Origin of the sequence: Polaribacter sp. Hel_I_88 (genome assembly GCF_000687935.1) — a bacterium.
Lineage (GTDB): Bacteria > Bacteroidota > Bacteroidia > Flavobacteriales > Flavobacteriaceae > Polaribacter.
The window spans coordinates 346,029-403,699 of sequence record NZ_JHZZ01000001.1; the positions used below are offsets into that span (position 1 = coordinate 346,029).

A 57,671-nucleotide genomic window follows, 5' to 3' on the forward strand; every position below is an offset into this window, starting at 1 on the left:
AACGTCCATCTTCCTTCATCCGTTTTTTCAAACATTGGGAAATCTACCACCCAAGCAGGTCTTAATTCCTTTGGATTGATCAACTTTAAAATGCGTCCCATTTCTTGACGAACAGCATCTAAAGCTTTGTTAGCTGTTGCATAATCTGCAGCAGAGAAAAATACGATATCCCCAATTTGAGCATTAGTAGCTTTGATGATATTTGCTGCAATTTCTTCGCCTAAAAACTTAATAATTGGCGATTGTAAATCGTTTTCATTTACAATAATGTACGCCAAACCACCTAAACCATTTTGTTGTGCAATAGCTGTCAAGTTTTCAATCTGTCCTTTAGACATTCTGTTTTTACCTTGCTCTTTTGCAGAAACCTTGATACATTTTACAATTCCACCTTCTTCAATAGGTTTGCTAAAAACTTGGAAAGTAGTTTCTTTTACAATGGCTGTAATGTCTTGCATTTGCAAACCAAAACGTAAATCTGGTCGATCACAACCATATTTATCCATCGCATTTTTGTAAGTAATTACTTCAAAAGGATGTAAAATCCATTTTTTACCGTAAATCTTTTTCACAACTTCATTAAACATTTTGGTGTTTAAATCGATGATTTGTTGCATGCTTGCATATGCCATTTCCAAATCTAATTGCGTAAATTCTGGCTGACGATCTCCTCTTGAATCTTCATCTCTAAAACAACGCGCAATTTGGAAATATTTTTCAAAACCACCCACCATCAACATTTGCTTGAATTGTTGAGGCGCTTGTGGTAACGTATAAAATGAACCTGCTTGTTTTCTGGTTGGGACAATAAATTCTCTTGCACCTTCATCTGTTCCTGCAGTTAAAATCGGCGTTTCTATTTCTAAAAATTCTTCCCCGTCTAAAATATCACGCAATAATTTTATAACTCTATGACGATTCACAATTGCCTTGCGAACTTCATCATTTCTATGATCTAAAAACTTGTATTGAAAACGAGTAGTTTCATTCGTTTTCATAGCTCTTTTTATTTCAAAAGGAAGCGTTTTTGATAAATTTAAAATTTCTAATGCTGATGTTTCTAACTCTAATTTTCCAGTTCTTAACCCAGCATTATAATCATCTTCATTTCTTTGCACTACAACTCCAGTAACCATAATGACAGTTTCTGGTTTTAATTTTACCAATTCATCTAAATTCGGAAACGATTCTCTACTTAAACGAACCTGAAAAATCTCTGTACTCGAATCACGTAAATCAATAAAAATTAATTCTCCATGATCTCTAACACTAGAAACCCAACCAGCTAAAGTAACTTTTTCTTTAATTGATTTCTCTGATAAATCTGTTATTTTATGAGTTCTATACTCTTCTTTTATAACGATTGGAACTGTTTGTAATTCTTCTTCAATTTTTACTTTTGATTTCTCACTTCCAACTTCACGCTTCAAACTTCCTGCTTTTTCAGAACTTTGAACGCCTAACTCTGAACTCTGAACTTGAGAAATAATTTCATTTCTCACCACTTTCCCTGAAGCTCCTTTACCAATAATTTTAATGACTTTTCCAACAAGAATTCCTGCTTTTCCTTGATTTCCGGCTTTAATGTCATTGGCTATAGCTTCATTTTCTGCAATTACTTTTATAACAGCCAATTTAATTTTTTCTTCAGAAATCGTATTTTCTTCAAAATACTTATTATAATCAAACTTTCTATCTTTTAAATAATTGATAATGGCATTCTGAACTAAAACAGCTGTAATTTTTTCGGCTTTAAACAGTTGAAAAATTTCAATTAAATGATTTACATCGTGAATATCTTTATACTCATCTGCACCAATATTATTGACCAATGTTTTTGCAACAAAAGACGGATCTTTAATCACATTATTCATCGCAACAAAAGTTTCAGAACGAAGAGAATCCGCAGTAAAAAACTTTGCATCTTGAGGCAAAACTCCACCTTTTATCAAAATAGATTCTACTGCAAAAGGCAAAGAACTAAGTTCAACATCAATACTTTCAACTACGTTTTTAATGTTTACAAAAGGTAAATCTGGCTCAGAAATAAATCTGTAATCCGCTTCAAATTCCTTTTTACGCATTGTTTTGGTTTGCTTTAAATCAGCATCCCATAAAACCGTTGTTTGATCTGGTCTAAACTCTTTATGGTCTATATAATAGGTAAGTTGTTTTTCAATTTCTTCCTTTAAAGCTTCCACCATAAACTTAAACGAGTTCAAGTTTTTAATTTCTGTTCTTGGATTTAAATTGTAGGTATGTTTTTTTCTGAGTGATACAGAAACATCAGATTTAAATTCTCCTTTCTCTAGATTTGCTTCAGATATTTTTAAATTCTGAACAATTCTCTGAATATATTGTGCATAGGTTGATGCGTCTTCAATATTTCTAATACAAGGTTCTGTAACAATTTCAATTAAAGGAACTCCTGCTTTGTTAAAATCGACTAAAGAAACTTTCTTTTCGTGCATCAATTTTGCAGCATCTTCCTCAATGTGAACTTGCGTTAAATTCACCGTAAATTGACTTCCATCATTTCTAAAACAAGAAACTTGTCCATCAGGAATTACAGGATTGTGAAACTGTGTAATTTGAATATTTTTAGGATTATCCGGATATTCATAATGTTTACGATCCCAAGAAATCACTTCGTTTTTGAAAGTAGATTTCACAGCTTTTCCAAAGTAAATTGCTTTGGTAATTGCCTCTTTATTTATAGAAGGTAAAACCCCCATTTGTCCAGTACAAACTGAACATATATTGGTGTTTGGTTGCTCAATTTCTTGGTTTGCACAAGAACAAAACAACTTCGATTTTGTGTTTAAACGAACATGCGTTTCTAAACCGATTACGAGTTCTAAATCGTGTTTTTTTAGGATATCATTTAATTTCTCTAGCTCCATTATATAAAATCATTTAGGAAATTAGCGAATTGTAAAACCAATTCATCATTGTTTTTTGCAGCTGAAATTTGTAATCCAGTTGTTGTTCCTTTTGGAATTGTAAGTGTTGGTAATTGCCCTAAACTAAAACCAACTGTATACGCATCAGATAAATACATTGCTAAAGGATCTTTTAAAGAATCGCCAATTTTTGGTGGCAAATTTGGTGTTACAGGTGATAAAATAACATCAACTTCCTTGAAATCTTTTTCGAAATTAGAAGCAATTTGATCTCTTACATTCAATCCTTTTAAGTAGATTTCATCAGAAAAACCTTGAGATAAAACCTGATTTCCACCCACAATTCTTCGTTTAGACTCTTCCGAAAAATTTTCAGAACGCGTTATAGAATATGTATCTTTTAAATTTTCGCCTTCAATTCTATTTCCATAATTGGTTCCATCTAATCTAGATAAATTGGAAGCAGTTTCAGCCATTGCCAATGTATAATAGGTAGAAACTAACGTATCAGATTCAAAGAAATCTAATTCCTTAACTTCTATTCCTTTTGCTTTTATTTTTTCTAAGGATGCTAAAAAATCGGCTTTTATTTCAGCATCAATTGCATCATTATTGATAAAATTCTTAAAATAACCAACCGTTTTTATGACATCAGCATTTAAAATATTTTCTTTGGATATTTCTTTTGATTGATAAGTAGTTTGATCTTTTACATCTTTACCACTCATTGCATTTAAAACAATTCTAATATCTTCTGTCCATTTTGCAATCGGGCCCACACAATCTGTGGATGATGCATAAGCCATCAATCCAAAACGTGAAATTCTACCATAAGTTGGTTTAAATCCGAAGACATTATTATAACCTGCAGGCTGACGAATGGAACCTCCTGTATCTCCGCCAATTGAAAAAACAGTATACTCTTTGGCAACATTTACTGCAGAACCACCACTTGAACCTCCACCAACTAAAGCTGGATTTATAGCATTTTTAACAGCACCAAAAATGGTGTTTTCTGATGATGAACCATGTCCAAAAGCATCACAGTTTTCTTTTACTATTGGAATTGCGCCAGCATCTAATAATTTCTGAATGGCAGTTGCAGTATAAGGAGATTTGTAGTTTTTTAGTAAATCAGAACTTGCTGTTGTGTAGGTTCCTTGAACCATATAAACGTCCTTAATTCCAAAAGGAATTCCTTCTAACAATCCAATTTCTTCTCCGTTTTTAATTTTAGCATCCACTTTTTTAGCTAAAGCTATTGCAGTTTTATCTAATAAAGAATTTACAGTATTATGAGAATTCTGCTTTAATAAATCCAATCTGTCTTGCACTAATTTTGTACAAGTAATTTCTTTATTCATCAATTGTTGATGAATCTTATGTATTTCGCTCATTATGTAAGCTTTATTTTTTATTTCAGTCGATTTTTCACTAATGACTAACAACTAAAAACTAATTACTAAAAATTATTCTTCAATCACTTTTGCAACTACTAAATAGCCGTTCTTCTCCTTAGGAAAATTTTCTATGATAATTTGTTTTTCAACTTCAGAACTATCAACCACAACATCTTCTCTTAAGTCATCTAAAAAAACAGCATTCTTATTTTCTATAATAGTAGTACTGTTGATATTGGCATTTTTGATAACATCAAATAATTTATTTACAGATTCTGAAGGCTTTGCTCCTTTAATACTAGACAAAATGTCTACTGTCATCATTTTACTCATTTCTCTACTTTTTTAAAATCCTGAAATAAATTCAAGATGTAAAAAAGCCTTCCAATTTTGGAAGGCTTTATTTTATATTTTATACAATAACCTTCTTACCCTAACAATTAGGATTATTAAAATTAAGATTGTTATTATTTATGATCATAGTAAGCTGAACTAAATTCAGATTTTTTTTGTGATTATTGGCAAATATATGTTAAATAAATTTTAAACTGAACCTGTTTAAGCATCTCTTTTTACAAAGTAAAGAATACTTATTGAATTTGTAATATATTGATGTTTAATTATTAAATCGATAAAAATTAAATAAAACACACCAACAATTTAGCATATAAATCATTGGTGCATTTATTAATTCAGTAAATTCAAATCAAACACAAGTTTGAGATACAAAATAACACATTTTAATTGTTTATATAAATATTATTTGATAAATTAATAGTAATATGAAACATTATTTAGCAATTCTATTTAAAAATGTAAGCTAAAAGTATTTGACCTAAGTTTTAAATTCTAAAATAAAAGTTGATATAAAAAAGGTTGCTTAAAATTTGGTCAGATAAAAAACCCTTTTTACATTTGTGGTATAATGAAAAATAACACAAAAAATACTTGGTGGTGGAACTCTCTTCATAAATAAGTGAGCACTAAACCTATATATTATATTCATACAAAAAAAGGCTTATCTCACGATAAGTCTTTTTTTGTTGCCAAAATTAAAGCGCAGTTTTGCTTTGAACATAGCAGAATTTAAAACAACATATAAATTACTGAAATAAACTCAGCATTAATGAGAAAAATAAAATTTAAATCAATCCACAAACAAAAAATTGCAGATACAGTAACACCTGTTGGCCTATATTTACGATTTAGAGATAAATTTGCAAACACACTTTTGTTAGAAAGTTCAGATTATCATAGCAAAGAAGAAAGTTTCTCTTTTATCGCGATTGAACCTATTTTAACGATGAAAGTTGACGATTATCAATTTTCGGTTTCGCATAAAGGAACAGAAATAGAGAGCCAGCCAATTGATAAAAACTTCTATGAATTATTTGATAAATTTACCAATTCAATAGACTTAGACTGTCCTGCAGAATTAAAATCTTTTAATGGTTTATATGGCTATACTACTTTTGATTCGGTTCAGTATTTTGAAAATATTAAGTTTACGAACAAAAAAGCACCTTCTGCAATTCCAGAGATGCAATACAGTTTTTACAGATTTATCATTGCTATCAACCATTTTAATGATGAAATGACGTTGATAGAAAACATTGAAGAAGGCACAGCATCCAGAATCAATGAAGTAAAAACCATTATTGATGCACAAGCATTTAATACACAAAAGTTCGAAATTGTTGGCGAAGAAACTTCCAATGTTACAGGCGAAGAATTTATCGACTATGTAAAACAAGCAAAATCGCATTGTAAAAGAGGTGATGTTTTTCAATTGGTTTTATCACGTCAATTTCAGCAAAAATTTAAAGGCGATGAATTTAATGTTTATAGAGCTTTACGATCTATAAATCCTTCTCCTTATTTGTTTTATTTCGATTATGGAAGTTTCAAATTAATGGGTTCTTCACCAGAAGCACAAATTAAAATATCCGAAGGAAAAGCAACCATAAACCCAATTGCAGGTACTTTTAGAAGAACTGGCGATATTGCAGAAGACAGAAAGTTAGGTAAAAAATTGTCCGAAGATAAAAAGGAAACTGCAGAACACGTAATGTTGGTAGATTTGGCCAGAAACGACTTAAGCAAACATGCTGATAATGTTACAGTGGAAGTGTTTAAGGAAGTCCAATATTTTAGCCATGTAATTCATTTGGTTTCTACAGTTCGTGGAAAAATCAAAGGAAACCCCATAGAAATTGTAGGCGATACTTTCCCAGCAGGAACGTTAAGTGGCGCTCCAAAATACAAAGCGATGGAATTAATAAACAAATATGAAAACCAAACGCGCGGATTTTATGGTGGTGCAGTTGGTATTATTGGTTTGGATGGTTCCGTGAATTTGGCGATTGCCATTCGTTCTTTTGTCAGTAAAAATAACGTTTTATATTCACAAGCAGGAGCAGGAATCGTAATTCACTCTGATGAAAAAAACGAATTACAAGAAGTAAATAATAAATTAGCAGCGTTAAAAAAAGCGCTGATTTTGGCAGAGAATATATAATCCCATCCCAACCTTCCCAAAGGGAAGGAGTAAAAATGGATAAATAAAATTTAGGTTAATTATTTGGGCGTTTTAACGGGCTTTCATTACTCGCTTTTTTTGAGAAAAACAAAAAAGAGCTCAAACAAACCATTCAATCCCTAACGCAGATTGAATATTTTAATAAAGATTTGAAAACAATTAAACAAATCCACAATTAAACGATTACACAACAAAAAAATATGAAAATATTAATTTTAGACAATTACGATTCGTTTACCTACAATTTGGTGCACATGGTAGAAAAAATTACAGGAATTTTCCCTGCAGTTTTTAGAAACGATGAAATCAGTTTGGAAGATGTAAATAAGTATGACATGATTATGCTATCTCCAGGACCTGGAATTCCTGATGAAGCAGGAATCTTAAAAGATGTCATTAAAAAATACACAGGCATCAAACCTATATTTGGTGTTTGTTTGGGTTTGCAAGCAATCACAGAAGTTTTTGGTGGAAAAATCATCAATTTAGAGGATGTTTTTCACGGAGTTGCTACAGAAATGGAAGTAACTTTAGAAGAAGCAACTATTTTTAAAGATGTTCCTAAAAAGTTTTTAGCTGCAAGATATCACTCTTGGGCTGCAACAGATGAAGGTTTTCCAGAAGAATTGCAAGTTACAGCAAGAGATGAAGATGGTTTAATTCAAGCAATTGAACATAAAATTTATCCAATTTCTGCTGTTCAGTTTCATCCAGAATCTATTTTAACTGATGTTGGTGAGCAATTGGTTACGAATTTTATAGAAAAATACAAAAGCCCATCCTAACCTTCCCAAAGGGAAAAAGCCCATCTGCCTAAAGGCATCTTCCCAAAGGGAAGAGTTGAGCAAGTTTGGTTTTATAAAGAAAAGAATATAAGAGTGTTTTCCCTAGAGTTTGTATTGAGCGAAGACGAAATAGGGAAATTAAAAGAGGCTTTATGAAGAACATTTTAAACAAATTATATAATCACGAAAGATTGTCAAAATCTGAAGCTACACAAGTCTTAAAAGATATTGCTGCAGAGAAATATAATGATGCACATTTAGCATCTTTTATGACCGTTTTTATGATGCGTCCAATTACAGCAGATGAACTTTCTGGTTTTAGAAATGCGTTAAACGAATTGGCCATCAAAGTAGATTTATCAGACTATAATACCATCGATATTGTTGGAACTGGAGGTGATGGAAAAGATACGTTTAACATATCAACCTTAACCTCTTTTATTGTGGCAGGAACAGGACAAAAAGTTGCAAAACATGGTAACTATTCTGTTTCTTCGCAATCTGGTTCCTCTGATATGTTGGAAAGTTTTGGGTATAATTTTACCAATGATGAAAGTATTTTGCGTGAGCATTTAGAAAAAGCAAATATTTGTTTTTTACACGCGCCAAAATTTCATCCAGCAATGAAAGCTGTGAGTGCAACAAGAAAAGCATTGGCTTTAAAAACGTTCTTTAATATGTTAGGACCTTTGGTAAACCCAAGTTCGCCAAAAAACCATATGTTAGGAACTTTTAATTTAGAAACTGCACGTTTGTACAATTACATTTTACAGGAAGAAAACATTAATTACGGAATTATTCACGCTTTAGATGGTTATGATGAAATTTCGTTAACAAGTAGCTTTAAGTTCTTTACTAAAAGTGGAGAGCAAATTATAAATCCAGAGGATTTAGGGCAGAAACGAATTCAGCAATCAGCAATATTTGGTGGAAATTCTGTTGCAGATGCAGCAAAAATTTTCAAATCTATTTTAGAAGGTAATGGAACTGAAGCTCAAAATAATGTAGTGTTAACAAATGCTGCTTTTGCCTTAACAATAGTTGATGATAAAAAGTCTTTTGAAACTGCTTTTGAGGAAGCAAAAGATTCGCTTTTTGGCTTGAAAGCAAAACAAACCTTAGGGAAATTAGTAAGTTTATAAAATGACAAAAAAGAAAAACAATTTAATTCTAATTATTCCAGCATTTCTATTAATTGGAATTGTAATCGGAATTCAAACTCAAGAGCTTTTTAAACAAGCATCCATAGGTTTGATTGTTGGAATAATAACTTATTTTTTCTTAAAATACAGAAACAAAAAATTAAACAAATAATAATGTCATTTTGAGCAAAATGGAATGAAGCCTAAAAATCTCTTGTTAATAATTTGAGATTTCTCCATAAAGTCGAAATGACAAGTTAGTATAAAATACAATGACTATATTAGATAAAATAATCGCATTTAAAAAGAAGGAAATTGCTAAAATAAAAGCAGAAGTTCCTGTTCAGAAATTAGTACAAAGTCCTAAGTTTAAAAGATCTACAATTTCTTTAAAAAAGTCATTGTTAGAAGTTGGTTCAACAGGAATTATTGCTGAATTTAAACGTCAATCTCCATCAAAAGGAATAATTAACGACAAAGCTACCATTGCTGATGTTACCAATGGATATTTAGACGCAAATGTGGCAGCTCAATCAATTTTAACAGATACTTCTTTTTTTGGAGGAACTATGGCAGATTTGATGGAAGCAAGAGTTATCAACCAAATAAAACCAATTTTAAGAAAAGATTTTGTGGTTGATGGGTTTCAGATCGTGGAAGCAAAAGCCATTGGTGCAGATGTAATTTTATTGATAGCTTCGTGTTTAACATCCACAGAATTGAAAAACTATGGAAATTTGGCAACAGATTTAGGTTTGGAAGTTTTATATGAAGTGCATACGCAAGAAGATTTAGATAAAATTAATGATTTGGACAATAAAATTATCGGCATCAATAATAGAAATTTAAAAACTTTTGAAGTTGATTTAGAACATTCTATTAAGCTATCAAATCAAATTCCTGATTCTTGTTTAAAGATTTCTGAAAGTGGAATTTCGGATCCTAAAATTATTGTTGGTCTAAAAGAATTTGGTTTTCATGGTTTTTTAATTGGTGAAAATTTTATGATAGCAGAAAATCCAGGAGAAGCTTGCAAAGAGTTTATTAGTCAAATAAGATAGGGCCTCCCCTAACCCCTCCAAAAGAGGGGAACTCTCACTTTTGAGAAAATAAAATGTTAGAAAAAAGATTGAATAATAAAAGTAAACATATAAAAAACGATTCCAGCTTGCTCCCCTTTGGGGAAACAGGGGCTATTTCTCTTGATCCTATCTTACCTCAAAATCCGACAATATTTATTTTAGGAACGAAACCAGGGAATCTTGAATTAAGGAAACAAGAATATTATGCAAATAATGGAAATGCATTCTGGAGAATTATTTATGAATTAACAGAGGAAGTTTTTAGTAAAAATTATGCAGAAAGAATAGATGTTTTATTACGAAATAATATTGCAATTTGGGATATTATTCAGTTTGGGGAACGAGTAAGACCTGGAGCGCAGAATGTGAAAAATGAAGTCCCAAATCCTATCAATGAAATCATTGAAATGTATCCATCAGTGAAACAGATTATTTTTAATGGTCAAAAAGCGCATGATTTATATCACAAGCATTTTACCAAAATTAAAGGTATAACTTATGAAACAGTTTTATCTACAAGTCCTGCAAATACAAGGTTTTCGTTTAGGGAAAAGTTAAATAATTGGAGAGAAAGCATACTATAAAAAGCCCATCCTAACCTTCCCAAAGGGAAGGAATTATCACTGTTAAGAAAAGGGAAGAATTAGAAAAGAGTTTAAATAAAATAAAATTTGAATAAAAATAAAGAAAATAAACCAACGATTCCAGTGTGTTCCCCTTTGGGGAAACAGGGGCTTTTATTGAAAGTTTGTGGAATGAAATATGTAGAAAACATCCAAGATGTTGCTGCTTTACAACCTGATTATTTAGGGTTTATTTTCTATGAAAAATCGAAAAGAAACTTTGAAGGTATTATTCCTGATTTACCAGCATCCATAAAAAAAACAGGCGTTTTTGTAAATGAACATATCGAAATTGTTATCTCATTAATTGAAGAATACAGGTTAGATGCCATTCAATTACATGGAGATGAATCAGAAAAATATGTGGCTGATTTAAAAAATCACTTGGAAGAGAGAAGAGCTTTGTTCATTGAAGAAAATAAAGAAATCAAAAAGAAGAAAAATCAACATTATATTTCTAAATTACCCATAGAAATTATTAAAGTTTTTGGAATTAAGGATGAATTTAATTTTGATGTTTTAAAACCTTATTTAGAAGTTGTAGATTATTTTTTATTCGATACAAAAGGAAAAGAAAGAGGAGGAAATGGTACTAAATTCGATTGGACTGTTTTAGAAAAATATCCTTTTCAAAAACCTTTCTTTTTAAGCGGAGGAATTGGTTTGGATGATTTAGAACAAGTAAAAATAATAGCAAAATCTAATTTACCTATTTACGCTCTAGATGTAAATAGTAAATTTGAAAACGAACCAGGAAGAAAGAAAATAAGCGAGTTAGAAAAATTTAAAAAAGAAATTTTTGTTTAATTGTGTAACTGCTAAATTGTGTAAAAGCAATACTGGCAACAATTACACGATTACACAAATAAACGATTACACTAGATAAAAAGATATGAAATCAAAATTTCAACCAGATAAAAACGGATATTTTGGCCAATTTGGAGGCGCATTCATTCCAGAATTGTTGTACCCGAATGTAAAAGAATTAGAAGATAATTATGTTCAAATCATAGAATCTGAGGAGTTTCAAACTGAATACAAAGCATTATTAAAAGATTTTGTTGGAAGACCAACACCTTTGTATTTGGCTAAAAGTTTATCAGAAAAACATGGTGCTTATATTTATTTAAAACGTGAAGATCTTTGTCATACAGGAGCTCATAAAGTGAACAATACAGTTGGGCAAATTTTGATCGCTAAAAAGCTAGGCAAAACAAAAATTATTGCAGAAACAGGTGCTGGTCAACATGGAGTTGCAACTGCTACAGTTTGCGCTTTAATGGGTTTAGATTGTACTGTTTTTATGGGTGAAAAAGATATTGTTCGTCAAGCACCAAACGTTGCCAGAATGAAAATGCTAGGTGCAAAAGTTGTGCCTGCAACTTCTGGTTCTAAAACGCTAAAAGATGCTACGAATGAAGCCATCAGATATTGGATTCAGAATCCTGAAACGTTTTATTTAATTGGTTCTGTAGTTGGACCACATCCACATCCAGATATGGTTGCACGTCTGCAAGCTATTATTTCTGAAGAGATGAAATGGCAGTTAAAAGAAAAAACAGGGAAAGAAAATCCTGATACAATTATTGCGTGTGTTGGTGGAGGAAGTAATGCTGCTGGTGCTTTTTATCATTATATGGAGGATGAATCTGTAGAATTAATTGCGGTTGAAGCTGCTGGTTTAGGTGTAAATTCTGGCGAAAGTGCTGCAACTTCTCAATTAGGAGAAGTTGGGATTATTCACGGTTCTAAAACTATTTTAATGCAAGATGAATATGGACAAATTGTAGAACCTTATTCTATCTCAGCTGGGTTAGATTATCCTGGAGTTGGTCCTTTACATGCGTATTTATACGAAAGTAAAAGAGCAAAATTTATGAGTGCAACAGATCAAGAAGCTTTGGATGCAGGTTTTGAGTTATCAAAATTAGAGGGAATTATTCCTGCATTAGAAACTGCCCATGCTTTAGCTATTTTATCTAAAATTGAGTTTAAGAAAGATCAAGTTGTTGTGATTAATTTATCTGGAAGAGGAGATAAAGATTTAGATACTTTTATTAAATATTTAAAGGAATAATAAAAAACACAGACCTGACAGGTTTTAAAAACCTGTCAGGTCTTTTTTACATAAAAATTATGAATTCGATTCAACAATTATTTCAAGAAAAAGATAAAAATCTTTTATCAATATATTTTACATGTGGGTATCCAAAGTTAGACGATACCACTAAAGTTATTCATCAATTAGAAAAAAGTAACGTAGATTTTATTGAAGTGGGTTTGCCTTATTCTGATCCTTTAGCAGATGGCCCAACAATTCAAGCTAGCAGTCAAAAAGCCTTAGAAAATGGTATCAATTTAGATATTGTTTTTGAACAGTTGATGACGATTAAATCAACGAATAAAACACCTTTAGTTTTAATGGGATATTTGAACCAAATGCTAAAATATGGTGAAGCTAAATTTTGTGAAAAAGTAGTAGAATGTGGTATTGACACTTTGATAATTCCTGATTTGCCAATGGTAGAGTTTGAAAATCATTATCAACAATTGTTTGATACATATGGTTTAACAAACGTGTTTTTAATTACACCTCATACATCAGAAGAAAGAATTAAAAAAATAGATATGTATACAAAAGCTTTTATTTATGTGGTTGCATCCTCTTCCATTACAGGTGCAAAAGGAGAAATTTCTAGTCAGCAAATTGCCTATTTTGAAAGAATAAAAGCAATGAACTTACAAAGTAAATTAATTATTGGTTTTGGAATTTCTGATAAAGCTACTTTTAACACGGCTTGTAAATTCGCAAATGGAGCTATTATTGGTTCTGCTTTTATAAAAGATATAGGAAAAAATGGTGTTGATAAAATAGATGAATTTATCAAACCAATTTTAGCATAAAAAAAAAGCGAAACCTAATAGTTTCGCTTTTTTTTTTATGCTAAAATTCTATCAATTAATACTTTTCAAGTTGACATCAAAAATTAAAACAGATACTCTTGGTATGGTATTATTTCCATAAACGCCATAACCTAAATTATACGGAATTAACAAAATACCATCTCCACCCTCCTTAAAATAGGTTATTCCTTCTGTCCAACCTGGAATTACTTGGTTTAAATTGAAAGATATTCCATCAGCATCGCTTTCATCAAATACAGTTCCATCTAAAAAGTATCCTTTGTAAGCAACTGTTACATTAGAATTACTTGTTGGGTTAGCTCCTGTTCCTTCATTATTAACAACATAATATAAGCCAGAATCTGTTTTTGTAGCAATTAAATTATTGGTATCAAGATAATTTAAAATAGCAGCTTCGTTCTCTAAAAGGTAATCTGCTACGTTTACTTTTATTTCAAAAACTAAAACTTTTCCTCCAGGTATTGTGCCAGTATTATTACCAGACAAACCGTAAGCGAGTTCATATGGTATTAATATAATCCCTTCTCCTCCTTGTTTAAAAAGCTTGATTCCTTCTCTTAAACCTGGAATTATTTGTCTCAATTCAATTATTTCTGACTCGCTTTGCCCCAAAGAACTTCCGTCTAAAAAAGATATTTTGTAATCGATATTAACCACAGAATCATCTTTTGGAGTATTACCTGTTCCTTCCTCATTAATTACATAATATAAACCAGAATCAGTTTTTATACCATTTAAGTTATTATCATTTATATATTTTATAATATCAGCCTCAGTTTGGAGTTCGATAGTATCATCATCATTTAAACACGATGTAAAAAGAATTAATGATAAAAAAAGATATGCGTATGATTTCATTGTAAGTTTTTTATGTTTTTTAGTATTTGGTATATAGATGTTTAGTGATTTTTTTATCTTATAAATATTAATAAACCTTTTCTCCATTTAAATACGTTGCAACTACTTTCGTTTTAGGAATTTCATTTCCGTAGATTTTCATAATATCTTGATCTAAGATTATAAAATCTGCAAATTTACCAACTTCAATAGAGCCTTTTTCATCTTCTTCAAAATTAGAAAAAGCGGCCCAAATAGTCATTCCTCTTAAAGTTTCTTCTCTCGATAATTTGTTTTCCATCTGAAAACCATACTCAGGATAACCCTCTAAATCTCTTCTAAAAGTAGCTGAGAAAAAAGTTAAAAATGGGTTTACTTCTTCCACAGGAAAATCTGTTCCTAAGGCAATTTTTCCATATCTATTTAATAAATTTCTGTAAGCATAAGCACCTCTCATTCTATCTCTACCAATTCTTTCTTGTGCCCAATACATATCTGAAGTTGCATGTGTGGGTTGTACAGAAGGCATTATGTTATTAAAATCTTGAAAATCTTTAGAAGACACAATTTGAGCGTGTTCAATTCTCCAACGTCTATCTTCCTCATCTTTCAAAACATCTTTATAAGTTTTTAGTAACCAAGTATTTGTTGAGTCTCCAATAGCATGTGTATTCATTTGAAACTCTGAAGCCACAATCTGTTTTGCAATTTCTTGGTATCTTTCTGGAGGATAAATTAAAGCTCCAAAATGGTTTTCTCTATCTGAATAAGGTTTACGCATTGCAGCACCTCTAGATCCCAAAGCTCCATCTCCATAAACTTTAAAAGAGCGCACATTTAAGCGATCTGTTTTTGTAATTCCTTTGTTAATGTAATAATCAATTTGTTCTTGCTTATCTCCAGACACCATTGCATAAATTCGCATTTTTAAAGAATTTTGCTGTTGCAATTCGTCAATTAACTCTATGGTATTTCTATCTAAACCAGCGTCATCAACCGTTGTTAAACCATAAGAAAAACAAATTTCTTGAGCATCTAATAATCCTTGAATTGCTTCTTGTTTAGTAGGTTCAGGAATTTTTATAAAATTCATAGCTGCATCAATTAAGACACCAGTTATTTGTCCATTTTTTAAAATAATTTCTCCACCAGAAACTTTAGTGTCTTTTGTAATTCCGGCTAAATCTATAGCAGCTTGATTTACTAGTAAAGCATGGCCATCTACTCTGCGAATAGCAACAGGAATCTTAGGAAAAAGAACATCTAATTTTTCTTTTGTTGGAAACTCTTTAATTTCCCAGTCATTTTGGTCCCAACCACGACCTGTAATAAATTGAACGTTTTTCTCTTTTTGAAAAGCAACCAACTTATCTAAAACTTCTTGGTAACTTTTTGTACCTTCTAAAGATACTTTTTGCTGTTGCAAGCCCATTCTATAAAAATGACAATGTGCATCAATAAAACCAGGCATTATTGTCTGTTCTTTTGCATTAATTGTGTCTTTGGCTTTAAACTGATTTTGAATTTCTTCATTAGTACCAATGGCAACAAATTTCCCGTCTTTTACTGCAAAAGCTTCTACAACTTCAAACAGTTCATTAACTGTATATGTATTAGCGTTAAAAACAATTAGATCTACTTCTTCCTTAGCACAGGATACTAAAAAGATTGAAAAAATAAATATAAATATCTTACTTTTCATAATAATTTAGGAGTTTATATAAATAATGTACATACCATAAATGAGTAAAAACTGAAAAGGAATTCTAACAACAGCGATTTTTTTGGAGCCTATTGCTGGCCTTTCTTTTGTTACATCCCAAATATGAATTGGTAACAACAATATAAGTAAGATTATTATACTAACAGCGGAAATTTCAATGTATTTATCAAAAAACAAGCCTAAACCTAAGAAAAACTCTATAAACCCAATAAAATAATTTACAAGCAATTTTGGAAAAATATTAGGAATAAAATGTTTAAAAAAATCAGGTTTTATTAAATGCATAATTCCTGCAAAACAGAAAAAGGCTCCATAAACAATTTTTAAAATTAGCACTAAATTTTCCATTTGTGATTTTTATTTATAAAATATGATAAAAGGCAAATAGCTAAAAAAAATTCAAATTTCTTTAGGTTTAAAAAAATTCTACTTAAAAATAGATTTGTATCATTTGATACTTATACAACAAACGCTCTTTTGAAATATTATCTAAAATTTAAACTGCAACTGCTCCTTTTATATGCGGATGAGGATTGTAATCCAACAACTCAAAGTCTTCAAAAGTAAAATCTTCAATATCTTTGATTGCTGGATTTATTTTCATTTTTGGCAATGGTCTAATATCTCTAGATAATTGCAATTCTAACTGATCAACATGGTTGTTATAAATATGCGCATCTCCAAAAGTATGGATAAATTCGCCTGCTTCGTAACCACAAACCTGAGCAATCATCATCGTAAATAACGCATAAGAAGCAATATTAAAAGGAACTCCTAAAAATATATCTGCGCTTCTTTGATACAATTGACAAGATAATTTTCCATCAGCAACATAAAATTGAAAAAATGCATGACAAGGAGGTAAAGCTGCTTTTCCATTGGCAACATTTTCTGAAAAAGAAATATTGGTATCTGGCAAGACAGAAGGATTCCAAGCAGAAATTAACATTCTTCTAGAATTTGGATTTTTCTTTAAAGTATCAATTACTTCTTTTAATTGATCTACTTCATCACTATTCCAATTTCTCCATTGATGCCCATACACAGGACCTAAATCTCCTTTTTCATCTGCCCAAGAATTCCATATTTTTACACCATTCTCTTTTAAATAATTGATGTTTGTATCGCCTTTTATAAACCAAAGCAATTCGTAAATTATCGATTTTAAATGCAACTTTTTTGTGGTTACCATAGGGAAACCTTCTCTTAAATCAAATCGCATTTGATACCCAAAAACACTTTTTGTGCCTGTACCTGTTCTGTCTCCTTTTTCGTTTCCGTTTTCTAAAACGTGTTTTACTAGATCGTGATATTGTTTCATTCCTGTTGTGTAAACGTTTAATTGTTTATTTGTGTAATTGTTAAAACGTTTAAACAATTAAACGATTAAACAAATACACCTTTTTTTAACCTATAATCATCCCAGCAATTGTTGCAGACATTAAAGAAGCTATTGTACCCCCAATTAAGGCTTTCATTCCAAACTCTGATAATGTTTTACGTTGGCCAGGAGCTAAAGAACCAATGCCACCAATTTGAATTCCAATAGAAGCAAAATTTGCAAAACCACATAACATATAGGTTGCCATTATTACGGATTTATTAAATGTTAAGTGTGTTACACTTGCCATATTTTTTAGTTCTGCTAATTGTATATAACCCACAAATTCACTAGCTGCAAGTTTAATTCCTAACAATTGTCCCATTAAAGCCATATCTTCAACAGCTACACCTATTAACCACATTAATGGAGCAAAAATATAACCCAAAATTGCTTCTAATGAAAATGATTCGTAAGGTGTATTTGCAGCCATCCAACCATTGAGAGTTGTAATATCTCCTACCCAACCTAAAATTCCATTAATCATGGCAATTACAGCCACAAAAACCAACAACATAGCACCAACATTTACAGCCAAACGTAAACCTTCAGTGGTTCCGTTTGCAATGGCATCTAATACATTTGAACCTATTTTTTCTTGAGAAACTGTTACATCTGTATTTACTTCCTCTGTTTGTGGATACAACATTTTAGAAATTACAATGGCTCCAGGAGCTGCCATAACAGATGCTGCTAACAAATGTTTTGCAAAAACCAATTCTAATTCTTTATCTCCACCACCTAAAAAGCCGATATAAGCAGCTAAAACAGCACCTGCAACAGTTGCCATTCCACCAATCATTACTAAAAGCATTTCAGATTTATTCATTTTTTCTAAATACGCTTTAATTAATAACGGTGCTTCAGTTTGACCAAGAAAAATATTTCCTGCAACAGATAAACTTTCCATTCCTGAAATTCCTAGAAACTTAGACAAACCAATCGCTAATAATTTTACTATTTTTTGAATGATTCCTAGGTAAAAAAGCAAAGATGTTAATGCTGAAAAGAAAATGATAGTTGGTAAAACCTGGAAAGCAAAAATATATCCGAACTTATTCATATCACCAACCATTCCTGCAAATAAAAACTCACTTCCTGCTTTGGTGTATTCTAAAATTTCAATGAAAATTCCTCCAATAAATTCAAATATTTTTTGAATAAAAGTTATTTTTAAAACACCTATTGCAATAATTAATTGCAATGCTAAACCAATGCCTACTTTTTTCCAATCGATCGCTTTTTTATTGTTACTAAAAAGAAAAGCAATCACTAACAAAGCAAACATTCCTAAAACTCCTCTCCATAAGCTATTAAAAGAAAATCCTTGACTTGGTATAATTTCTGCTACAACTGCATCTGTACTTTGAGAAAAAATTGAAAGTGATAAAAGACAAAAAATGACTAAAAGTATTTTTTTCATAATATAAAAAGTATAATTTTAAGAACGTTTACTTATTTCGTCTCTTATTTTTGCAGCCAATTCATAATTTTCATTACCCACTGCTTCATCTAATTGTTTGTGTAATTCTTTTAATGGAAGACTTGCAAAATTACTAGTGTCTTCTTGAGGTTTTTTTTCTATTTCTGATGAAACTTCTTTGGTATCAAATTTATTCTCCAAGGCCATTTCTTCTTCAATCTTTAAATAAATGCCAGCTTTATCTAAAATATTTTCATACGTATAAATGGGTGCAGTAAAACGAACTGCAATTGCTATGGCATCAGATGTTCTAGTATCTAAAACCTCTTCCACTCCTTCTCTTTCGCAAACCAAACTAGAAAAGAAAACTCCATCTACTAATTTATGGATAATTACTTCTTTAATTTTGATATCAAAAGTATCGGAAAATGTTTTGAATAAATCGTGTGTTAACGGTCTTGGAGGTCTAATTTCAGCCTCTAAAGCAATAGCAATAGATTGTGCTTCGAAAGCTCCAATAATAATAGGTAAAGTTCTTGTTCCTTCCATTTCACTCAAAACTAGTGCATATGCCCCACTTTGTGTTTGACTGTAAGAAATTCCCTTAATAGTTAGTTTTATTAAACTCATATATCATTCTACAAAATATAAAAAAAGCATCTTTTACTATACTTTTTTAGAAGGCACAATTTAATAAAAATAATAGATTGAAAACCTTTATTTTATGAGTTTTTATCAAAAAGAAAAAACCTATTAGTGATGACACCAATAGGTTTTCGTTTAAAAACTATATTTGAATTTGAATTAAGCTTGTTTAAAAGCTTTTAGCTTGTCTATTAATTTTGGTACAACTTCAAAAGCATCACCTACAATACCATAATCTGCAGCCTTAAAGAAAGGTGCTTCTGGGTCTGTGTTAATAACTACTTTTACTTTACTTGCGTTAATACCTGCTAAATGCTGAATTGCTCCAGAAATTCCGATAGCAATATATAAATTAGAGGCAACTGGTTTTCCTGTTTGCCCAACATGCTCTCCATGAGGTCTCCAACCTAAATCTGAAACTGGTTTAGAACATGCAGTTGCAGCTCCTAAAACATCTGCTAACTCTTCTATCATTCCCCAGTTTTCTGGTCCTTTTAAACCTCTACCAGCAGAAACAACAACTTCTGCATCTGCAATTGTTACTTGTCCTGTAATTTTGTCTATTTTTTCTGATTTTACGCCAGAATCTGCAATAGAAGCTTCAAAAGTTTCTGTAGTTCCAGAAACTGGATTTTCATGAACTCCGTAAGAATTTTTAGCGACTCCTATTATTTTTTTATCCGTAGAAATTACAGTATTGCTAAATCCTTTGTTAGAAAATGCTTTTCTTTTTACTGTAAAAGGACTTGTTGAACTTGGTAAAGCCACAACATTACTTGCATAACCAGCATCTAAAGAAACTGCTAATAAAGGTGCAACATGCAAAACATCGATACTAGAACCTAAAATTACTACTGATGAACCTTCTGCATCTGCAACTTGCTTTAAAACTGAAGCATATTCCTTTGCATTAAAGATTGATAAAGAATCATTAGTTACAGAAACAACTTTTTCTGCTCCATAGGTGTATAATTCTTCTGTACTATTTGCGTTTATGGTTAAAACAACTACGTTACTCCCTAGTTGTTCTGCTACTTTTTTTCCGTAAGAAACTACTTCAAAAGCACTTTTCTTAAATTTCCCTTCTGTGGAATCTGCAAAAACTAAAACTGACATATTTTATATTGTTTAATTGTTGAACTGTTTAATTGTTGAACTGTTTACACAATTTTACTTTTAAACAATTTTACATTATTTTTATTTTATTGAATTCTTTAAACGTTTAATTCTTGGTTTGTAACTTAAACAATTACACAACAAAACGCTTAAACAGTTACACACTTTTAAATTACTTTTGCTTCATTATGTAGCAAGTCAATTAACTCATCTACATTGTCTGCATCTATTAACTTAACGGTTCCTTTTGGCGCTGGTTTTTCAAAAGATGTTATTGATGTTGCGTTTTCTGAAGCAACAGGTTCAACAACATTTAATGGTTTTTTACGAGCCATCATAATTCCACGCATGTTAGGAATACGTAAATCCTTTTCTTCTACAATTCCTTTTTGACCTCCAATTACTAATGGCAAAGAAGTACTTAAAGTTTCGTTTCCACCATCAATTTCTCTAATAGCACTTACAGCAGTTCCATCAACCTCTATACCTACACAACCATTTACAAAGTTAAAATCTACTAAAGAAGCTAGCATTCCAGGAACCATTGCACCATTATAGTCTATAGATTCTCTACCTGCTAAAACCAAATCATAACCGCCGTTTTTAACAACTTCTGCTAATTGTTTTGCAACAGACAAACCATCTACTGCTTCCATATTTACACGAATTGCATCATCTGCACCAATAGCTAAAGCTTTACGCAAAGTTGGTTCTGTTGTAGCATTTCCAACATTTACAACAGTTACAGTTGCTCCTTGTTTTTCCTTAAACCACATAGCTCTTGTAAGACTAAATTCGTCGTAAGGATTTATTACAAACTGAACTCCATTGGTATCAAACTTTGTATCGTTTTCTGTAAAATTAATTTTTGAAGTGGTATCAGGCACATGACTAATACAAACTAATATTTTCATAATTCTGTTTTTTAAGCTTTATTGATGACAAAGTTACATCTTTTTTTAAAAAAATACTATGCGTGCATAGTATTTTTTAATTTATTTAACAATTAGCGAAAACGATTGAGTAATAATTATCTTTAAATTATGATAGTTTGTAAATTTGTAGGCAAAAAAATGATAAATATTTCCTTACTTTTGCTAACCAATATTATTTACAACAAAATTTAGATGAAAACAGTTCAATTCAGAGAAGCAATTTGCGAAGCAATGAGCGAAGAAATGCGCAGAGATGAGTCCATATATTTAATGGGTGAAGAAGTTGCAGAATATAATGGAGCTTATAAAGCCAGCAAAGGAATGTTAGATGAATTTGGCGAAAAAAGAGTTATTGATACTCCTATTGCTGAATTAGGTTTTGCAGGTATTGCTATTGGTTCTGCTATGAATGGTAATAGACCAATCGTAGAATATATGACCTTTAACTTCTCTTTAGTTGGTATTGACCAAATTATAAACAACGCAGCAAAAATAAGACAAATGTCTGGTGGTCAGTTTAATTGTCCAATTGTTTTTAGAGGGCCAACAGCTTCTGCTGGTCAATTAGGAGCAACACACTCGCAAGCTTTTGAAAACTGGTTTGCAAATACTCCAGGTTTAAAGGTAATTGTACCCTCTAATCCTTATGATGCAAAAGGTTTATTAAAAGCTGCCATTAGAGATGATGATCCTGTTATTTTTATGGAATCTGAACAAATGTATGGTGATAAAATGGAAATTCCTGAAGGAGAATACATTATCCCTATTGGAGTTGCAGATATTAAAAGAGAAGGTACAGATGTTACTGTAGTTTCTTTTGGAAAAATTATTAAAGAAGCATACAAAGCTGCAGAAGAGTTAGAAAAAGAAGGTATTTCTATTGAAATTATCGATTTAAGAACGGTAAGACCAATGGATCATGATGCTATTTTAAAATCTGTCAAGAAAACTAATAGATTGGTAATTTTAGAAGAAGCTTGGCCTTTTGGAAATGTTTCTACAGAAATTACCTATAGAATTCAAGAGGAAGCATTCGATTATTTAGATGCACCTATAAAAAGAATAAACACTGCAGACACTCCTGCTCCATATTCTCCTGTATTATTTGAGAAATGGATTCCAAATGCAAGTGATGTTGTAAAAGCTGTAAAAGAGGTGATGTACATTAAAAGTTAACATCATATTTTTTATCATATTAAAATCCTTTTTGATTCCTTTCAAAAAGGATTTTGTGTTTTCAACGAGATTTAACTTCTTAATTATGCAAAAGTCGAAAACCTTTGCGTAAATTATTCTTTTATAAACTCAATAATTCAGTATTTTTGCCATCCTATAAAAAATATAAATATTAATTATGAGCGATAAAAAAGAAATAACTTTTGATGTTTTAATAGAAATACCTAAAGGAAGTAGAAACAAATACGAATACGACTTTGATTTACACAAAATTCGTTTTGATAGAATGTTATTTTCTTCTATGATGTACCCTGGAGATTATGGTTTTATTCCTGAAACTTTAGCTTTAGATGATGATCCTTTAGATGTTTTAGTATTAGGTCATGAACCAACGTTCCCAATGTGTGTAAGCGAAGTAAAACCAATTGGAGTTTTCCACATGACTGATGAAAAAGGACCAGATGAAAAAATTATTTGTGTACCTGTTTCTGATCCTATTTGGAGCAACAACAATGATATTTCTGATTTAAATCCTCATCGATTAAAAGAAATTGAACACTTTTTTAAAGTATATAAAGATTTAGAAAAGAAAAAAGTTGATGTTGGTGGTTGGGGAGATGCAGAAGAAGCGATTAGTATATTTCATAAATCTGTAAAAAGATACCAAGAAAGTGATTATAAAAAAGCTGATAAATTCAAGATTTAATAAATTTTACAACACTATTTTATCAACCTCTTAAAATTAAACCTTTTAAGAGGTTTTTTTTTATTCTGATTTTCATACTTTAGCATCCGTTTTAAACTAATCAAATTAATAATATTTATGGAATCAATGATGATTTACATGCCAATTGCAATGGCAGTTTTAGGCTTAATCTATATGTGGGTTAAGAAATCTTGGGTAATGAAACAAGATGCAGGAGATGGTAAAATGAAAGAAATTTCAGATTATATTTATGAAGGTGCTCTCGCATTTTTAAGTGCAGAATACAAATTACTCGCAATCTTTGTAGTAATTGTAAGTGTTGCTTTAGCAGCTGTATCTTTTATAGTACCAACAACTCACTGGCTAATTGTAATCGCTTTTATTTTTGGAGCAGTTTTTTCTGCGTTTGCAGGAAATATAGGAATGAAAATTGCTACAAAAACAAATGTTAGAACTACACAAGCTGCCAAAACAAGTTTACCAAATGCTTTAAAAGTATCTTTTGGAGGTGGAACTGTAATGGGTCTTGGAGTAGCTGGTTTGGCTGTTTTAGGGTTAACTGCATTTTTTATCTTTTTCTTTCACTTTTTTATGGATGGTGTTTGGACAAACACTATGGATATGACCATCGTTTTAGAAACTTTAGCTGGTTTTTCTTTAGGAGCAGAATCTATTGCATTATTTGCTAGAGTTGGTGGAGGAATCTACACAAAAGCAGCAGACGTTGGTGCAGATTTAGTGGGTAAAGTAGAAGCTGGTATTCCAGAAGATGACCCAAGAAATCCTGCAACCATTGCAGATAATGTGGGTGATAATGTTGGTGATGTTGCAGGAATGGGTGCAGATTTATTCGGTTCTTATGTAGCAACAGTTTTAGCAGCTATGGTTTTAGGAAACTATATTATAAAAGATATGGGTGGTTCTATAAATGATGCTTTTGGCGGAATTGGTCCAATCTTATTGCCAATGGCAATTGCTGGTGTTGGAATTATCATTTCTATTATAGGAACTATATTGGTAAAAATTAGCGATAATAACGCTAAAGAACCTCAAGTAATGGGCGCTTTAAATACAGGTAACTGGGTTTCTATTGGTTTAGTTGCTGCTGCTTGTTTTGGTTTGGTAACTTGGATGTTGCCAGAAACTATGCAAATGGAATTCTTTGGAGAAGGTTTACAAGAAATTTCTTCGATGCGTGTTTTTTATGCAACTTTAGTTGGTTTAGTAGTTGGAGCCGTAATTTCTTCGGTAACTGAATATTATACAGGTTTAGGAAAATCACCTATCTTAAAAATCGTACAACAATCATCAACAGGTGCAGGAACTAATATTATTGCTGGTTTAGCAACAGGTATGATTTCTACATTTCCATCAGTTTTATTATTTGCTGGTGCCATTTGGGCTTCTTATGCTTTTGCAGGTTTTTACGGAGTTGCTTTAGCTGCTTCTGCAATGATGGCAACAACTGCAATGCAATTAGCTATTGATGCTTTTGGACCTATTGCAGATAATGCAGGTGGTATTGCAGAAATGAGCGAACAAGAACCAATTGTTAGAGAACGTACAGATATTTTAGATGCTGTTGGTAACACAACTGCTGCAACAGGTAAAGGTTTTGCAATTGCTTCTGCAGCGTTAACATCTTTAGCCCTTTTTGCTGCGTATGTAACATTTACAGGTATTGACGGAATTAACATATTTAAAGCGCCAGTTTTAGCGATGTTATTTGTTGGTGGAATGGTGCCTGTAGTTTTTTCTGCTTTAGCTATGAATGCTGTTGGAAAAGCAGCCATGGAAATGGTTCAAGAAGTTAGAAGACAATTTAGAGATATTCCTGGAATTATGGAAGGAACAGGGAAACCTGAATATGATAAATGTGTCGCAATTTCTACAGAAGCATCTTTAAGAGAAATGATGTTGCCTGGTTTATTAACAATCGGTTTTCCATTAATTATTGCTTTTGTACCCATGATTTTTGGAATGGATAATTTAGCAATCGCAGAAATGTTAGGTGGTTATATGGCTGGTGTTACAGTTTCTGGTGTACTTTGGGCAATTTTTCAAAACAATGCTGGTGGAGCTTGGGACAATGCAAAAAAATCTTTTGAAGCTGGTGTAGAAATTGATGGTGTGATGACTTTTAAAGGTTCTGAAGCACATAAAGCTGCTGTAACTGGAGATACTGTTGGAGATCCTTTTAAGGATACTTCTGGTCCATCAATGAACATTTTAATTAAACTTACTTGTTTAATTGGTTTGGTAATTGCACCAATTTTAGGTGGACATTCAGATTCAGAAACTGCCAAAACAAAAGAAACTAAAAAAGAAATTAAAGTTGATGCTAAAAAAGTGGACAATACATTAGCCGCAAAAACTAAAGTAGTTACTTTAAAATAGTAAAATTTACTTTTTAAATTATAACAAAACCTATTGAGTTGATCACTTGATAGGTTTTTTTATTTTTAAAAGTATGTTTAGAACAAATCGTTGACTTTTAAATTGTTATAAAAAAAGTTATCTTTACAGGGTAACTGTAACATAAAACGTAGGATATCATTTGGTTTTTACGGGATATGCGTACTAAAAGTTACTATAAAAAGAGTTACCAACAAGCTGAACAAAAATCCTGCTAATGAACAAACTTTCGTCTGAAAACCTAAATCTTCTGCCAAATCCGAATGAATTACAAAAGATTTGTAAATCCATTTCTGCTTTGGAAGCAATTATCTGTCCTGAATGGGAATACAGATATTATTCTTATCAAAAAGATTGGAGTGAAACAGAAGAGTTTTGCGAAATGAGAAACGGACAAGGAGACCAAATGTTAATGGTTTTTAGCAAAAACGGAACTTGTATTAACGGATTTGCTCACGAAAGCGAAATGAATGGTTGGGAAAACATTCCAATTGAAGAAAAAAAATCTTTTGTAGAAAAACTATTTGGTTCAAAAAAAGAAACCAAAACGGAATTAACTCAAATAATTTCAAAAGGAGTTGTGGATGATTTACCAAAAATATTTAATGAATTTATATTCGGAGAACCTGTAAAAAGTATTGGAACAACTTTTTGTATTTGGCAAACTGAAACCGACAATAATTGGAAAATTGGAAAAGTCGATTTACCAAAAGACGAATATAAAGATGGTTCTAATGTTTTACTACAATTATTAGACGGAAAACCTTTGACTTACAAAAATTGGGCGGAAGAATATTACGAGGAAAATTTTGAAGAAAACGAACTTAAATTGGAACTTGTAGAAAAGGTTTATAAAGGAACTATAATAACAAAAGAGTTGGTTCTCGAATTAAATCCTGAATTAGAAGATTTTGAACAATTGAAATCTGATTTAAACGAAATTGGATATGAACATAAAATATAAAGCCAGTTGGTAACACCGTGTATAATTCATTGCTAGTTATAGCCTACTTACGAAAGTCCTCGCGGACTTTCTATCTGTGATTTATTTGCTAACTTTAGTGCTTAAACACGCAACGAAATCATACACAAAACCGTTAGCCACAATTAAACCAAAAAATGAACGAATTAACTAAAATTGGAAAAAAAAGAACAATACTAATTTCAATAAGTATTTTATTAGTTTCAATTCATACGATATATTTTTATCATTCTGTGAGACCAGAAATTGAGTCAAAAAAACTTATCCAACAATTAATAAGGTTTTCATTGACAATCGGACTTTTAATTATGGTTTATAAAGGAAAGAATTGGGCGAAAATTGTTTCGATAATTTTATTTTCTTTAGCACTTCTAGGAGCAATAGTTGGTTTAGGAACTTTAGACACACCTTTTATGAATAAAATCCCTTTATTAGTTATGATTTTTATCTATTCAATGGCAATTTATCATTTTGGTTTTGCTAAAAGTTTTAAAGAGTTTTTCAAATTTCAAAATACTGAAATTACAGAATCAATTCAAGATTCTAAAGAAATTATGGAATCAGAAAAATTTTGGAAAATTATTGAGACTACAAAATCTGAAAGTTCTGGAGATTATGAAAAACAACAATCTCTACTTGAAAGAGAATTATTAAAACTAACCGCAAAAGAAGTTTTAGAATTTGACAATAAATTTAGAACATTAAGAGGAGAAATCTATACTTGGGATTTTTGGGCTGCTGCTTATATAATAAATGGAGGTTGCTCTGATGATTGTTTCTCTGATTTTAGAGGTTGGTTAATTGGACAAGGCAAATCAATATTTGAAAGTGCAGTCCAGAATATTGAAACACTTTCTGAACTCAAACAAACAAACGATGGAGATTGGGAAGGTTTAAGTTATATTCCAACTGACATTTATGAAAAAAAGACAGGAAATGATATGCCTAATGGAATTCAAGAAAATTTTGAAATTACCGGAGAAGAATGGGAAGAAGATGAAAATGAATTGAAAAATAGATTTCCGAATTTATACGCAAAATTCGGAATGGAATAAAAATAACTGTGGCTAACATCCGAATATAACCTATAAAAACCACCTCCTCAATCAACTAAATCATTCTAAAATCATAAAAAAAACTTGATTACTCTCTATTTTTAAAGCTAATTAGAATATTTTTTTTAAAACTGTAAGTCTAAATACATCAACCTTAAAAAATAAGTTTAGCACAAAAATAAATTCCAAATAAAGTTTAAAAAACCACATTAAAATGTGGTTTTTTTATGCAATATATTTACCTTTAAAATAAAAAAATGTCAATTTTCACAAATGATCCTTTGCAAATAATGGTGTTTCAAAGTTATGGAACGGATTCTCATTTTTATACAAGAGGAAGAGCTTTAGAGGATGAAAACATCAACCTAGAAAGTAATAATTTTTTTAGATTGCTTGTAAATACTTGGAAACGTTTTGAAAGTGATGAAATTAAAAACACGTCGTTAACAATTACCTTTCCTAACAGCTTTACAATTACAACAAAAACAAATGATAATGGTTATTTTGTGGTTGATGCAAAAATTGAAGGTTTAAGTAAATTAGCAAATAGCGAAGGTTGGTTGCATTTTACTGTTTCTTTTACAAACGAACATGTAGGAAGAAAAATAAACAATAACAATAAATTTTCTGGAGAACTTTTAATTCCCCCAAAAGATGCTGAATTTGGAGTTGTAAGTGATATTGATGACACAATTTTACACACAGGAGTAATCTCTAAATTAAAATGGAAATTATTAATAAACACTTTTTTTAGAGCGCCATTTAAGAGAAAAGCACTAAAGGGTTCGTCTGAATTTTATAGTTTGTTGCATTTAGGAAAATCAGGAAAAAACGCAAATCCTTTTTTTTATGTAAGTCATAGTCCATGGAATTTATATAGATATTTAGAATATTTTTTACATAATAATAGCTTTCCAAAAGGTGCCATTTTGCTAAGAACAATGAAAAATATGATGCATAAAAACACGGATGAAAAACCTCAAAAACAAAAAGAAATCATCAATATTTTAAAAACATACCCAGATTTACCTTTCATTTTAATTGGGGATGCAGGTGAACATGATGCTGATATTTACATGGAAATTGTTAAAAATCATCCAAAGAGAATAAAGGCTATTTTTTTAAGAAGTGTTAAAAGTAAAAGAAGAATTTTACGCATTAAAAACCTTATTGAAAATTATACAGAAGTTCCATTTTTTATTGTAGATTCAAGTGAAGAAGCTATTAAAATCGCAAAAGAACATAATTTTATTGCATAAAAAACCTACCTAAATTTAAATTTAGGTAGGTTTTTATAGGTTGATTTTTTTATACTTTTCTTCTTCCTGTAATTAAAGAAATTACAAATAAAACTATAAATATAAAAAATACAATTTTAGCGATTCCAGCAGCTGCTCCAGCAATTCCTCCGAATCCTAAAACTCCAGCGATTAATGCAATAATTACAAATATGATTGTCCAACGTAACATAATTTATTTTTTTAAGGTTAGTATGTAAAATAGTTTGGTTACTATTTCTTGTTATACAAATATAAACAACTCATAATCTTCTATTTAACGCTATTAAACTTAGTATTAACTCAAATAAATTCTATATATCGTAAAAAAAAGGTTGCCTTTTCAGACAACCTCTACCAATCAACCAAACTAAAATCTTTAGTGAATACTCTCTAAAGATTTAATGTTTTTCAAGCCGTTTTCAATTTTATTTTTTTGAGCTACTAAAATTTCTTTTGTAGTAGTTGGCAAACTTGTATCCTTTATAATTTCTTGATATTCGTTAATTGCCGTTTTTTCTCCTCTAATAGATTCCTCTAACATCGATTCTTCATTGTCTAAAGATAAAAATGCTTTTATGTCCATCCAAGTTCTATGTGCAGATCCTGTTACACTTCCTCCTTTATCTACTTCTTGATGAAATCCTCTAATTTCAGATTTTAATTCATGTCCAAAATCATATCTTTCCTCAGCTTTTATTTTAAAATATTTTTTTAAAGCTTGGTTTTCTACATTTTCAGCTGCTTTTTTAAAGCCCTTTTCTGCATCATATGTTTTTTCTAATAAATCATTTAATTTTTGTCCAACTTGTTCTGAGTATGTCTTCATAATTTTTTTCTTTTTAAGTGAGCGTTTGTTTTTTAATTGATGTGAAACGCATTACATCCTTTTTTTCATAACTTATTCTTTCAATACAAAGGTATTTAGATACTCAGGTTTTTATTGATGCAGAAGAGTTGTTCTTTAACTCATTTCAACATTATTGAACATAATTTCAAGCTTACAACATGCAAAAAATGGAAACGATTTTTTTCTATCATTATATCCTTTTGGTTTTGTTAAAAATATGCATCTATATTTGTGTCTTTAATTTTTAACCCTATAAAATCAATTGTAATTGTAAAACAGCAAAACATCACGCATGTATCTTAAAAACAAGAAATACTATTCTTATAATTATTAAAATATGAACTCGATATAAATAATTGTTATTCTATTTAAGACTTTTTCCTATTTTAACTATCTTTACAAATTAACCTTACGTTACCAAAAGTGATTATTTAACATTGTAAATTGTATGATTCATATTGAGATTATTGCTGATAGCCCAAAAGATTTTATTGAACAACTACAAGATGCAATTGGTGGAGAAACCACTGAAAGGTGGAGTGAATTTGTTCTAAAAATTAATAACGAAAATGGCATAGGCAGTATTCGTTTTATTCCTTTTGATTGGGGTGTTAATTTACTTGATTTTGATATTAAATTTCATAAAGAAATTACATTGCATATTAAAGCAAATGATGAATATAACCCTATCCGTTTCATTTACCCAACTGTAGGAAATATCAAACATAAATTTGGAGTTCATCAAAAAGAAAAAGAGGTTAATCAATTTCAATCTTTAATTTTTACGAATAAAACAGATGGTTTTAATGATATAATTTTTCCAAAAAATGAAAAATTAGAAATTAATGTAATTCAAATTATTAGAAAGCATTTTTTAAAGAAAAGAACCACAAACGTATCAACCTTAAACAAGAAATTATACGAGGTTTTTGTAGATACAGATCACGATAATAGGTTTGCCAGTTATGGAATAATGAATCTTAAGATGGCAGATTTAATTAATAAACTGCATAAAATTAAAGCGAAAGGAATGCTTAGAATCTTAAAGATTGAAGCAAAAATTTACGAAATTTTATCCATGCATATTCAGCAACATAACAGGCTTTTAGAAGGAGATCTTTTACCTGATTCCATGAATAAAAGCGAGTTAAAAATTGTTAGAAAAGTAGCAAATTCGATTTTAAAAACACCTGCAAAAGAATATTCTTTAGATCAACTTTCTTTTAAATCTGGTTTAACACAAGCTAAACTTCAAGAAGGTTTTAAGTTTTTATACAAAAGAACTGTTACAGAATATATAAGACATGTTCGTTTAGAATCTGCTAGAGACATGCTTAAAAACACCGATTTAAATATCTCTCAAATTGTATATAGTATTGGCTTTAGTAGTAGAAGTTATTTTTCTAAAATTTTTAAAGAAAAATACAATATTACACCTAACCAGTTTAAAAAAAAACTCAAAATAGTCGCATAAAAAAGCCTTGATGTTTTAGAACACCAAGGCTTCAAATCAACCAACCATTATAGAATTATTTTAAATAATTTTATAATACGTTTTTTAGTTGTTTTAATTTATTTAAATATTTTTTTCAACAGCACTAAAGCACCATATTTACTAGCAAATTTGGCTACACCAGCAAGTATACTTAAAGGCTTTAAACTATCTTGAAAATCGCTTTTAACTAATTTCAATTCCTCTAAACCTATTTGTTTTTCTAAACTTAATCTCTTTAAATCGGCTTCAATTTGCTCAAAACTTTCATATGCTCTCATCTTTTTTTATTTTTTGAAAAATTTAACTGATAAACCTTTAATAATCTTCCTATCAATAGTTTTTCTAATAAAAAACATACATATTCCTAATAAAATATAAATACCGCCAACAGATAAAAGACCTAAAGATATACTTTCGAAATAATCTCCTAATTCAATTGCCAAAGCTACAGACATAAAAAGAATGCCTAAGGTTAATAAGCCACCAATTAAAACTAGTTTAGTTACAGTACTTATAGAAGAGGTTGTAACTAAAAAAGCTTTTAATTTTGCGTAGCTAATTGTATCTTTTACATACTTTTTTCCAATATCAGTTGCACTATCAGAAGATTTGTTTATAGAATCGTATAAACTCATAAATTATACAGTTTGTGTAAGAGGTTCACTTTTTGAATCTTTATTTTTCTGTAAATTTTTGTTTTTCTCTTTTAATTCAGCTAATTTTTTTTCTAAAGTAGTAATAACGTCATCTGCTTTATAGCTCACGTTAGACATTACACTCTCTAGTTGTGTTTCTAAATTTCCTTTTTGGTCGGTATATGTAGATGCTACTTGCTCTTTTAATTCAGCAGCTCTTTCTGCTAATTTATCTTTAGCCAACATAGCTTCGTCAGATATTTTTTGTCTGGTGTTTATACCTTTGTCTGGTGCAAATAAAATTCCTAAAGTTGCTCCAATTACTGTTCCTGCTAATAATCCTACTACTGTGTTGCTACTATTACTCATGTTTATATTTTTTATGGTTTGATATTAATTTTTTGTTGTTACAAAGATACATTTTAAGTAAAATGATACTTAACTCAAAAAAAACAAATTTTAACTCAAACAGAATTAAATTTAATTTTATGATTCACAGCTTTTTGTGCCAATTTATGAATTGCAAATGCTGTAAGCTGCAAAACTCTTGGATAACCACCTGTAACCTGGCAATCTCTCATTAAAACAATCAATTTGCCTGATGGTGTTAACTGAACAGTACCTGGCAAAACTGCTGATGTCAGGATTTGAGGTATAGTATTCTCTAAAATTTCATTTAGTTTTATACCCATTCTATTGGCATCATTAGAAATTGTAAAAAAATCATTTGTTACTAATTTTTGTTGATATTCGCTTAACAACTCAAATTCTGGACCTTTAAAACAATCTAAATGTAGCGTATTAAAATGATTTTCATCAATCTTAACAATTGTTTTGGTTGATGAAACCAGTGTTGTATGTTCATTGTAAGAAAGTAAATCGTTTTTTTTAACGAGGCCATTTTTAGTTATGGGTTGATAAAAACTTCTACTATTTAATTTTATTTCTGATAAAAAACCAGCTTTTACTGCCACATTACAGCGCATACCAAATTTTACTTTTCCAAAAGATAATATGTCATTTTCAAAAACTTGAATTCTTGAATTTAATGCAATAGGTTTTTCATTAATTGTTGGTGAAAAATCTCCACCAGAAACACAAATTACGGTTTTCTTTAAAAACTGGAATTTACAACTTCCTAAAGTGACTTCTAAAACTGCAGCTTGCAAAGAATTATTTAAAATACTATTGGCTAAATCAGCAGAATATCCATCCATAGCTCCAGAAACAGGAACTCCAAGATTAGCAAAACCAACTCTACCTTTGTCTTGTATTGTTGTAAAAAAACCAGCTTTTAAAACTTTAAGCATTGTATAAAGTTTTATGAAGTTGATATTTTTTTGACGCTATTTCATTTTCAAGTTGATAAAACGTATCCTTAGAAATAGGGTTGAATTTTATAAAATCGCCTGCTTTTGCAAAACAAGGATTTATAGGATCAACATCAAAGAAATTAACAGGAGTTTTACCAATAATATTCCAACCACCAGCAGAATTTTGCGGATATACGCCTGTTTGCTTGCCTCCTATTCCCACAGAACCTTTTGCAACTTGCAATCTCGGATTTGGTTTTCTATCAAAATATATTTTTTCATCTAATCCACCTAAATATAAAAATCCTGGTAAAAACCCGATAAAATAAATTTTGTAAGTAGCCTCAGCATGAATTTTTATAATTTGATCAATTTTTAAACTTGATTTTTTTGACATTTCTTGCAGATCAATTCCAAATTCTAAATCGTAACAAACAGGAATTTCCCAATGAAAATAATCTTGTTTTGCAATTTTTAAGGTTGATATATAAACGGATTTTAAAAGTACAACCTCTTCCTTAAAATCTTGAATAAAGTCTTTATAAATAATGGTTAATGAATTATAACCCTGAATTAAATCGATAAAATAAATCTCTTTTCTTTGCTTTATTTTTTCAACAAAAAGTAATATATCATTTAATATTTCATCATCAATAATAGCTTGCCATTCTATAAGAATCGCCTTTTCTCCAAACCGTTTATATGTTGGTTGATTAATCAATTTTAAAACCTTCTTTTTCTAAATTTTGATACAAATATTTTACAATTTCAACAGCGCTTTCTGTATCTCCATGAACACAAAAAGTATCTACTTTTATAGCAGTTTCCATACCAGAAACTGTTTTTACTTTCTCGTTTTTAATCATATTTAAAATATGATTTAAAACGGTTGTTTCATCGACTAACAAAGCATTTTTATATGTTCTGGAAACTAAAGATAAATCATCATTATAACTCCTATCTGCAAAAGCCTCATACTTAATGTTGATATTATTTTTGATTGCAATTTTCTCAATCACAGAATTATAAGGAACATATAAAAAGGTATCTTTTAAATATTTTTTAGTTGATTTAATAAATAAAACTGCCAATTTTTCGTCAACTGTAATGGCATTATACAAAGCTCCATGAGGTTTTATGTGATGTATTTTCACATTAAAAGTAGCTAATCGTTCTAAAAATAAATCTAATTGATTTTGTATACTTTTGGTAAAATCTTCATCAGTCATTTGCATGAACTTTCTACCAAAATTTTCTTTGTCAGGAAAAGAAGGATGAGCACCAATTTTTATGTTATTTTTTATCGCTAATTGGATAGTTTTATCAATAGAATTTGCATCACCAAAATGACCTCCACAAGCAATATTGCAAGAGGAAATGTAAGGCATTAATAAATGCTCATTTTGGATTCCTTCTCCAACATCACAATTAATATCGATTGTTTTTATCATTGCTACTAATAATTTTTAATCTTTTTGGGTTGCAATAAATGCTGATTTTCGCCACGAATTCACGAATTTTATTTTTCGTTTCAAAATGTGAATTTCACAAATAAAAATTCCTTTGAAATTTATAAAATTTAGTGTTATTATTTTACAGATCAGAGTGAATTTTTTTAATTCGTGAATTCGTGGCAACATTGTTCTAAAATCTAAAGCAAACCAAACACTTTCATAATCCCTTTTGCACCTAAAAATATAGAAATTGCTAAAATTATAAATCCAAAAACATTTTGTTTTCTTGTGTTTACAAAACTGCCTAAAACATTCTTTTTGTTCATTATCCATAATAAAATTCCTGCTATAATTGGTAACAACATGCCATTTGCGACTTGTGCAAACTTTATAATTTCTATGGGTTTTATTCCAATGGATGAAAAAATAACACCTAAAAGTAAAATAATTATCCAAACCATTTTAAAAGATTTGGATTGCATATTTCCTTTTAAACCCAAACAACCTTGAGCAACATACGCTGCTGCTAAAGGCGCTGTAATTGCAGATGTGATTCCTGCAGCAAACAACCCTAAAGCTAAAAAGTATTTGGCAAATTCGCCATATAAAGGCGCTAAACCTTCTGCTAAATCTGCTACATTTAAAATATCTTTTGACGGAATTGAAGCTGCTGAAATAATAATTGCCATAGAAACCATACCTCCTAAAATAATCGAAATAATCGTGTCTTTTTTAGCGAGTGAAACATCTTCTTTATTTTTCCATCTTTCTTTGACTAAAGACGCATGTAAAAACAAATTGTAAGGCACAACAGTTGTTCCAATTAAACCAATAACAGTCAACAAACTTTTTTCTGGAAATTTGGGAATAAACATTCCTTTTAAAACGTCAAAAATATTGGGTTGTGTTATAATTGCAGTAATTACGAAGGAGAAACTCATCAACAAAACCAACGTAACTAAAGCTTTTTCGAGGAATTTATAATTGCCAATATACAAAAGTACGAATGCAATTAGACCAATGATTACACTCATAAAATTGATAGAAAAATCGCCAATAGTATGTTTAAATTCTCCAAAAATTGTTTCCAATCCTAAAATTCCACCACTAATATTTCCTGCTTCGTAAGAAGCATTTCCAACCACAATTGCAGATAAAATAAGAATCGTAATAAACTGTTTTAAAAACGGAATTTTAATCTCTTCTCGAATAACTTCTGATAATCCTTTTTGAGAAATAATACCCAATCTTGCAGCCATTTCTTGCAAAACAATCGTTGCAATTATAGAGAGCAACATTGCCCACAACAAATTGAATCCGAAATTGACACCAGCCAATGTACACAATGTAACTGTTCCTGGGCCTATAAAAGCTGCAGCCACTAAAGTTCCTGGACCAATATTTTTGAAGTATTTTTTTAGCATTATTCCCAAACCATTTTATCTATTTCTGTAAATTTTGACAGTTCAAATTGTATTTTTTTCAATCTTGGATTTTTACTAATTATTAAATCAATTTCCTCTGATTGAGCCACACTTGATTTGTTATTAATTTTCATAGAGTCTAAAAATTTAAGATAATAATTCTCAAATACATAATTCATTATTAATCCTTCACTAGATCCTAATCTTCGATATAAAAGAAATTTATTTTTCATCGAATCAAAATAAGTGGCTAAAGGATGCATAAATAACTCTTCAGAACACTTTTCAAAAGAACCATTGGGTTTTTGAAAATATATTTTCCAATTTCCTCCTGCATTTCCCCAATCTCCACTTTGGAAACCAGAGATCAATAAATCATTTAAACCATCGTTATTTAAGTCAATGATACTTCTAAATAAATTTTCATTATCTGGCTCAAAAACTCGATTTTTAGTTTTTGAGATATAATCATGAATGCAATTATTTAAGAAAACTTTTTCTTGTTGCGCAGATATAGAGAAAGAAATTAATAAAATCAAAAACACTAAAAACAACTTCATTATTTATGTTGTAAAAATTCTTAATAAATATACTTCTAAAAAACAAAAACACCTCAAAATTGAGGTGTTTTATAAATATATAATAACGAAATAAACTTATTTGGAGATACATAACAGATCCCGCTAAAAAAAGCGGGATTAGTTCAACTTACAATTTTTATTGCGTTGCTTCGAAACTTATAAAAATTGAGTTTCATTAATACGCATATCTTTGAGGGCCTCCTCTACGAATTTCTTCGTTGGCAAATTCTTCAAATTGTTTAAAATTATGTCTAAATGCATTCGATAATTTAAATGCTGTTTCATAATAAGCATCATCATTATTCCAAGTAGATCTTGGACTTAATAATTCTGTTGGCACTCCAGGACAAAATCTTGGTTGTGCAACTCCAAAAACTGAATGAATGTGGTAATTTTCGTAAGTATAATCGCCCAGTTCGCCATTTAAAACAGCAGTAATCATTGCCCTTGTATATTTTAATGGCATTCTTCTACCAACACCATATTTACCTCCAGACCAACCTGTGTTTACAAGCCACACATTAACACCTGCATCTTTCATTTTCTTGCTTAACATTTCTGCATATTTTGTAGGATGTAAAGGCATAAATGGCGCACCAAAACACGCTGAAAAATTAGGAGTAGGTTCTGTAACTCCTGCTTCAGTTCCTGCTACTTTAGCTGTATAACCAGATATAAAATGATAGGCAGCCTGTGCTGGAGTCAGTTTAGATATTGGAGGCAAAACTCCAAAAGCATCCGCAGTTAAAAAGAAAATATTCTTCGGATTTTTACCAATTGATGGTTCCTGAATATTATCTATATGATAAATTGGGTAACTTACTCTTGTATTTTGTGTGATAGAAGTGTCTGCAAAATCTACAACACCTTTATCATCCATTACAACATTCTCTAAAATTGCCCCTTTTTTAATCGCTGCAAAAATTTCTGGTTCTTGTTCTTGAGATAAATTAATCACTTTTGCATAACAACCGCCTTCAAAATTAAAAACGGTGTTTTCTGCAGTCCAACCATGTTCATCATCACCAATTAAACTTCTGTTTGGATCTGTAGAAAGTGTTGTTTTTCCTGTTCCTGATAAACCAAAGAAAATGGCTGTATCACCATCTTTACCAACGTTTGCAGAACAATGCATTGGTAAAGTGTTTTTATAAACTGGTAAAATAAAATTTAAAGCAGAAAAAATTCCTTTTTTAATTTCACCTGTATATCCTGTACCACCAATTAAAGCGATTTTTTTAGTAAAATTTAAAATTGCAAAGTTATGCTGACGAGTTCCATCAACAGCTGCATCAGCCATAAAACCTGGTGCGTTTATAACTGTCCATTCAGGAGAAAAATCTTTTAATTCTGCTGCTGTTGGTCGTAAAAACATATTGTAAGCAAACATATTGCTCCAAGGATATTCGTTTACAACTCTAATATTTAATTTGTAATTTTCGTCTGCACAAGCATAACTATCTCTTACAAAAATTTCTTTCTCAGATAAATAATCGACAACTTTGTCATATAATTTATCGAATTTATCTTCTTCAAAAGGTAAATTAATTTTGCTCCACCAAACTTTATCTTCTGTAATACTGTCTTTTACAATAAAACGATCCATGGGAGACCGACCTGTAAACTCACCAGTATTTACTGCAATTGCTCCTAAAGAAGATGCTACCCCTTGCTCTTTTTGAAGTGTTTCTTGATGTAATTCGTTAGAAGTTAACTGATAACGAACTGTTGCATTTTTGATTCCTAGACTATTTAACGAAATCGATTTCGTATTTGTATCTACCATATCAATATTTTTAGTTTTTTTATGAGCTACAAAACTAATCAATATTTTAAAAACGACCTTATTTTTATTTATTATTTATGATTTTTTTATTTCTGCTTGTACTTTTTCGCAAAAATTATAAGCATTGAAATCCAGACAATTATAAGAAAAAGCCCACCTAAAGGAGTTACAAACCAAATTGATTTCGCAGAAATAGAAGTTAATTGAATTGTATAAATTGAGCCTGAAAACATAACAACTCCTAAAATTAAAAGGTAGCTAATTATATTTTTTTGTTTGATAGAAAAGCCATTATAGATATTTATGAACAATAAAATAATTGCATGATACATTTGATAACGAACAGCCGTTTCAAAACTCAATAATTGATCTGAAGTTAAACTTTCTTTTAAAGCATGTGCACCAAATGCACCCAAAATAACTGCTGACAATCCAAAAAAACAAGCAATAATTAAATTTTTAAACATTTTAAAAGGTTTTTGTTTAATTTTAAACAATTTTAGTATCTTCGTTCAAATACAAAAATACAGCTTTCTTTTATGAAAAACATATTGATTATTGGTGCAGGAAAATCGAGTTCGTCTTTGATTAAATTCTTATTAGACAAATCTGACGAAGAAAATTTAAAAATAATTATTGGGGATTTATCCACCAAAAATGCAGCTAAAATTATCAACAATCATAAAAATGCAAAAGCGATAATTTTTGACGTTTTTGATGAACAACAACGTGAAAAGGAAATTGAAAAATCAGACCTTGTAATATCAATGTTGCCAGCAAGATTCCATATAGAAGTTGCTAAAAGTTGTGTGAAATTTAAAAAGCACTTAGTTACTGCTTCTTATATTTCTGATGAAATTAAAGCACTTGACAAAGCTGCAAAAGAAAGTGGTTTAATATTTATGAATGAAATTGGGTTAGACCCAGGTTTAGATCATATGAGTGCCATGAAAGTACTAGATAAAATTAGAGAAAAAAATGCCAAAATGTTACTTTTTGAATCCTTTTGTGGTGGTTTGGTGGCTCCTGAAAGTGACACTAATCTTTGGAATTACAAATTTACTTGGAACCCAAGAAATGTAGTTTTAGCAGGTCAGGGAGGAGCTGCCATGTTTATTCAAGAAAGTACGTATAAATATATTCCTTATCATAAATTATTTAGAAGAACGGAATTTTTAAAGATTAACAATCAAAAATTTGAAGCGTATGCAAATAGAGATTCTTTAAAATATAGAAGTGTTTACGGTTTAGACGATATTCCAACAATGTACAGAGGAACTATTAGAAAAGTTGGTTTTTCTAGAGCGTGGAATATTTTTGTACAATTAGGAATGACAGATGATTCTTACACCATAGAAAACTCTGAAAACATGAGTTACAGAGATTTCGTAAACTTGTTTTTAGCGTATTCTCCATCAGATTCTGTGGAATTAAAATTACGCTCTTATTTAAAAATAGATCAAGATGATATGATGTGGGAAAAACTAATTGAACTCGATCTTTTTAATCCAAAGAAAAAAATAGGAATCTCGAATACTACTCCTGCTCAGGCACTTCAAAAAATATTAGAAGATTCTTGGACTTTGCAAGAACATGATAAAGACATGATTGTTATGCAACACCTTTTTGGTTTTGAAATCGGTGGTAAAAAACATCAAATTGAAAGTAGTTTAATTGTTGAAGGCGAAAACCAAACCTATACAGCAATGGCTAAAACAGTGGGTTTACCAATGGCAATTGCTGCTATAAATATTTTAAAAGGTAAAATTAAAACACCTGGAGTTCAAATACCAATTTCTAAGGAAGTGTATGAGCCTATTTTAAAAGAATTAGAAAATTACGGAATTAAATTTACCGAAAAAGAAGTTCCATATTTAGGTTATAATCCTAACAATGTTATAGGTTAACAAGAGTTTTAACTTTCTAGCAAGGGGTTTAAATCCCTTGTCTATTATTTTACATTTTCAAATAAAAATCTTTGGTTAAATTGATATATGCTTCTGTATATTGATGACGCTCTTTTTCTATAATTAAATGTTCTGAATTAATTTCTGTTGAATGAAAAGAAAACTCCATTAACACTCTTTTTACTTCGGATGTTTCATTTCCTTGAACTCTACAAATTCTATTTATAATTAAATGTTGTTCTTTAGCGAGGTTGATAAAATTCTCCTCTTCTTTATAAGGAATTACAATTGCAAATTTTCCATCCGAAGAAAGAATTTTCACAACACCAGTAATCAATTCTAAAAATGATAAAGAACTTGTAAAACGTGCTTTATTTCTAGCATCACTTTCAGTTTCAAATTCGTCAGTATAAAAAGGTGGGTTTGTAACGATTAAATCATAAGTTTCCTCTTCTTCTGCAATTTCATCAGCAAAATTTTGAAAAGTACTATTGTAACAATATAAACGATCTCCCCAATCAGATTCTTCAAAATTGGCAACAGTTTGTTCGTACGCATTTTCATCAACCTCAACAACATCAATTGTCATGGCATCACTTCTTTGAGCAAGCATTAAGCCAATAACTCCAGTTCCTGATCCAATATCTAAAATTGTGTCAGGAAAATTATCCAAAGTACACCAAGCACCTAATAAAACACCATCAGTACCAACCTTCATAGCTGTTTTATCTTGATGAACTGTAAACTCCTTAAATTGAAATGGTTTTATCATTTGTCAAAAATAACCAAATTTAAAATCTACAAAAGAGTTATTCTAGAGATTAAATTTAAATATCTTGAATTTAACATATTAAATTCATCAATTGAGTTATAATTGTTAATTTTGTAGCTAATTAAAGTAAAAATAAAAGAACCATGAAAAAACTACTATTTATTATTGGTATTATATTATTTAATTCTTGTACAGTTTCAAATGCTGAAGAAGAAATAATAGTAGATCCAGTTTCAGCAGAAGATAGAGTTGTAAGAATGGAATTTAGCACTACACAACTCAGTTTTGACGAAATTAGAATTAGTTATTTTGACTTTAAAACAAATTCTTATCCAGTTGTTATACATCAATTTTCTTATGATTCAGCAGGACAACCTATTCCTTTTATATTAACTATTGAGAATTATGATTTTAGATATATCAATGGAGAAGCGTATAGAAACAACCCAAATACAGAAGAAATTTCTGTAAAAGTTTATGTTAATGACGAACTCGTAATTGAAGAAGCAGAAAGAGGAGAAGATGGAGAATATGCCGAAATTAGATTCAATTACGACATAGTATTGAAAAAAAATATTTAAAATCTGATTTGCATTTCAAAATATTCTAAATAATAATATATTTAAAAAAAAGCTAGCCTTGTGTATAAAAACTATTTGGAAACAAATGTTTTATGCACAAGGCTTTCAATTAGTTTATTATCAATTCTATAAAATTAAAAATCTAACCTCTTATGTACGTTATCTTCTGAATAAGAAATTGAGAAAGCAAATGTTTTTAAATCTGCTTTTAAATGTGCGTTTGAATCTTTATTAGACCACAAAATACTTAATTTATCTTCAGAAATATTTATAACACTTAATTGACCTAAAAATGCTTTTAAGGTATTTCTTAAACGCATTATTTTAAGTTGATTTATAACGATATCCTTTTTTAAACCTTGCTCAATATCTTCTTTAAAAAGTGTTGTTCTATTAATTTCTTTATGACCTCCACTGCCACCTTTATCGGCAGCTACATAATTATTTTTCCCAGCAAAAATATCTAAGTACCAAACTTGTGGAATACCAGGCATAAACATCTGTATAGCTCTTGCTAATAATAATTTTTGTTCGTTTTCGTCTAAAGCACTAAAAAAAGTAGCATTTACTTGGTAATAAGATATTTTTTTTCCTGATGGATCATATAAGTTTTTTACTCTTCCACCTCGATCCATAATCGTATTCATTATAGTCTCAATCTCTTTATCTTCTAATAAACCTTTGTTATAATTGCCATTTACTTCTTTTCCTTTTAAATCTAAAACAGGAATACCATCATGACAACCCAACATATTTACTGTTTTGTATCCTTTGTTTATAATTTCATTTACCCAATTTAGTAGTGCTTTGTTATTTCCTGTTTCAAGAGTATGAATCATTAAACCTGGTAAGAAAAAATCGTAAATTTGGTAGCCTTCTTTAGCCACTTCATCATGTAAATTCAAACCATATTCTGCGTGAATTTCTGGCAGTAAAATTAAATCGTTTTTTTTAGCAATTTGATTAATTCTTTCTAAATAATTCCAAGTACCTGGTTTGTTAAAAAAGTTAGTCTGACCAATCTCTTTATGTAAATAAGCAAATGCATCTAAACGTAAAATTTTACATCCAAAACTTTTTACTTTTGCTAGCGTTTCCTCGTAAAAATCCCAGACTAACTCAGATTTTGCATTTACATCCATCTGGCCTAAATAAGCCCTATTTTTGTATACTATTTTTAGAATTTCTGCTTTGTACGGTTCAAATTCATTGAAATTAAAAGTTTTCAATTCTACATTATTTTCAATAGCAAAATTTACTTTTTCACAAATTAATAATGCCTTTTCTGAACTTAATCCCTTAATATCTTTTACATCTTCTTTTTGAATTTTATTGAATTTTATTTCTTGATAAAATGTGTTCCAATAAGGTTTTTCTGAACCATCAGGAAATGGAACTTTTAATATTGGAAGTCCAGCTTTACGCATAAATAATTTATCTAAAAATTCTTTGTTGGGAATTAGAATATCATCATTATTTACAATTCCTTTTCTTTCCCAAAATGTATTCCAATTTATAAAAAAATCTTTGTATTTAGAATTTTCTCCGTTTTTTAATAAATCTTTAAATTGAGGTGAAGCAACTGATAAGTGATTCAGAACAATATCAAACTTTAATAATATGTTTAATTCCTCTAAAGATTTTAAATCTTTTTTAGATACCAAATCATCATTTAAATTATAGTCAATAACTGAAAAACCACGATCTAAATCGCTATTAAAAAATGTAGGTAAAACATAAAATAAAGAGAAAACATCTTTAAATTCTGGTAATTGTAACATTTTAATAGTGTCGCTTAATTTATAACCAATGCTATCTGGATATGCATTTAGCATAACACCATTAGAAATAGTTTCCTTTATTTTCTGGCTCATAGAATGTAATATAATAATTTATAAAAGTTTTGATAAAATATTGATATTATCTGGCAATCTACCAACATTTTGAAGTTTTAATGCTGCTAATTTCAGGGCAACTTGCAAACATTCTTGTATTGGTTTTTCTTTAATATAGGCAAATAAAAACCCGGACCAAAAAGCATCTCCAGCACCTGTTGTATCCACTACTTTTTCTACTTTTATAGCAGGTAACACAATAACACCTTGGCTTGCCTGTGAAAGTTTTACGCCATTTTCTCCCAATGTTAAGCAAACTGTATCTACTCCTAAATCATGAAAGAAATCAAAAATTTCTTGGTGTGGTAATTTTCTTTCAAAAAGCCTTAGCATGTCATCTTCACTAATTTTTATTAATGGGTTAAAACTACAATATGCTTTAATTACTTTTAAAGCTTCTTGATGACTACCCCATAACTTTTTAGCGTAATTAATATCTATACTTAATTTACAACCTAAATTGTATGCTTCTGCTGCCTTTTTTAAAATTGTAGCTTGTGCAGGTTTTTTGCTTAATGCAAAACACGTAGTATGAAATATTTTGGTTTCTAACAATGTTTCTTTAGAAATCTGATTCTCGGTAATTTCATAATCTGCTTCACGAAAAGGAATAAAGTCTGGTGTACCTTGAGATCTTGAAACAAAAATTACGCTTGTCGGTTTATTTTCTAGTTTTTTTATATTGTCTGTATTAACACCTACATCTAATAATCTTTCAAAAATATATTCACCAAAACCATCATTTCCAACAGTTGCTACCATCATCGCATTTAAACCTAATCTTGCAGAATTCATTGCAACATTTGTTGGCGAACCTCCTAAATATCTATGGTAATCTCTTGTGTTATTTATAAGAACATCTGATTGATGACCAATGAAATCGATTAAAATTTCACCTACACATAAAATGTCTATTTTATTATTATTATTCAAATCTGTATTTTTTTGATAAAAGTAGTTTAGCTAACTACTTTTTTGCTTTTTATAAAAAGAGTGAAAACTGCACTTATTACTAATAAAACACCAGCAAAAGTGATTGCATTCCTTGGGTCGTTGTTTAAAAAGTTCTTTAAAATATAACCAAAGGATAAGGTTTGAATGATCATAGGTATTACAATCATCATATTTATAATACCCATATAAACTCCATAACGTTCTTTTGGAATATCTGAAACAACCATTAAGTAAGGAATACCCATCATACTTGCCCAACCAATTCCAAAACCAGTAATTGCAAAGAATAGTAAGTTTTTATCTTCTATATGAGGGAAAACTAAAAAGCCAATTGCTGCTAGTATTAAACAAAAAGCGTGTACTTTTTTTGGGCTGTACTTTTTAGCGAAACCAACTAAAGCAAAAGCGATTAAAAAAGTAACTACATTATACCATCCATTTACTAATCCTGTCCAACTAACAGCTTCACTGTAAGCTTCTGTGTTTTCTGGAGTAGCTTTCCAAACAGAAAGCGCTACACTTTTTGATGAGTTTTGCCAATAACAAAACAAGGCATACCATTGAAATAAATATACCAAGGCAAGTTGCCACATTACTTTTGGCATATCTTTTATGGCTGAAAATATTTCTATTAAAGGTTCTAAAACACTTCTTTTTTCTTTTAATTTCTCCAATTCTTCTGCTGATGGAGGAATTTCTTTTATTTTATAATTACTCCACAATACAGTTCCTATAGAACAAACTGCTCCTAAAAAGAAAGAGGCATACACCCAAGTAGGCAAAGAACCTGTTGTTCCAATAAAAATTAAAGGAAAAATAAACAGTGATAAATTAGCTAGAACTTGCCCTAAACCAGTAAAAAAACTTTGCATTTGAAAGCCTAAAGGCTGTTGCTCTTTTTCTAGTTTATCTGCTATTAAAGCTCTGTAAGGTTCCATTGCTGTATTGTTACCAACATCTAAAATCCAAAGTAAACTAGCAGCCATCCAAAGAGAACTACTAAATGGAAATGCAAACAAGGTTAAGCTACATAAGATTGCACCAATTAAAAAATAAGGTTTACGTCTTCCAAATCTTGGACTCCAAGTTTTATCACTTAATGCTCCAATAATAGGTTGCACTAATAAACCAGTTACTGGACCAGCAAGATGTAAAATTGGAATTTGATCTGGACTTGCGCCTAAAAAATCGTAAATTGGTGTAACTGCACTTTGTTGTAAACCAAAACTATATTGAATTCCGAAGAATCCTACATTCATATTTAATATCTGCCAAAAGCTTAAACTTGGTTTTTTTAGCTTCATATTTTTTATTTTAGTTTAATTAGAAATTTTTTAAAATCTCCTTTATTGGTAAATATTTCTCCTCCTTTATCAATCACAGGGATTCCTACATTAGACATATCAACATTAGCTTTGCCTAGTTTATCTAGCATTTCATTTAGAGCTTTTTTATCTCTGTCTATATCATAGAAAATAAAATCAATATTATTTTCCTTTAAATAGTTTGTAGTATTTATACAGAAATGACAGTCTTTGCTTCCGTAAACAATCATTTTTTCTGCTTTTTTTGTACCACAACTAATTATGATAAAAAAAATAAAAAGGTAAAATATATTTTTCATTTTCAAAATTCTTTTAAAGTAAAAGAGTTGATATTAAGAATTAACCTCAATATCAACTCTAGTTACATAACCAACTCAAATTTAAATCTTAAAAACTATATTGTAATGTCATTGTTGTAGAACGACCCGTAATTGTTCTTGCTGCAGCTAAACCACCAGCTATATTTCCATTTCCTTCTACTTCTGTAACACCAATTGTATCGAATAAATTATTAGCATTTACACTTAAAGATAAACCTTCTGTTAAGCTTACTCTAGCAACTGCATTCACATAAGCGTAACCTGGCATCACTAAATCATTATCATCTTGTGCAAAAGATTTAGAAGTTCCTAATATTGTAATTCCAAACAGGTGTTGCTTGCTTGCACCGAAAGAATAGGTTGGTGCTAAATTGTAAACAAAGTCTGCTTGTCTTCTTGGTTTATTTCCTTGATTTGCTCCACCATCAATTTCTGCTTTTGTGTACGTAACTGAACCATTGATACCAAAATCTCCAAATCTGTATGCAGATTCTACTTCTAAACCTAAAGCTTTAAAAGGATTTCCTACAGTTCTATTTAATTCGTTACTAATTCCTTCATCAGTATTACTCACAAAACCTGTAACATTTAAAACCCCATTCTCTAATCTCTTTTTTAAACCAATCTCAAATTGAGAAATTTCATCAAACTGTACATCTCCTAAACCATCTGCACCATAAGTATTTCTATCTGCAGCTCTTCCAGAAGCACCTTTACTATATCTTCCAAAAACAGCAGCTCCATCATTAATTTTATAGTTTAAACCTGCAGAAAAAGAAACAAAATTATAATCGTCGCTAATTGCTTGTCCAGGATTACCAGCTATTGTTGGTATTGTTGCTTCGAAAGGGCTAATTACACCATCACTGTTGTAATCGAAACCAATTAAATCTCCATTAGAATCTAAATTACTTAATTGTCCAGAATTTATGGTTCCATTTACATTTACGTTTTCAAAACGAACACTACCATCAAAATTTAATTTTTCAGAAATCTCTGCATCTACACCAACATAAGGAGAGTTTACATTATGTACAGTATTATATTTTCTTTGACAACAGTTACCCCAAACTGGCTGACCAAAAGAGTAAGCACCACCTTGAGAAAATCCATCAAAAACACCTAATCTAGCTTTACCATCACCTGCAACTTCAGAAATTGCAGAACTCCATTGCCATCCTATTTTAGTGTTTTGAGTTGCAGAGAACATACCTACAGTAACTCCAATATTGTCATTAATTGCTTTAGTAACCTTTACATCACTAAAAAAGTTGCTTAAATCTTCAATAGTAACATCAAAATATCTAATATCTTGTGCTAATCCATTTGCAGGATTAAATGGTGTACCATCTTGAAAAGTTAAAGCACCAGTTGCTCCAGAAGCACCTCTTACTAAAGCCTCAATATCTGCTACAGTTCCAACATTTGCAGTAAATGGAGCATTCCACTGACCAGAATTGTTAGAATATCTTGCTTTTCCATTCACTTTCCAATCATCTCCAAGATCAAAAGAAAATTCTGCACCAACTGAAGCACTTACTGGATTATTACCACTTCTCATATCATTTTGAGTAGGATTGCCATCGTAAACACTATACGTATTTTGAATATTTACAGAATGTGGAGTATCAGTAGTGATATCAAAACCAGGCAAATTACCAAAAGTAGGATCTGCATTTGTACCTGTTAAACTTACTGGCATTGGCATATACATTACAGTTTGATCATTTAAATACTTAAAATAAGTACGTACATAACCATTCTTAAATTCTTTTGTTAGGTTTGCTTTGATTTGCCCTCCTTTATTTCCTTGATAACCAATTTTTCTTGGTCCTTCTCCAACTCTCATAAAACCACCAACATGATAATACAATCCATCTGTAATTGAGGTTCCATATTCGAAATCTAATCTACTTGTTTGGAAATCTAAACCATACGTTGCACCAATAGTACCTCCTTCTGTTCTTCCTGTTTTACTAATCATATTAATTATACCTGCTGGACCATTAGAAGTTTGTGTAGAAGCAGAACCTCCTCTGATAGCTTCAATTCTTCCAATATTAGAATCGATACGTAAAAAATTGTCGGCATTACCAAAAGAAGTGTCTCCAAACAACATTATTGGTAACCCATCTTCTTGTAATTGCAAATATCTAGAACCACCAGAAGAAACAGGTACTCCACGTACATTAAAGTTTGCATTACCTTCACCACCAGAAGATTCTGCACGAATACCAGGAATACTTCTAAAAAGTTCTCCTGCAGATCTTGGTGAAGCTTGTTCTATTTGTTTGATACCAACTGTAGAAACAGAAATACTAGATTCCATTTTAGATTTTGGATTAACAACACCAGTAACTATAATTTCATCTAATGATTGTGCATTTTCTTTGATAATAATGTCTAGTTTTAAATTACCACTTACAGTGATTTCTTTTTTGTAGCTATCATAACCTATATAAGAGGCTATAATGGTATAAGTACCATTAGCAATATTTTTAATTTCGTACTTACCATCAAAATCTGTAGTTGATCCTTTAGCGTTTTCTTTCAATATAATACTTGCTCCAGGAATTAAATTTCCACTTTGATCTTTTACTGTTCCAGATATTGTTGACTGTGCAACAAAAGCTGTAGTTGATAGTAAAAAAACTATAAACATTGTAAACCTAATTTGTAATTGTTTTTTCATTTTAATTGTGAATTTAAGAAATAGTTAATTGTTTTTTTATCAAATATATATTTACAGGAGTTTAAATTATTAAATAAATAAATCGAAAACGTTTTCGATTTACCAAAAACGTTTTCGATTAAGATAATTTACTATATTTACAAGGTAAAAAAGTATATATCAATGCAAAATTAATATTTTAAAAGATGGTTACGCTTAAACAAATTGCAGAAGTACTAGGTATTTCTATTACTACAGTTTCTAAAGCTTTAAAAGAATACCCAGATGTTAGTAAAAAAACAAGAAAACTTGTTAGAGAAACAGCTGCTATGCTTAACTATAAACCTAATTCATTTGCAGTAAATTTAAGAACTAAAGAATCTAAAACTATCGGTTTAATTATTCCTGAAATTATGCATCATTTTTTTTCGAGTGTGGTAAAGGGAATTATTTCGCAAGCTGAAAAAAAAGGCTATTTAGTTATTACTTTACAATCTAGTGAATCTTATGATTTAGAAAAAAAACAAATAGATTTATTGTTAAGCAAACGAGTTGATGGTATTTTAATTTCCTTAGCAAACGGAACAGCAGATTATAAGCATTTAACACAAGTAATTGAAAACGAAACACCTTTAGTAATGTTTGATAAAATTGCAAAAACTGTAAAATGCTCTAAAGTTATTATTGATGATAGAAAAGCAGCCTATAAAGCAACACAACATTTAATAAATATAGGTTGCAAAAGAATTGCTCATTTTAGAGGGCCATTATTACCACAAAATTCTATTGATCGTTTTTTGGGATACAAACAAGCTTTAATCGATAATCATATTCCTTATGATTCAACTTTAGTATATCTTTTAAATGATATGAGTTTTGAGGAAGGCAAATTTTTTGCGAAAGAATTACTAAAAGATCACAAAGACGTAGATGGTATATTTATAAATACAGATTTGGTAGCAATTGGTGCCATTACAGAATTTAAAAAACAAAAAATAAAAGTACCAAAACAAATAAATATTATTGGTTTTAGTAATTGGTTCATGGCTTCTGTAATTTCTCCATCTTTAACAACTATAAATCAACCTGGTTTTGAAATGGGGAAAAAAGCATTTAAATTACTTTATAAGGAAATAAAAGATAAAAAGAGAAAGAAAATTATCAGTTATAAAGATGTTATTTTAGAAACAGATTTGGTTATCAGAGAATCTACTAAAAAAAATTATTAGTAAAATAAATTATTTTAAACTATATTTTTTTTATTTTAAAAACAAAAAACCCTATAAACATAATGTTTATAGGGTTTTGACTGAATTTGACATTCCTTTTGCAGAGAGGAAGGAACTAACACAATTCTCATAAACCCTCTGTTTATCTATGTTACCAAATATATGAATTTTTACTGACACCTAATTAGTCCCTTAAAATTTAATCTCTAATATACTTATTTACTATATCTAACTGAATTCCAGAGTATTCAGAAAATTCATCTACAGTTATAAATTGATGAGGTTGTTTATCCAAAAAACTTTTTATATCATTTAAAAGCTTTCGCCCATAACGTTCACTGCGCCCTGTAATGCGCTGAATGTCCTTTGGGTATATGCAAGCTCTTTTTTGATTCATAATACACTATCTATGCTTTATCCATACTTAAGCCATATTCTATAATTATATGATGATGGTAATAATGCGTTGTTAAAATGTTGACAACACGTTAGTGTTATCAATATTTTAATGACGTTTATGGTGTTATCGGAAAGAACATCCAAAAACGGAATTTGATTTTTTATTGACTGCCATAAAGTTACGTGATTTGAAATATTAATCATAAAAAAAAGTAAAAATTATGGCAAAACAAACAGGTATTATCAAATTAAAAGGAACTATCGGAGGTATTTCTTTTTACAAAACAAGTGATGGACATTTAGCTCGTGAAAAAGGTGGTGTGGACAAAAACAGAATTCAAAATGATCCTGCGTTTCAAAGAACGCGTGAAAATGGTTCTGAATTTGGAAGAGCTGGGAAAGGAGGAAAAGTATTGCGAAATGCAATTCGTGTGCTTTTGCAAAATGCAAAAGATAAAAGAGTAGTTTCTCGTTTGACAAAAATTTTAGTGGCAGTTACTAAAACTGATATTGTTAATGAAAGAGGTCAGAGAACTTTACAGGAAGGAAATTTAAACCTTTTAGAAGCGTTTGAATTCAATTTAAACGGAAAATTAGGCGCAACTTTATTCGCTCCATTTATAAAAGCATTTGATAGAGTTTCTGGAGATGCAACTTTAAATTTAGCTGCTTTTTCACCGACTGTTAGAATTGCAGCTCCTGCAGGTACAACACATTTTAAAATTGTAATGGGTGCTTCAGAATTAGATTTTGTAAATGAAACTTCAACTTTTGAAAATGACGAAACCGCAATTTTGCCATACACTGTTGCAAATACAGCTGCAATTGCTTTGACAGCTTCAATCACTGCAAATTCTACCTTTCCTGTAGTACAGGTGTTAGGAGTTGAATTTTACCAAGAAGTAAATGGACAGATGTATTCATTGAAAAATGGTACTTATAACGCATTGTCTGTTACCATTATTGATAAACCTTAAAATGGAGTTAATTCTTCATAGAAGCTATTTTGAAGAGGGTACCAATGGTACTCTCTTTCATTCAAGCAAATTTCTTTGCCATACCATTGAATTGCCCTGGATAAATAATGCGCGAAGTATCTCCTGCATACCAGAAGGAAAATATGAAGTTATTCCTCGCTTTTCTAAAAAGTTTAAACATCATTTGATATTGAAAAATGTAGCTAATAGAAGCTTTATTTTATTTCATCCTGCAAATGATGCAAAAAGAGATTTAGAAGGTTGTATTGCTCCTGTAACTTACTTAAGTGGTATAGGAAAAGGGATTTATTCAAGGGATGCAATGCAAAAATTACTGTCTTTGGTTTATCAAGCTAAAGACAGAAAGGAAATTATTTTATTAACTATTAAATCACAAAATTATGAACATAGTAGAACGTTATAAAAAGTCAACACCAAGGTTCTTCAAAATTTTAAGAAATATCGGTATTGCTTTGGCTACAGCTGGGGGCGCAATTATTGCAGCTCCAATTACAATACCATCTTTGGTTGTAACAATTGCAACTTATATGACTGTTGTTGGAACTGTGGCTACTGCAGTAAGTCAAGCAGTTGTAAAAGATGAAGATAGTTCTGAAATTGAAGTAAATTCAACAAAATAATGGACGATAATACTAAATCTGCAATTTTTGGTGGTACTTTTTTTTCATCTGTAGTAAATATTGGTGTTGAAGATGTAGCTACAACTATAATTTTAGCACTTATTGGTGCTATTGTAAGTTTTTTTGTTTCAATTATTTTAAAATACATATTCCAGAATCTAAAAATTAAAACGAAAAAGTAGAGTTACATAATTTTTATGTTGGAATTAGGTCAATAAATAAAGTGCATTGTAAAAATAGTGTACTTTTTTTATGCGTTTTTTTTAATAAACGGTTTTAAATTATTTTTTACTTAACGAAATGAGACAAACAAAGAATTTTGATAAAGAAATCAAATGAATTTAGCAGAATTTTTGTGCAGGAGAATTAGATAAGGAAAAAATATCAACGAATATTATCGTTTTTAAAGATTGATAAACAGAGGTGGGTTTGAGCGTGGAGTTTATCAATCTTTAAAAATGTTAGCCCAATGGCGATTGAATGGAAATTATTAAAGACGAAGTACGTAGTGCGCTGGCAGAAGCGAAAATAAGTGTGTATTTTTTTATTTGTTCTGTATTATTTTTCTGATTGTTTTTGTAAAAAGTGAATGCCTCGAAAAATGTGTTTATTGACCCTAAATTGCAGTGCTTACTAAATTGTCTTTAAACTTGGATTAGCATTTGCTTTTGTGAAAACAATATTATCCAATTCTCATACAAATAAAAAAATATACTCTTATTGGCTTTTCTTGATTTTATAGGTGCTTTAGAATTATTCTTATTATTTCTAATTTTCAATGATTTATAACTCTAATTTATTGAAACTAAAAAAGCACTTATAAAAACAATGCAACAATTACGAAATGTTGTTTAAATATCTAAATGTTATTAATTACTATCTATGTGAGCGTTGGAAGAGCGGCTATTTTACATAATGGCGTTATAGTGCCTGGAGTTTACGGAAGAGCAGTATAACTGCGCATTATGTAAAGATAGCTTTGGGGAGTTTTGTGTTTTATGAAATAATAAAAGCGTGTTGCTTTTTAGAGTTGTGCAATGAGTTTGCGAATGGAACAAGCTCTAAAATGCAACTTCCTATAGATTTTAAAACGCTAAACTTGCGTTGGCGCGCGGAACAAACCAAAAGACAAAGGTTTTTTGCTTTTTAGCAATAAATTGGGTTTTGGTTTGTGGGGAGTTTAACTATTATCAAGTAGCTTATGATGTAGTTTTATATTTTCAATTTCATAAACTTTTGTAGCAATGCATTCTAATTTATCTGGATTGAAAATGGCTAAATTATAACCTTCAGCAAATAATGAACTCTGATATTCTACACCATCAAAACCTAATGATTTGATAAATTCTGAAATGTATTGAGTAGGAATATAATCTAATTGTTTATCTCTTTTTCTTATTGGTAATGAGATCTCTTTTTGTAAAGTCTGTATAAATGGAACATAGGTTAAAAAATCTTCTATGGCCTCATTTTCAGACCAAGGAATGGGGTCGTCTTTTGGATTTCTTAAATTAAGGATTTTTAAATCCTCATTTAACCGAAATTCGCCAACTGTAACATAATCAAATAAAGATGCTCTTGTTTCATATAATGATGTTTCTAACTTATCAGCTATATATAAATAAGATATTCCTTTAGGATTTGCTCTACCACCAGTAGCGAGTTCGTTAGGTGGATTGCCCATTTGGTTTGAATTAAAACCAGTTTTATCCGATATACGACATCTGTAAAAAATACGCCCTTTTTTTATCGTTTTATAGAAACTTTCGTGATTGAAAAAATTAGCTAATTTTTTCAAATCAATTGTATTTTTAATATGATATCGATTTACAGATTTGATTTCATCCTTGAATTCCTTCCAAATACTATGAATTTGATTTGTTTCAGAAATTAGTTCAATCTTTATTTCTGATGATACATTCTCATTAAATAATTCATTTAGAATTTCTTCTTCATCTACAAAAATTGATTCAAATAATAATTTATTATCATCAACTAAATTAGTGGTGAGATTAAAGTCTTTTTTTACGGATTGTGCTAAATTAAATTCTGAATCAACATCCACTTCATACAAAGAAATTATATTCCGAAAAAAAGGAGCTAATTCTCTTGCTGCATAAATAGATACGCTTATTGAATTGCAAAAATCACAATTTCCATTTCTGTCATCAGCATTAATTATACTTATTAAGTATTCGCTATTGAAACAATTTACACAACAATTCATAATTAAATCTTATCTACAATTAATTCGATATGATTCATTATTGATAGTTTTTTTAAGGTACCTAAACCAGGGAAATGTCCTCGATTATGAAGATCTTTATAAACTTCAACAGCTTTGGTGTTTATATTATTGCTAACACACCAATTAACAAGTTTTTCAAGTGCTTCTGCGAATTTACCACCTATATCAGATACATCACCATTTGAGTCAGATACAAAATGTTTTACCATTATTTTACCTGATGCATTAATGTAAGATAAATGCATTGCAACAGCTCTTGGTAAAAAACCTGAATCTGAATAATTGTCACCAACCGTTAAAAAATCAGAAAAACCAAAAAACCCTTCAGCTTTATAAAAACTGTATTCTTCAGAAAAAGGACTTTCCCCTACTTCAAGATAATCTGCATTTCTTGGCATATCTCTAAAATAATCATCTAATGAAATTCTGCTATCTTCAGAGAATAATCTATAATAACGCCTACTTGTATGACTAAAGTAAATAATATTGTAAATAACGTTTATGTTACTTTGAATTTCAGTAATACTAACTTCTGATATTTCAGAATTATGAATTAAAGTAACGCCTTTATAATCTAACTCTAAACTATTTACACCTTCAATTAAAGCTGGAATTTGCTCTTCAATTTTTGTATCTATAATTATTGCAATTTGATAATTATTATAATGTTGCAATACCTCTTTTAAAAGATCTATAATTTTATTACCCTCACCAACTAAACCACCCACTTTAGGATTTATAATAACACTAAAGTTTACATTTTTAGATGCTAAAGTTTTTAATGCAGATTTTAAGGTAGAAGAACCTTTAATTGGTTCGATTACAGGTGAAATTTTAGTTGAAAAATTTGGTAGTAAACCACATAATTCTCGTAACGCGATTAATTCAAATTGTTTACCTCTGACATATGGGAAATACATAGCTTACTTTTTTTGTAAAGAAAATCTTCTAATTCAATGAAATCTTTTTTTGAAAAATTTAAAGTGTAACAGATATGTTTTAATGAATCTGGGACTAAATCATCATTAAATAATTCTGGATTAGAAATATTTCTAAATTTTAATTCTTTGATAACTAATTTTTGAAACTCTAAAATATCTATTTTTTTTGAAAGTTTAAAACACTCTCTAAAAATTAGTGTGTTAGGAACAACAGGAATTGCACCAAAATGTTTTTTCAGTAAACTAATATATTCCTCTTTTCTTAAACTTTTGAATAGTGTTTCGTGGGAAAATGAAAAATTTTGTTCTGCTTTTTTAATAGTTTTAAGCGCGTTTCTTTTTGTTAATTCAATTAAACCAATTTCTGTGTTATGAAATTTAACTAATAGATTAGGAATGTGTTTTGAATTTGAAACTACATAGATTTTATCAGCAAATTTTTTATAATCTGCTAATTGCTTATCCAATTTATCTAAACCATCTAATTCAGTTTTTATTTCATAAACACGAGCTTCACCATTTAAAATAACAAAGTCTGCTATTGAATTACCAATTTTAAATTCTGATAGTGCTATTGAATTTTTTAAGCTATACTTTTTAAGAAGTTTTTGATTTAAAAGGATGTTTTTATAAACATATTCATTTTTGTAAGTACCTAAAAGTGATTTGTAAATAGCATTAATGACTTCAAAGTTAGTGGTAGAATCTGATATTTTAGTGTGTTTGTTAATACGATAAAATGTATCAAAATAATTCTTATCCTTTACTATTTTTTTAAAATTAGCAGGAGATAGAATTTGTGATAAATTCCTTAAACTTTCTATATTTTTAGCTACTTGCATTATTTTACAAAGTTAACAATTTACAAAATTTAAACTAAATGATTTAAAAACTATTTTCGTTTATCTAAACTTTCTTTATCAAAAGCAATCAAATTAAATAATTCTCGCATTCTGGAACGTACACGAATCCCATATCTACTCTCTAATTCTTGTGCATTTAAGTTTGTAGTGGTGTGTGTTCTAATTTTACGTTTTAAGAACAAATCATAGCGAGACAAAAGTATTTCTCCCATTACATTGCAATCTTTACCAAAATGTCTTCCTGTGGTTTCTACACCTAAATCATCAAAACAATAAAAGCCATTATTACCATAATCTTCAATAATTTTAAAACCACTTTTATTAAAACTGAAAGTGATATTTCTTGCAGGGATTAGACTATGTTGATTTTGATGAGGTACAATAAACGGTAATAATTGCATCAAACTGGTTTTACCACAACCAACAGGGCCAGATAATAAAATTCCTTTGTTAGGATCTATCTTTAATTTTCTACAAGTTTCAAAATCACGAATAAAATAAATACAGAGCTTGTATAAAATTGCTTCATCTTCTGGATATATTTTGAAGTTTTTACCAAAAAGCAGCTTTCCTTTTGCTTCTAAATAGATTAGCATTTTTGGAAAATCGTATATTATTTGATTTCCCTTTTGTTCGCCTAATTGAAATTGCACACTTCCTTCTTGAATGATATGTGGTTGTATTTTAATCATAAAGGTTCGTTGTAATTTTTATTTTTACTGGTCTTTAGGTTGTCTTGATTTTGGCTAACTGATTTATTCGTTTCTTTATTTTTTATTTCTTCAGCTTTTATCATCCAGTTTTTAGCTGTTGCTTGCCAATTGACAATTTTTGTTTTGCCGCCAACTTTCCAACCAATACCCTGGTAATGATTAAAGAATTTTTGTGCTTCAATTATTGGCCATTTTTCTTTTTTGAAAAAATCAATAACTATTTTTTCATTTTTGGGCTGGTCAAGTTTATTAATGTTTTTATTGTTTCTATTAGTTTGTATATGTTTATTAATAGATACCAGTGCTTGTCCACTGCTTGTCTCGATATTGGTATTGTTGTGTACCAGAGCTTGTCCAGTACTTGTCTCGAATTTGAACATCTTAATTTTACTTCCTTTATAAGGGTTATGTGATGGATAATAAATTATATATTTCCAATGACTTAATTCTTTAATACACTTGTGATAGGTAGATTTTGAACCTATTTTAGAAAAACGCATTACCTCTTCACGATTTATATAGAATTCTTCTAAAAATCGATTGTTATTCCAAATTTGAAATAATGCTATGTATAAGCTAATATGTGTTGGGTTTAATCGATTGTCTTTTGAGAATTGAAAGAATACA

Annotated in this window: 58 protein-coding genes (2 of these 58 cut by a window edge); 23 read left to right on the forward strand and 35 right to left on the reverse strand. The window is 30.0% G+C overall.

Annotated features, from left to right (window positions below; translation table 11 throughout):
* From gatB/aspS to P161_RS0101520, 3 genes are all read right to left on the reverse strand, one after another.
* Window positions 1–2,903, reverse strand: partial view of a bifunctional amidotransferase subunit GatB/aspartate--tRNA ligase AspS gene (gene gatB/aspS / locus P161_RS0101510; RefSeq protein ID WP_026775324.1) — the 5' portion only. 436 nt of this gene lie to the left of the window's left edge; 2,903 of the gene's 3,339 nt are visible here — the first part of the coding sequence; it begins with the start codon at window positions 2,901–2,903; its stop codon lies beyond the left edge, outside the window.
* Window positions 2,903–4,300: an amidase family protein gene (locus P161_RS0101515; RefSeq protein ID WP_197026315.1), complete on the reverse strand. Its 1,398-nt coding sequence runs from the start codon at window positions 4,298–4,300 to the stop codon at window positions 2,903–2,905. The genes gatB/aspS and P161_RS0101515 overlap by 1 nt, the downstream gene beginning before the upstream one ends.
* Window positions 4,301–4,372: 72 nt before the next feature.
* Window positions 4,373–4,636 carry a hypothetical protein gene (locus P161_RS0101520; protein ID WP_026775326.1) on the reverse strand — a complete coding sequence of 88 codons (264 nt, stop codon included), beginning with the start codon at window positions 4,634–4,636 and terminating at the stop codon, window positions 4,373–4,375.
* Window positions 4,637–5,429: 793 nt separating this feature from the next.
* Here P161_RS0101520 and P161_RS0101525 point away from each other — a divergent pair.
* The 9 genes from P161_RS0101525 to trpA all read left to right on the forward strand — a co-directional run bounded on the left by P161_RS0101525 (window position 5,430) and on the right by trpA (window position 13,378).
* Entirely contained in the window at window positions 5,430–6,821 is a 1,392-nt protein-coding gene (locus tag P161_RS0101525; RefSeq protein ID WP_026775327.1) for an anthranilate synthase component I family protein, read from the forward strand.
* A 221-nt stretch (window positions 6,822–7,042) separates the two neighbouring features.
* Window positions 7,043–7,627 (forward strand): aminodeoxychorismate/anthranilate synthase component II, encoded by a 585-nt coding sequence (locus P161_RS0101530; protein WP_026775328.1) that lies wholly within the window; start codon window positions 7,043–7,045, stop codon window positions 7,625–7,627.
* 152 nt (window positions 7,628–7,779) lie between these two features.
* Entirely contained in the window at window positions 7,780–8,769 is a 990-nt protein-coding gene (gene trpD, locus P161_RS0101535; RefSeq protein WP_026775329.1) for an anthranilate phosphoribosyltransferase, read from the forward strand.
* 1 nt (window position 8,770) lies between these two features.
* A complete protein-coding gene (locus P161_RS19630; RefSeq protein WP_197026316.1) occupies window positions 8,771–8,941 on the forward strand; it encodes a hypothetical protein in 171 nt (56 codons plus the stop codon).
* Between the two features lie 100 nt (window positions 8,942–9,041).
* Entirely contained in the window at window positions 9,042–9,830 is a 789-nt protein-coding gene (trpC, locus tag P161_RS0101545; protein ID WP_026775330.1) for an indole-3-glycerol phosphate synthase TrpC, read from the forward strand.
* 68 nt (window positions 9,831–9,898) lie between these two features.
* Window positions 9,899–10,435 carry a DNA-deoxyinosine glycosylase gene (locus tag P161_RS0101550; RefSeq protein ID WP_231494687.1) on the forward strand — a complete coding sequence of 179 codons (537 nt, stop codon included), beginning with the start codon at window positions 9,899–9,901 and terminating at the stop codon, window positions 10,433–10,435.
* A 171-nt stretch (window positions 10,436–10,606) separates the two neighbouring features.
* Entirely contained in the window at window positions 10,607–11,281 is a 675-nt protein-coding gene (locus P161_RS0101555) for a phosphoribosylanthranilate isomerase (protein WP_026775332.1), read from the forward strand.
* Window positions 11,282–11,366: 85 nt separating this feature from the next.
* Entirely contained in the window at window positions 11,367–12,551 is a 1,185-nt protein-coding gene (gene trpB / locus P161_RS0101560) for a tryptophan synthase subunit beta (protein ID WP_026775333.1), read from the forward strand.
* Between the two features lie 59 nt (window positions 12,552–12,610).
* Window positions 12,611–13,378, forward strand: coding sequence for a tryptophan synthase subunit alpha (gene trpA, locus P161_RS0101565; protein ID WP_026775334.1), 768 nt, complete (start codon window positions 12,611–12,613; stop codon window positions 13,376–13,378).
* A 51-nt stretch (window positions 13,379–13,429) separates the two neighbouring features.
* Here the strand turns inward: trpA and P161_RS19860 are convergent, their stop codons facing one another.
* The 8 genes from P161_RS19860 to P161_RS0101605 all read right to left on the reverse strand — a co-directional run bounded on the left by P161_RS19860 (window position 13,430) and on the right by P161_RS0101605 (window position 21,438).
* Window positions 13,430–14,257 (reverse strand): FKBP-type peptidyl-prolyl cis-trans isomerase, encoded by an 828-nt coding sequence (locus P161_RS19860; RefSeq protein WP_231494688.1) that lies wholly within the window; start codon window positions 14,255–14,257, stop codon window positions 13,430–13,432.
* 67 nt (window positions 14,258–14,324) lie between these two features.
* Complete coding sequence (locus tag P161_RS0101575) at window positions 14,325–15,938, reverse strand: amidohydrolase (RefSeq protein WP_026775336.1); 1,614 nt, start codon at window positions 15,936–15,938, stop codon at window positions 14,325–14,327.
* Window positions 15,939–15,944: 6 nt separating this feature from the next.
* Window positions 15,945–16,307: a hypothetical protein gene (locus P161_RS0101580; RefSeq protein WP_026775337.1), complete on the reverse strand. Its 363-nt coding sequence runs from the start codon at window positions 16,305–16,307 to the stop codon at window positions 15,945–15,947.
* 148 nt (window positions 16,308–16,455) lie between these two features.
* On the reverse strand, window positions 16,456–17,280 hold the full coding sequence (locus P161_RS0101585) for a thymidylate synthase (RefSeq protein ID WP_026775338.1): 825 nt from the start codon (window positions 17,278–17,280) through the stop codon (window positions 16,456–16,458).
* 85 nt (window positions 17,281–17,365) lie between these two features.
* A complete protein-coding gene (locus P161_RS0101590; protein WP_026775339.1) occupies window positions 17,366–18,763 on the reverse strand; it encodes a NupC/NupG family nucleoside CNT transporter in 1,398 nt (465 codons plus the stop codon).
* 18 nt (window positions 18,764–18,781) lie between these two features.
* Window positions 18,782–19,393: a bifunctional nuclease family protein gene (locus P161_RS0101595; protein WP_026775340.1), complete on the reverse strand. Its 612-nt coding sequence runs from the start codon at window positions 19,391–19,393 to the stop codon at window positions 18,782–18,784.
* 174 nt (window positions 19,394–19,567) lie between these two features.
* Window positions 19,568–20,524, reverse strand: a complete 957-nt coding sequence (locus tag P161_RS0101600) for an electron transfer flavoprotein subunit alpha/FixB family protein (RefSeq protein WP_026775341.1) — start codon at window positions 20,522–20,524, stop codon at window positions 19,568–19,570.
* Between the two features lie 167 nt (window positions 20,525–20,691).
* Window positions 20,692–21,438, reverse strand: a complete 747-nt coding sequence (locus P161_RS0101605; protein WP_026775342.1) for an electron transfer flavoprotein subunit beta/FixA family protein — start codon at window positions 21,436–21,438, stop codon at window positions 20,692–20,694.
* A gap of 213 nt (window positions 21,439–21,651) precedes the next feature.
* Here P161_RS0101605 and P161_RS0101610 point away from each other — a divergent pair, with 213 nt between their 5' ends.
* The 6 genes from P161_RS0101610 (at window position 21,652) to P161_RS0101635 (ending at window position 29,052) form a co-directional block, all read left to right on the forward strand.
* Window positions 21,652–22,635, forward strand: a complete 984-nt coding sequence (locus P161_RS0101610) for a pyruvate dehydrogenase complex E1 component subunit beta (RefSeq protein WP_026775343.1) — start codon at window positions 21,652–21,654, stop codon at window positions 22,633–22,635.
* Window positions 22,636–22,813: 178 nt separating this feature from the next.
* A complete protein-coding gene (locus tag P161_RS0101615) occupies window positions 22,814–23,341 on the forward strand; it encodes an inorganic diphosphatase (protein ID WP_026775344.1) in 528 nt (175 codons plus the stop codon).
* A 117-nt stretch (window positions 23,342–23,458) separates the two neighbouring features.
* Window positions 23,459–25,738, forward strand: a complete 2,280-nt coding sequence (locus P161_RS17885) for a sodium-translocating pyrophosphatase (protein ID WP_051605633.1) — start codon at window positions 23,459–23,461, stop codon at window positions 25,736–25,738.
* A gap of 235 nt (window positions 25,739–25,973) precedes the next feature.
* Window positions 25,974–26,720, forward strand: a complete 747-nt coding sequence (locus P161_RS0101625; RefSeq protein WP_036841149.1) for a hypothetical protein — start codon at window positions 25,974–25,976, stop codon at window positions 26,718–26,720.
* Window positions 26,721–27,025: 305 nt separating this feature from the next.
* Window positions 27,026–27,793, forward strand: coding sequence for a DUF4240 domain-containing protein (locus P161_RS0101630; protein WP_197026317.1), 768 nt, complete (start codon window positions 27,026–27,028; stop codon window positions 27,791–27,793).
* Window positions 27,794–28,050: 257 nt separating this feature from the next.
* Complete coding sequence (locus tag P161_RS0101635; protein ID WP_026775347.1) at window positions 28,051–29,052, forward strand: App1 family protein; 1,002 nt, start codon at window positions 28,051–28,053, stop codon at window positions 29,050–29,052.
* A 49-nt stretch (window positions 29,053–29,101) separates the two neighbouring features.
* On the opposite strand, the gene P161_RS19285 is transcribed toward P161_RS0101635, so the two are convergent.
* Both P161_RS19285 and P161_RS0101645 read right to left on the reverse strand, forming a co-directional pair.
* A complete protein-coding gene (locus tag P161_RS19285; RefSeq protein ID WP_026775348.1) occupies window positions 29,102–29,263 on the reverse strand; it encodes a DUF1328 domain-containing protein in 162 nt (53 codons plus the stop codon).
* A 186-nt stretch (window positions 29,264–29,449) separates the two neighbouring features.
* Window positions 29,450–29,899 (reverse strand): PA2169 family four-helix-bundle protein, encoded by a 450-nt coding sequence (locus tag P161_RS0101645; RefSeq protein WP_026775349.1) that lies wholly within the window; start codon window positions 29,897–29,899, stop codon window positions 29,450–29,452.
* A gap of 469 nt (window positions 29,900–30,368) precedes the next feature.
* Here P161_RS0101645 and P161_RS0101650 point away from each other — a divergent pair, with 469 nt between their 5' ends.
* Entirely contained in the window at window positions 30,369–31,394 is a 1,026-nt protein-coding gene (locus P161_RS0101650) for a helix-turn-helix transcriptional regulator (RefSeq protein ID WP_026775350.1), read from the forward strand.
* Window positions 31,395–31,492: 98 nt separating this feature from the next.
* On the opposite strand, the gene P161_RS0101655 is transcribed toward P161_RS0101650, so the two are convergent.
* The 10 genes from P161_RS0101655 to P161_RS0101700 form a co-directional block, all read right to left on the reverse strand.
* Window positions 31,493–31,693, reverse strand: a complete 201-nt coding sequence (locus P161_RS0101655; protein WP_026775351.1) for a hypothetical protein — start codon at window positions 31,691–31,693, stop codon at window positions 31,493–31,495.
* 6 nt (window positions 31,694–31,699) lie between these two features.
* On the reverse strand, window positions 31,700–32,050 hold the full coding sequence (locus P161_RS0101660) for a hypothetical protein (protein ID WP_026775352.1): 351 nt from the start codon (window positions 32,048–32,050) through the stop codon (window positions 31,700–31,702).
* Window positions 32,051–32,053: 3 nt separating this feature from the next.
* Complete coding sequence (locus P161_RS0101665) at window positions 32,054–32,419, reverse strand: YtxH domain-containing protein (RefSeq protein ID WP_026775353.1); 366 nt, start codon at window positions 32,417–32,419, stop codon at window positions 32,054–32,056.
* A gap of 95 nt (window positions 32,420–32,514) precedes the next feature.
* Window positions 32,515–33,360: a biotin-dependent carboxyltransferase family protein gene (locus tag P161_RS0101670; RefSeq protein WP_026775354.1), complete on the reverse strand. Its 846-nt coding sequence runs from the start codon at window positions 33,358–33,360 to the stop codon at window positions 32,515–32,517.
* The gene (gene pxpB, locus P161_RS0101675) at window positions 33,353–34,084 is read right to left on the reverse strand and encodes a 5-oxoprolinase subunit PxpB (protein ID WP_026775355.1); all 732 of its coding nucleotides are present in this window, start codon (window positions 34,082–34,084) and stop codon (window positions 33,353–33,355) included. The genes P161_RS0101670 and pxpB overlap by 8 nt, the downstream gene beginning before the upstream one ends.
* Entirely contained in the window at window positions 34,077–34,814 is a 738-nt protein-coding gene (gene pxpA / locus P161_RS0101680) for a 5-oxoprolinase subunit PxpA (RefSeq protein WP_036841150.1), read from the reverse strand. The genes pxpB and pxpA overlap by 8 nt, the downstream gene beginning before the upstream one ends.
* A 200-nt stretch (window positions 34,815–35,014) precedes the next feature.
* On the reverse strand, window positions 35,015–36,241 hold the full coding sequence (locus P161_RS0101685; protein WP_026775357.1) for an Nramp family divalent metal transporter: 1,227 nt from the start codon (window positions 36,239–36,241) through the stop codon (window positions 35,015–35,017).
* Complete coding sequence (locus P161_RS0101690) at window positions 36,241–36,801, reverse strand: VCBS repeat-containing protein (protein WP_026775358.1); 561 nt, start codon at window positions 36,799–36,801, stop codon at window positions 36,241–36,243. Before P161_RS0101690 ends, P161_RS0101685 begins: the two co-directional genes overlap by 1 nt.
* Window positions 36,802–36,997: 196 nt before the next feature.
* A complete protein-coding gene (gene pckA / locus P161_RS0101695) occupies window positions 36,998–38,608 on the reverse strand; it encodes a phosphoenolpyruvate carboxykinase (ATP) (protein WP_026775359.1) in 1,611 nt (536 codons plus the stop codon).
* An 86-nt stretch (window positions 38,609–38,694) separates the two neighbouring features.
* Window positions 38,695–39,075 (reverse strand): DUF423 domain-containing protein, encoded by a 381-nt coding sequence (locus P161_RS0101700; RefSeq protein WP_026775360.1) that lies wholly within the window; start codon window positions 39,073–39,075, stop codon window positions 38,695–38,697.
* Window positions 39,076–39,147: 72 nt separating this feature from the next.
* Between P161_RS0101700 and P161_RS0101705 the strand changes: the two genes are divergently transcribed.
* The gene (locus P161_RS0101705) at window positions 39,148–40,515 is read left to right on the forward strand and encodes a saccharopine dehydrogenase family protein (protein ID WP_026775361.1); all 1,368 of its coding nucleotides are present in this window, start codon (window positions 39,148–39,150) and stop codon (window positions 40,513–40,515) included.
* 49 nt (window positions 40,516–40,564) lie between these two features.
* Here P161_RS0101705 and P161_RS0101710 read toward each other — a convergent pair whose 3' ends face one another.
* A complete protein-coding gene (locus tag P161_RS0101710; protein ID WP_026775362.1) occupies window positions 40,565–41,287 on the reverse strand; it encodes a tRNA1(Val) (adenine(37)-N6)-methyltransferase in 723 nt (240 codons plus the stop codon).
* Window positions 41,288–41,430: 143 nt separating this feature from the next.
* Between P161_RS0101710 and P161_RS0101715 the strand changes: the two genes are divergently transcribed.
* The gene (locus tag P161_RS0101715) at window positions 41,431–41,868 is read left to right on the forward strand and encodes a hypothetical protein (RefSeq protein ID WP_026775363.1); all 438 of its coding nucleotides are present in this window, start codon (window positions 41,431–41,433) and stop codon (window positions 41,866–41,868) included.
* Between the two features lie 134 nt (window positions 41,869–42,002).
* On the opposite strand, the gene P161_RS0101720 is transcribed toward P161_RS0101715, so the two are convergent.
* From P161_RS0101720 to P161_RS0101740, 5 genes are all read right to left on the reverse strand, one after another.
* Window positions 42,003–43,742 carry a glycosidase gene (locus P161_RS0101720; RefSeq protein ID WP_026775364.1) on the reverse strand — a complete coding sequence of 580 codons (1,740 nt, stop codon included), beginning with the start codon at window positions 43,740–43,742 and terminating at the stop codon, window positions 42,003–42,005.
* 18 nt (window positions 43,743–43,760) lie between these two features.
* A complete protein-coding gene (locus P161_RS0101725; protein ID WP_026775365.1) occupies window positions 43,761–44,696 on the reverse strand; it encodes a carbohydrate kinase family protein in 936 nt (311 codons plus the stop codon).
* Between the two features lie 26 nt (window positions 44,697–44,722).
* Window positions 44,723–46,021 carry an MFS transporter gene (locus tag P161_RS0101730; RefSeq protein ID WP_026775366.1) on the reverse strand — a complete coding sequence of 433 codons (1,299 nt, stop codon included), beginning with the start codon at window positions 46,019–46,021 and terminating at the stop codon, window positions 44,723–44,725.
* Between the two features lie 5 nt (window positions 46,022–46,026).
* Entirely contained in the window at window positions 46,027–46,341 is a 315-nt protein-coding gene (locus P161_RS0101735; protein WP_026775367.1) for a glutaredoxin family protein, read from the reverse strand.
* Window positions 46,342–46,429: 88 nt separating this feature from the next.
* Window positions 46,430–49,054 carry a TonB-dependent receptor gene (locus P161_RS0101740; protein WP_026775368.1) on the reverse strand — a complete coding sequence of 875 codons (2,625 nt, stop codon included), beginning with the start codon at window positions 49,052–49,054 and terminating at the stop codon, window positions 46,430–46,432.
* Between the two features lie 185 nt (window positions 49,055–49,239).
* On the opposite strand from P161_RS0101740, the gene P161_RS0101745 reads away from it, so the two are divergent.
* Complete coding sequence (locus tag P161_RS0101745; protein WP_026775369.1) at window positions 49,240–50,262, forward strand: LacI family DNA-binding transcriptional regulator; 1,023 nt, start codon at window positions 49,240–49,242, stop codon at window positions 50,260–50,262.
* A 199-nt stretch (window positions 50,263–50,461) separates the two neighbouring features.
* Here P161_RS0101745 and P161_RS0101750 read toward each other — a convergent pair whose 3' ends face one another.
* The gene (locus P161_RS0101750) at window positions 50,462–50,659 is read right to left on the reverse strand and encodes a hypothetical protein (RefSeq protein WP_026775370.1); all 198 of its coding nucleotides are present in this window, start codon (window positions 50,657–50,659) and stop codon (window positions 50,462–50,464) included.
* A gap of 223 nt (window positions 50,660–50,882) precedes the next feature.
* Between P161_RS0101750 and P161_RS0101755 the strand changes: the two genes are divergently transcribed.
* Genes P161_RS0101755 through P161_RS0101770 form a run of 4 tightly spaced genes read left to right on the forward strand, consistent with a single transcriptional unit; the run spans window position 50,883 to window position 52,461 of the window.
* Window positions 50,883–51,638 (forward strand): hypothetical protein, encoded by a 756-nt coding sequence (locus P161_RS0101755; RefSeq protein WP_026775371.1) that lies wholly within the window; start codon window positions 50,883–50,885, stop codon window positions 51,636–51,638.
* Between the two features lies 1 nt (window position 51,639).
* A complete protein-coding gene (locus tag P161_RS0101760) occupies window positions 51,640–52,062 on the forward strand; it encodes a DUF5675 family protein (RefSeq protein WP_026775372.1) in 423 nt (140 codons plus the stop codon).
* A complete protein-coding gene (locus tag P161_RS0101765; RefSeq protein ID WP_026775373.1) occupies window positions 52,040–52,279 on the forward strand; it encodes a hypothetical protein in 240 nt (79 codons plus the stop codon). The genes P161_RS0101760 and P161_RS0101765 overlap by 23 nt, the downstream gene beginning before the upstream one ends.
* Complete coding sequence (locus P161_RS0101770; RefSeq protein ID WP_026775374.1) at window positions 52,279–52,461, forward strand: hypothetical protein; 183 nt, start codon at window positions 52,279–52,281, stop codon at window positions 52,459–52,461. The genes P161_RS0101765 and P161_RS0101770 overlap by 1 nt, the downstream gene beginning before the upstream one ends.
* A 998-nt stretch (window positions 52,462–53,459) precedes the next feature.
* Here P161_RS0101770 and P161_RS17890 read toward each other — a convergent pair.
* The 5 genes in view from P161_RS17890 to P161_RS0101795 are tightly spaced (at most 50 nt apart) and all read right to left on the reverse strand, a layout consistent with a single transcriptional unit that may run on beyond the window.
* On the reverse strand, window positions 53,460–54,506 hold the full coding sequence (locus tag P161_RS17890; protein ID WP_051605636.1) for an RES domain-containing protein: 1,047 nt from the start codon (window positions 54,504–54,506) through the stop codon (window positions 53,460–53,462).
* A gap of 2 nt (window positions 54,507–54,508) precedes the next feature.
* Window positions 54,509–55,447 carry a sce7725 family protein gene (locus P161_RS0101780; protein WP_026775375.1) on the reverse strand — a complete coding sequence of 313 codons (939 nt, stop codon included), beginning with the start codon at window positions 55,445–55,447 and terminating at the stop codon, window positions 54,509–54,511.
* Complete coding sequence (locus P161_RS17895) at window positions 55,408–56,310, reverse strand: sce7726 family protein (protein ID WP_051605637.1); 903 nt, start codon at window positions 56,308–56,310, stop codon at window positions 55,408–55,410. The genes P161_RS0101780 and P161_RS17895 overlap by 40 nt, the downstream gene beginning before the upstream one ends.
* Window positions 56,311–56,360: 50 nt before the next feature.
* Window positions 56,361–57,023 carry an ATP-binding protein gene (locus P161_RS0101790; RefSeq protein WP_026775376.1) on the reverse strand — a complete coding sequence of 221 codons (663 nt, stop codon included), beginning with the start codon at window positions 57,021–57,023 and terminating at the stop codon, window positions 56,361–56,363.
* Window positions 57,020–57,671, reverse strand: partial view of a hypothetical protein gene (locus P161_RS0101795; protein ID WP_026775377.1) — the 3' portion only. 35 nt of this gene lie beyond the right edge of the window; only the last 652 of its 687 coding nucleotides appear in the window; its start codon lies beyond the right edge, outside the window; it ends in the stop codon at window positions 57,020–57,022. The genes P161_RS0101790 and P161_RS0101795 overlap by 4 nt, the downstream gene beginning before the upstream one ends.

What these genes read in the sequence shown, in the direction of transcription:
- P161_RS17890 (WP_051605636.1), bottom strand. Translation starts at nt 54,506, where the DNA reads ATGAATTGTTGTGTAAATTGTTTCAATAGCGAATACTTAATAAGTATA.
- trpD (WP_026775329.1), top strand. Translation starts at nt 7,780, where the DNA reads ATGAAGAACATTTTAAACAAATTATATAATCACGAAAGATTGTCAAAA.
- P161_RS0101710 (WP_026775362.1), bottom strand. Translation starts at nt 41,287, where the DNA reads ATGATAAAACCATTTCAATTTAAGGAGTTTACAGTTCATCAAGATAAA.
- P161_RS0101650 (WP_026775350.1), top strand. Translation starts at nt 30,369, where the DNA reads ATGATTCATATTGAGATTATTGCTGATAGCCCAAAAGATTTTATTGAA.
- P161_RS0101600 (WP_026775341.1), bottom strand. Translation starts at nt 20,524, where the DNA reads ATGTCAGTTTTAGTTTTTGCAGATTCCACAGAAGGGAAATTTAAGAAA.
- P161_RS0101780 (WP_026775375.1), bottom strand. Translation starts at nt 55,447, where the DNA reads ATGTATTTCCCATATGTCAGAGGTAAACAATTTGAATTAATCGCGTTA.
- P161_RS0101670 (WP_026775354.1), bottom strand. Translation starts at nt 33,360, where the DNA reads ATGCTTAAAGTTTTAAAAGCTGGTTTTTTTACAACAATACAAGACAAA.
- P161_RS0101700 (WP_026775360.1), bottom strand. Translation starts at nt 39,075, where the DNA reads ATGTTTAAAAATTTAATTATTGCTTGTTTTTTTGGATTGTCAGCAGTT.
- P161_RS0101610 (WP_026775343.1), top strand. Translation starts at nt 21,652, where the DNA reads ATGAAAACAGTTCAATTCAGAGAAGCAATTTGCGAAGCAATGAGCGAA.
- P161_RS17895 (WP_051605637.1), bottom strand. Translation starts at nt 56,310, where the DNA reads ATGCAAGTAGCTAAAAATATAGAAAGTTTAAGGAATTTATCACAAATT.
- P161_RS17885 (WP_051605633.1), top strand. Translation starts at nt 23,459, where the DNA reads ATGGAATCAATGATGATTTACATGCCAATTGCAATGGCAGTTTTAGGC.
- P161_RS0101530 (WP_026775328.1), top strand. Translation starts at nt 7,043, where the DNA reads ATGAAAATATTAATTTTAGACAATTACGATTCGTTTACCTACAATTTG.
- P161_RS0101645 (WP_026775349.1), bottom strand. Translation starts at nt 29,899, where the DNA reads ATGAAGACATACTCAGAACAAGTTGGACAAAAATTAAATGATTTATTA.
- P161_RS0101740 (WP_026775368.1), bottom strand. Translation starts at nt 49,054, where the DNA reads ATGAAAAAACAATTACAAATTAGGTTTACAATGTTTATAGTTTTTTTA.
- P161_RS0101660 (WP_026775352.1), bottom strand. Translation starts at nt 32,050, where the DNA reads ATGAGTTTATACGATTCTATAAACAAATCTTCTGATAGTGCAACTGAT.
- P161_RS0101790 (WP_026775376.1), bottom strand. Translation starts at nt 57,023, where the DNA reads ATGATTAAAATACAACCACATATCATTCAAGAAGGAAGTGTGCAATTT.
- pckA (WP_026775359.1), bottom strand. Translation starts at nt 38,608, where the DNA reads ATGGTAGATACAAATACGAAATCGATTTCGTTAAATAGTCTAGGAATC.
- P161_RS0101590 (WP_026775339.1), bottom strand. Translation starts at nt 18,763, where the DNA reads ATGAAAAAAATACTTTTAGTCATTTTTTGTCTTTTATCACTTTCAATT.
- P161_RS0101655 (WP_026775351.1), bottom strand. Translation starts at nt 31,693, where the DNA reads ATGAGAGCATATGAAAGTTTTGAGCAAATTGAAGCCGATTTAAAGAGA.
- P161_RS0101515 (WP_197026315.1), bottom strand. Translation starts at nt 4,300, where the DNA reads ATGAGCGAAATACATAAGATTCATCAACAATTGATGAATAAAGAAATT.
- P161_RS0101705 (WP_026775361.1), top strand. Translation starts at nt 39,148, where the DNA reads ATGAAAAACATATTGATTATTGGTGCAGGAAAATCGAGTTCGTCTTTG.
- P161_RS0101580 (WP_026775337.1), bottom strand. Translation starts at nt 16,307, where the DNA reads ATGGAAAATTTAGTGCTAATTTTAAAAATTGTTTATGGAGCCTTTTTC.
- P161_RS0101735 (WP_026775367.1), bottom strand. Translation starts at nt 46,341, where the DNA reads ATGAAAAATATATTTTACCTTTTTATTTTTTTTATCATAATTAGTTGT.
- P161_RS0101730 (WP_026775366.1), bottom strand. Translation starts at nt 46,021, where the DNA reads ATGAAGCTAAAAAAACCAAGTTTAAGCTTTTGGCAGATATTAAATATG.
- trpC (WP_026775330.1), top strand. Translation starts at nt 9,042, where the DNA reads ATGACTATATTAGATAAAATAATCGCATTTAAAAAGAAGGAAATTGCT.
- P161_RS0101615 (WP_026775344.1), top strand. Translation starts at nt 22,814, where the DNA reads ATGAGCGATAAAAAAGAAATAACTTTTGATGTTTTAATAGAAATACCT.
- P161_RS0101665 (WP_026775353.1), bottom strand. Translation starts at nt 32,419, where the DNA reads ATGAGTAATAGTAGCAACACAGTAGTAGGATTATTAGCAGGAACAGTA.
- P161_RS0101585 (WP_026775338.1), bottom strand. Translation starts at nt 17,280, where the DNA reads ATGAAACAATATCACGATCTAGTAAAACACGTTTTAGAAAACGGAAAC.
- P161_RS19285 (WP_026775348.1), bottom strand. Translation starts at nt 29,263, where the DNA reads ATGTTACGTTGGACAATCATATTTGTAATTATTGCATTAATCGCTGGA.
- P161_RS0101690 (WP_026775358.1), bottom strand. Translation starts at nt 36,801, where the DNA reads ATGAAGTTGTTTTTAGTGTTTTTGATTTTATTAATTTCTTTCTCTATA.
- P161_RS19630 (WP_197026316.1), top strand. Translation starts at nt 8,771, where the DNA reads ATGACAAAAAAGAAAAACAATTTAATTCTAATTATTCCAGCATTTCTA.
- P161_RS0101750 (WP_026775370.1), bottom strand. Translation starts at nt 50,659, where the DNA reads ATGAATCAAAAAAGAGCTTGCATATACCCAAAGGACATTCAGCGCATT.
- trpA (WP_026775334.1), top strand. Translation starts at nt 12,611, where the DNA reads ATGAATTCGATTCAACAATTATTTCAAGAAAAAGATAAAAATCTTTTA.
- trpB (WP_026775333.1), top strand. Translation starts at nt 11,367, where the DNA reads ATGAAATCAAAATTTCAACCAGATAAAAACGGATATTTTGGCCAATTT.
- P161_RS0101625 (WP_036841149.1), top strand. Translation starts at nt 25,974, where the DNA reads ATGAACAAACTTTCGTCTGAAAACCTAAATCTTCTGCCAAATCCGAAT.
- P161_RS0101755 (WP_026775371.1), top strand. Translation starts at nt 50,883, where the DNA reads ATGGCAAAACAAACAGGTATTATCAAATTAAAAGGAACTATCGGAGGT.
- P161_RS0101575 (WP_026775336.1), bottom strand. Translation starts at nt 15,938, where the DNA reads ATGAAAAGTAAGATATTTATATTTATTTTTTCAATCTTTTTAGTATCC.
- P161_RS0101760 (WP_026775372.1), top strand. Translation starts at nt 51,640, where the DNA reads ATGGAGTTAATTCTTCATAGAAGCTATTTTGAAGAGGGTACCAATGGT.
- P161_RS0101720 (WP_026775364.1), bottom strand. Translation starts at nt 43,742, where the DNA reads ATGAGCCAGAAAATAAAGGAAACTATTTCTAATGGTGTTATGCTAAAT.
- P161_RS0101555 (WP_026775332.1), top strand. Translation starts at nt 10,607, where the DNA reads ATGAAATATGTAGAAAACATCCAAGATGTTGCTGCTTTACAACCTGAT.
- P161_RS0101685 (WP_026775357.1), bottom strand. Translation starts at nt 36,241, where the DNA reads ATGCTAAAAAAATACTTCAAAAATATTGGTCCAGGAACTTTAGTGGCT.
- P161_RS0101520 (WP_026775326.1), bottom strand. Translation starts at nt 4,636, where the DNA reads ATGAGTAAAATGATGACAGTAGACATTTTGTCTAGTATTAAAGGAGCA.
- P161_RS0101745 (WP_026775369.1), top strand. Translation starts at nt 49,240, where the DNA reads ATGGTTACGCTTAAACAAATTGCAGAAGTACTAGGTATTTCTATTACT.
- P161_RS0101770 (WP_026775374.1), top strand. Translation starts at nt 52,279, where the DNA reads ATGGACGATAATACTAAATCTGCAATTTTTGGTGGTACTTTTTTTTCA.
- P161_RS19860 (WP_231494688.1), bottom strand. Translation starts at nt 14,257, where the DNA reads ATGAAATCATACGCATATCTTTTTTTATCATTAATTCTTTTTACATCG.
- P161_RS0101595 (WP_026775340.1), bottom strand. Translation starts at nt 19,393, where the DNA reads ATGAGTTTAATAAAACTAACTATTAAGGGAATTTCTTACAGTCAAACA.
- P161_RS0101715 (WP_026775363.1), top strand. Translation starts at nt 41,431, where the DNA reads ATGAAAAAACTACTATTTATTATTGGTATTATATTATTTAATTCTTGT.
- P161_RS0101525 (WP_026775327.1), top strand. Translation starts at nt 5,430, where the DNA reads ATGAGAAAAATAAAATTTAAATCAATCCACAAACAAAAAATTGCAGAT.
- P161_RS0101605 (WP_026775342.1), bottom strand. Translation starts at nt 21,438, where the DNA reads ATGAAAATATTAGTTTGTATTAGTCATGTGCCTGATACCACTTCAAAA.
- P161_RS0101635 (WP_026775347.1), top strand. Translation starts at nt 28,051, where the DNA reads ATGTCAATTTTCACAAATGATCCTTTGCAAATAATGGTGTTTCAAAGT.
- P161_RS0101765 (WP_026775373.1), top strand. Translation starts at nt 52,040, where the DNA reads ATGAACATAGTAGAACGTTATAAAAAGTCAACACCAAGGTTCTTCAAA.
- pxpA (WP_036841150.1), bottom strand. Translation starts at nt 34,814, where the DNA reads ATGATAAAAACAATCGATATTAATTGTGATGTTGGAGAAGGAATCCAA.